Source organism: Streptomyces sp. NPDC002742, assembly GCF_042888885.1.
Classification (GTDB): Bacteria; Actinomycetota; Actinomycetes; order Streptomycetales; family Streptomycetaceae; genus Streptomyces.
Genome location: NZ_JBIAQF010000004.1, coordinates 345,507 through 403,177 on the forward strand (window position 1 = coordinate 345,507; position 57,671 = coordinate 403,177).

The following is a 57,671-nucleotide window of genomic DNA, read 5'->3' on the forward strand; positions in this document are numbered from 1 at the left end:
GAGGCGAGGGAGGTCGCGGTGGTGGCCGGGTAGCCCGCGGTGATCGGACGCCCCGTGCCACCGCGCGAGGACGCGAGGAGCGACGTCATGAAGGGTGCCTCGTCCGGGTGAGCCTTGAGCTGCTCCCAGCCGAGACCGTCGATCAGGAACACGCAGTTCCGGTCGGATTCCGTCAGCTCGGGTATCACGGCGGTCGCACCGGGAACGGACATGCCGGCGGCGAGCGTGGGCAGCAGATCGGCCAGTGAACCGGCGCCGTACTCGGGGACGGGCGCGGAGTCGAGGGCGAGCGGTTCCGGGTGGTCCCAGGTGGGCAGGGCCATCAGCGAGCGACGTCCGCGGTCGCCTCGGAGAGGGACTGCGCGAAGGCGAGGGCCTGGCGGACGGTCTCCGGACCGTCCCCCGCCTCACTGACCCGCAGGCTCAGGTCGTCCGCCGTCGAGCTGCCGGTGTAGCCGTGATCCGCTTCACAGTTGGGGTCACCGCAGGCGGCAGGCTCCAGGTCGATGCGGGAGACGGCGCCCCAGCCGATGGTCAGGACCACTTCGCGGGGCAGCGTACCGGGGGTGTAGGACTCCGGGTTCGCGACGACGCGGCTGACGACGACCGAGGAGATGCGGCCGAGCTTGACCGATTCCGTCGAGGTCGTGGCGTACGGCGTCGGGGACGTGGTGTCCGCGTTCTGCTCGTCCGTGTGGCTCACGATGAAGCGGTTGCCGGTGAGGACGAGCACGGTGACGTGCCGCCGTACCTCGTTCGCGTCGAACGTCGTCTCCTGGTGGACCAGGTACGACCGGATGGTCTCGCCGCCGATCGCGGCCTCCACCGCCTCGGCCACGAGGGCCGGGTAGTAGCCGCTGCGCTCGATCGCCGCTCGCAGCCCCTGGGTCGTCGTACTGGTCTTGGCCATGCCCTCCATCCTACGGGGGCCCGCTGACTGCGAGGCACCGCTCGCGTTGGTCTGTCGTGGACGGAACAGATCGAATCGGGGGACACCCCCTCGACCGGACCATGCGGCCCGGACGACGCCGACGGCCCGGACGACTCAGACGACGGGCAGTGTCCGAGGGCCGAGGTCGTCCCGTACCGGGGCGCGGGCCAGCCGTACCGTGGCGCCCAGCACACTCAGGCCGGACGGGGCGACCACCACCGGCTCCAGCGAGACCGCGACGACCTCCGGGTGGTCGTCGACCAGCCGGGACACCCGCAGCATGAGCTCTTCGAGGGCGGCCGTGTCGACCGGCGCGGAGCCCCGCCAGCCGAACAGGAGCGGCGCCGTCCGGATCGACCGGACCAGGGAGGCCGCTTCCCGGTCGGTGACCGGAATCAGCCGGTGCGCCGTGTCCCCGAGCAGTTCGGAGGCGGCTCCGGAGAGCCCGAAGGAGAGCACCGCCCCGGCCGCCGGGTCGATCACCGCGCGGACGACCGTGTCGACACCGCGCGGCGCCATCCCCTGCACGACCGGGCGCAGCACTGTCGGTGCCCCGAACAGTTCGGTCAGCTCCGCGTAGGCCCGGCGCAGCTGTTCCTCGTCCGCCACGTCCAGCCGCACGCCGCCCAGGTCGGCGCGGTGCCGCAGGTGCGGGGCGGTGGTCTTGAGGGCCACGGGGTAGCCGATGGCACCCGCGGCCGCCACGGCCTCGTCCGCGGTGGGCGCCGGCAGGGCGCGGCGCACGTCGATGCCGTACTTCCCGAGCAGTGTCGCCGTCTCCTCGCCTCCCAGGGTCAGACCCTCCCCGCGCGCGAGGAGGCCTTCGACGAGCCGAGCCGCGCCCTTCTCGTCGATGTCCTCGTGTTCGGGCACCTTGCCGGGCTCGCCGGCGTCCAGGCGCCACTGGGCGTACTTGACGGCTTCGGCGAGGGCGCGGACGGCGCGTTCCGCGGCGGGGTAGGCGGGGATGAGCCGGGAGTCCGGGGCGGATTCGGGGCGCGTCGCGGCGGGCGATCGGTCCGAGGGGTGGAAGCGGGCGCCGGACGCCGCTCCCTGCGCCGCCTCGGGGGCCTGGGGGGCGGTGCTCGCGGCGGCGGACAGGGCCTCGGCGAGCCCGCCCAGTTCGACGTGCACGACGAGCACCGGTTTCGCCGGAGCCGCCAGGGCGGAGGACCGGAGCGCCTCGGCGAGCTCCGCGTCGGCGGCCGAGGTCTCCCCCAGCGCCGGTATGGCCGTCACGACCACGGCGTCACAGCCGTCGTCGGCGAGTGCCTGCGACAGCGCCCGGTGGAAGTCCTCCGCCGAGGCCGCCGTGGTCAGGTCCCGCGGCGGCAGCGGCCTGAGCCCCTCGGCGAGACACGCGTCGTACGTGAGCAGCCCCAGTGACTCGGAGTTCCCGAGGATCGCCACGCGGGGTCCTTCGGGGAGCGGCTGGCGGGCCAGCAGCAGGCCCGCGTCGACGAGTTCGGTGATGGTGTCGACCCGGATGACTCCGGCCTGGCGCAGCAGCGCGGACACGGTGGCGTGCGGCAGCCGGGTGGCCCGCACGGCATGCCCCTGGGGAGAGGCCCCGCCGTGCCGCGCGCCCTGGACCACGACCAGTGGCTTCGCCGCCGCCGTCCGCCGCGCGAGGCGGGTGAACTTGCGCGGGTTGCCGATGGATTCGAGGTACATCAGGACGACGTCGGTGTCCGGGTCGTCGTACCAGTACTGCAGTACGTCGTTGCCCGAGACGTCCGCCCGGTTCCCGGAGGAGACGAAGGTCGACACGCCGGTCACGCCCGTGACGCCGCCGCCGCGCCGGTGCAGCCGGGACAGCAGGGCGATCCCGATGGCGCCGGACTGGGCGAACAGGCCGATGCGTCCGGGGCGGGGCATCTGCGGGGCGAGCGAGGCGTTCAGACGCACTTCGGGGGACGTGTTGATGACTCCGAAGGCGTTGGGACCGATGATGCGCATCCCGTACGTACGCGCGTGCCGTACGAGTTCACGCTGGCGTTCGCGTCCTTCGGGACCGCTCTCGGCGTATCCGGCGGAGACCACCACGAGTCCCTGCACCCCGTGTTCGCCGCATTCCGTGACGACCTCGGGGACGTGCTCGGCCGGTACGGCCACGACGGCGAGGTCGACGGGCTCGGCGATGTCGCGGACGGAACGGTGGGCCGGGACTCCGTCGAGTTCCTTGTCCTGCTCCCCGAGCGCCGCGTTCACGGCGTACAGACGCCCGGTGAATCCGGCGTCCCGCAGGTTGTCCAGGACGCTGCGGCCGACCCCGCCAGGAGTGCGGCCGGCACCGATGACGGCGACCGAGCCGGGGGCGAGCAGCCGCTGCACGGAACGGGCCTCGGCGCGCTGCTCCCGCGCGCGCTGCACGGCGAGGGACCGGTCGGTGGGTTCGAGGTCGAACTCCAGGCGTACGACGCCGTCCTCGAAGCTGCGCTTCTGGGTGTATCCGGCGTCCGTGAACACCTTGATCATTTTGTTGTTGGCGGGCAGCACCTCGGCCGCGAAACGGCGGATGTCCCGCTCGCGGGCCACGGCCGCGATGTGTTCGAGCAGGGCCGAGGCGACGCCGCGGCCCTGGTGGGCGTCCTGCACGAGGAAGGCGACCTCTGCCTCGTCGGCGGGCGCGGACGCGGGCATCCCGTCGGCGTCGATCCGGTCGTAGCGCACGGTGGCGATGAACTCGCCGCCCACCGTGGCCGCGAGACCCACGCGGTCCACGAAGTCGTGATGGGTGAACCGGTGGACGTCCTTGGCGGACAGCCGCGGATACGGCGCGAAGAAGCGGTAGTACTTCGACTCGTCGGACACCTGCTCGTAGAAGCTGACCAGGCGTTCGGCGTCGTCGACGGTGATGGGCCTGATGCGTGCGGTGCCGCCGTCGCGCAGCACCACGTCGGCCTCCCAGTGAGCCGGGTACTCGTGCCGGTCCGACGAGGTCTGCATGGGGCCCAGAGTACGGCTCGCGTACGACAACGGCGCGAGGCAGTCTGAAGGTGACGGACGCCGGAGCGGGGCCGCGGACCGGCGCCGCCGCGGGCGGAACCCGGTCCGTCCGGGCACGCCTCACGATATGGAACACTGGTCTAGACAACCTTGAACACCCGAAGGGCAGCATCACATGGCTGAGCGCCGCGTCAACGTCGGCTGGACCGAGGGCCTCCACGCCCGCCCCGCCTCCATCTTCGTCCGGGCCGCCACGGCCTCCGGCATCCCCGTGACGATCGCCAAGTCCGACGGCAACCCCGTCAACGCGGCCTCCATGCTCGCGGTCCTCGGCCTGGGCGCCCAGGGCGGCGAGGAGATCGTCCTCGCGTCGGACTCCGAGGGCGCGGACGCCGCTCTCGACCGTCTGGCGAAGCTGGTCGCCGAGGGTCTCGACGAGCTCCCCGAGACCGTCTGAGCCCACAAGGCACCCAGGACCACACGCGGCTGAGCCGCGCCCCCCTTCTCCGGGCGGCGCGGCTCAGCCGTTTTCCGCACCCCGCTCAGGAATTCCCGCGGCGACACCCGCGGGCCCTGGTGCCGCCGTCACGGGAATAGCGCGCGCCGAAATTCCGGACACACGAATAAAAGGGCATCAGAAATAAGCCCCCGCCGAATATCCCTCTTTGTATACGGCGCCCGTGTTAATGACGCTGGCCCATCATGTTTACGGGATGTTGCGAACTTCTCACACGGTCCGGCCGGTCGCCGCCGGGAAATCGGAGCCGGTGCGCGGTCGTCGCGCGCTCGGTGTGCAGGGCCATGATCGCGCGGGCCCGCTCGCCGTCGCCGCGGGCGACAGCGTCCACGATGCCGCCGTGCTCCGCCCAGGACTCCGCGGGGTTGGCCGGAGCGTCCACCGAGTACATCCAGGCGATCTTGTGACGCAGCTGGGCGAGCGTGGACGTCAGCGCGGGACTGCCGGACGCCTGTGCGAGCGTCTCGTGGAACCAGCCGCCCAGGGAACGCAGATCCTCGCTGTGGCCTCTCCTGGAACGCTCCTGGCCCAGCCTGACCAGGCCCCGCAGCACCTTGAGGTGGGCCTCCGTACGCCGCTGGGCGGCCCTCGCGGCACCCAGTGGTTCCAGCAGCATGCGCATCTCCAGGAGGTCCGCGGCCTCCTGCTCGGTGGGCTCCGCGACGCACGCGCCCGCGTGCCGACGGGTGACCACGAAGCCCTCGGCCTCCAGGGTGCGCAGGGCCTCGCGCACGGGGACGCGCGAGACGCCGTAGCGCCGCGCGAGCAGTTCCTCGGTGAGCCGGCCGCCGCGCTCGTAGACACCCGCGACGATGTCGTCACGGATCGCCGTGCATACCGAGTGCGCCGGAATACGCATGACCGACCTCCGCTTTAATCCCCGCGAAACGCCATCGATTGACGCTTGTTCAGTGACTCTATTGCAGGAAGCCTGAATTTCCGATGGCGGGCCTGAATCCATGGATATTTTTTGGACAGACGCCTCCGGAAACGACGATGCCCCGGCTCGGTGAGCCGGGGCATCGAAAGCGGTGAGAAGCCGCGAAGCGGTCGTCAGACGTTGACTCCGTGCGAGCGCAGGTACGCGACCGGGTCGATGTCCGAGCCGTACTCCGCGGTCGTACGGGCCTCGAAGTGAAGGTGCGGTCCGGTGGTGTTGCCGGTGTCCCCGGAGAGGCCGATCTGCTGCCCCGGAGTGACCGTCTGCCCCACGGACACGCCGATGGACGACAGGTGGCCGTACATGGTGTACGTCCCGTCGTGCATCTTGATCACTACTTGATTGCCGTAGGCGCCGCCCCAGCCGGTCGTGACGATGGTGCCGGAGCCCACCGCGTGGACCGAGGTGCCGTACGCGGCGTGGAAGTCGACGCCGGTGTGGCTGCCCGAGGACCAGAGGCTGCTGCTGGCCTGGTAACCGGTGGAGACGTAGGAACCGGTGATCGGGATGACGAACGTGTTCAGGCGCTTGCGCTCGGCCTCACGGGCGGCGCGCTCCTTGGCCTCGCGGGACTTCGCGGCCTGCTCCGCGGCGTACTTGCGCGCGGCCTGTTCGGCCTGCTTCCGCGCGGCGGCCTCGTCGGCGGCGCGCTGCTGCGCGAAGGCCTGGGCGTCGATCTGGTCGGCGACCGTGTCTCCGAGGGTGACGGCCTGGGTCAGCCCGGTCTGCTCGACGGAGGCCTCCGCCGCGAACGCGGGGGCGGCCAGGGTTCCGATCACACCGGTCGTGGTGAGCGCCGCGACCCCGACGGCGGTCGTGGTGGTGCTGTGCACCCGGCTCGTTCGACGATGCTTGCCGGTGCCACAGGTGAACGCCATGTAGGGGCTGATCCTTTCCTTCCCTCTCGCCTACCGGGTTAGCTGACGGGTTCGGAGCAGGAAGGTCTCCTACGGACCCCCTCCGAAGAGGGCGTCCGATTCACCCCAGGGACTACGTGTGGGTCCCCGGCTCCCCTGACTCGCGCCATGGGGGACTCGGCGATGACTGTCCGGTGCCGCGGGCGCGGCGCACTGCGTGACGAACAGCCGGACCGACGCTAAACGGGGTGTCATTCGAACAACAAACGGATCACGATTTTTGTAACGCATCCCACAGGGCAGAAGGGCAACTCCCGCACGAATACGGACATCTTGGGGGCCTTTCGCGGGACGCAGGAGGGCCCTGACGACTCTTCGGTCACCAGGGCCCTCCTCCGTCGCACGGCCCCTACTCGGCGGCCACCACGCTGACTTCACCGATTCCGAGAGCCTTGACCGGCTCCTCGATCTGCGCCGCGTCGCCCACCAGGACGGTCACCAGCCGGTCCATCGGGAAGGCGCTCACCGCGGCCGCGGTGGCCTCCACGGTGCCGGTGGCGGCCAGTTGCCGGTACAGCGTCGCCTGATAGTCGTCCGGCAGGTACTGCTCGACCTGGTCCGCGAGCGTGCTCGCGACGGCTGCCGCCGTCTCGAACTTGAGGGGCGCGACACCCACCAGGTTCTGCACGGCGACGTCGCGCTCCGCGTCGGTCAGCCCCTCGGCCGCGAGGGTGCGCAGCACCTTCCACAGGTCGTCGAGCGCCGGACCGGTGTTCGGGGTGTCCACCGAGCCGCTGATGGCGAGCATCGCGACACCCGTGCCGTCCGGCGCGGCGCGCAGGACCTGGCCGAACGCCCGTACGCCGTAGGTGTAGCCCTTCTCCTCGCGCAGGACGCGGTCCAGGCGTGAGGTGAGGGTGCCGCCGAGGCAGTAGGTGCCGAGCACCTGGGCGGCCCACACGCGGTCGTGCCGGTCGGCGCCGACCCGGCCGATGAGCAGCTGCGTCTGGACCGCGCCGGGGCGGTCGACGATGATCACGCGGCCGGTGTCGTCGGCGCTCACCGGCGGCACGGGACGCGGCTCGGCGGACGAACCGGTCCAGGAGCCCAGCGTGTCGCCGAGCAGCTCGTCGAGGTCGACACCCGTCAGGTCACCGACGACGACGGCGGTGGCCGTCGCGGGGCGTACGTACTTGTCGTAGAAGGCGCGTACGGCCGCGGAGTCGATCTTCTGGACGGTCTCCTCGGTGCCCTGGCGCGGGCGCGACATGCGCGCGCTCGCCGGGAACAGTTCCTTGGAGAGCTCCTTTGCGGCACGACGGGCGGGGTTGGCCGTCTCGTGCGGGATCTCGTCGAGCCGGTTGCGCACCAGCCGCTCGACCTCGCTGTCCGCGAACGCGGGCGCTCGCAGGGCGTCGGCGAGCAGGCCCAGCGCCTTGGCCAGGCGCGAGACCGGCACTTCGAGGGACAGCCGTACGCCGGGGTGGTCGGCGTGCGCGTCGAGCGTGGCGCCGCAGCGCTCCAGTTCGGCGGCGAAGTCCTCGGCCGAGTGCTTGTCGGTGCCCTCGGAGAACGCGCGCGCCATGATCGTGGCGATGCCGTCCAGGCCCGCGGGCTCGGCCTCCAGTGGCGCGGCCAGGATCACCTCGACGGCGACGACCTGCTGGCCGGGGCGGTGGCAGCGCAGCACGGTCAGACCGTTGTCCAGGGTGCCGCGCTGGGGGGCGGGAAAGGCCCACGGCTTGGGGCTGCCGGCCTGGGGCTGCGGGTGGAAGTCCATGGTGGCGAGCTCGGTCACTTCGCCGCCTCCTCGTCGGTCTCGTCGGCCAGGTCGGCCGCGTCGGCGGCTTCGGCGGTGGTCGGCTCGTAGACGAGCACCGCGCGGTTGTCGGGGCGCAGGCGGGCGCGGGCGGCCTCCCGGACCTCCTCCGCCGTGACGTCCAGGACGCGCTGCACGGCGGTCAGGGCGAGCTGCGGGTCGCCGAACAGGACGGCGTACCTGCACAGTTCGTCGGCGCGGCCCGCGACGGTGCCGAGCCGGTCGAGCCACTCACGCTCCAACTGGGCCTGCGCGCGCTCCATTTCCTCGTCCGTCGGGCCCTCCTCGGCGAACCGGGCGAGCTCCTCGTCGACGGCGGCCTCGATGACCGGGACCTCGACATCGCCGGACGTCTTCACGTCCAGCCACCCCAGGGAGGGCGCTCCGGCGAGCCGCAGCAGGCCGAACCCGGCCGCGACGGCGGTGCGGTCACGGCGTACGAGCCGGTTGTAGAGCCGGGAGGACTCGCCGCCGCCGAGGACGGTGAGTGCCAGGTCGGCGGCGTCGCACGCGCGCGTGCCGTCCTCCGGGAGCCGGTAGGCGGCCATCAGGGCGCGCGCCGGGACGTCTTCCTCGACGACCTCACGCAGCTGCTCGCCGATGATGTCGGGCAGCGAACCGTCGCGCGGGGCGGCCTTGCCGTCGTGCCCGGGGATGGAGCCGAAGTACTTCTCGACCCAGACGAGCGTCTGCTCCGGGTCGATGTCGCCGACGATCGACAGGACCGCGTTGTTGGGCGCGTAGTTGGTGCGGAAGAACGCGCGGGCGTCCTCCAGGGTGGCCGCGTCCAGGTCCGCCATCGAACCGATCGGGGTGTGGTGGTACGGGTGACCCTCGGGGTACGAGAGCGCGGTGAGCTTCTCGAACGCGGTGCCGTACGGGACGTTGTCGTAACGCTGCCGGCGCTCGTTCTTGACGACGTCGCGCTGGTTCTCCATGGACTCGTCGTCCAGTGCCGCGAGCAGCGAGCCCATGCGGTCGGCCTCCAGCCAGAGGGCGAGCTCCAGCTGGTGGGTGGGCATGGTCTCGAAGTAGTTGGTGCGCTCGAAGCTCGTCGTGCCGTTGAGCGAGCCGCCGGCGCCCTGGACGAGTTCGAAGTGACCGTTGCCCTGGACCTGCTTGGAGCCCTGGAACATCAGGTGCTCGAAGAGGTGGGCGAGTCCGGTCCGGCCCTTGACCTCGTGGCGCGAGCCGACGTCGTACCAGAGGCACACCGCGGCGACCGGGGTCAGATGGTCCTCGGAGAGCACCACGCGCAGGCCGTTGGCCAGGCGGTGCTCGGTCGCTGTCAGGCCGCCGGAGCCTGCCTCAGCTGTGGCCGTGTGACCCATGGGCATGTACGTCCCTTCGATCGCGGAACTGCGTCATTCCTGTCGGTCCTGCCACTGTATGCAAGCGCGCGGACGGCTGGCGAAGTTCCCGCACCGCGTACGCCGAGAGCGAGACTTACGCGTGTCCCTGACACACCCCGGGAAACCCTCCGAGAACCACCGCGAACACTGTCGCCAGCCGCCGGGTACCGGGCTCGGGAACGGCTCGGCAACAGCTCAGGAACGTCGCCGGGACCGGTCTCGAGGACGGCCGCGGAGCGCGCCGGAGGGGCGCTACGGACGGGTCGCGGTCGGCGTTGTCAGTGGGGCGGTCCACAATGGTGCGCGTCAGAACCCGTTCATGCCCCGGCAGAGACTGTGAAGGAGCCGCAGCAGCGATGGCCCGCCGCAGCACGAAGACCCCGCCGCCCGACGACTCGTACGAGGAGAAGATCCTCGACATCGACGTCGTGGACGAGATGCAGGGCTCCTTCCTCGAATACGCGTACTCGGTCATCTACTCGCGAGCCCTGCCGGACGCCCGCGACGGCCTCAAGCCGGTGCACCGTCGCATCGTGTACCAGATGAACGAGATGGGACTGCGCCCCGACCGCGGCTATGTGAAGTGCGCCCGCGTCGTCGGCGAGGTCATGGGCAAGCTGCACCCGCACGGCGACTCGTCGATCTACGACGCGCTGGTGCGCCTGGCGCAGCCCTTCTCCATGCGCCTTCCCCTGGTCGACGGTCACGGCAACTTCGGTTCGCTGGGCAACGACGACCCGCCGGCCGCGATGCGTTACACCGAGTGCCGGATGGCCGACGCCACGTCGTTGATGACCGAGTCGATCGACGAGGACACCGTCGACTTCTCGCCCAACTACGACGGCCAGGAGCGGGAGCCGGTGGCTCTGCCGGCCGCCTTCCCGAACCTGCTGGTCAACGGCTCGTCCGGAATCGCCGTCGGCATGGCCACCAACATGCCGCCGCACAACCTCGGCGAGGTCATCGCCGCCGCCCGTCACCTCATCCGGTACCCGGGCGCCGACCTCGAGACGCTGATGAAGCACGTCCCGGGTCCCGACCTGCCCACCGGCGGCCGGATCGTCGGTCTCTCCGGGATCAGGGACGCGTACGAGACGGGCCGCGGCACCTTCAAGATCCGTGCCACGGTGTCGGTCGAGGACGTCACGGCGCGCCGCAAGGGCCTCGTCGTCACCGAACTGCCCTTCACCGTCGGCCCGGAGAAGGTGATCGCCAAGATCAAGGACCTGGTCGGCGCGAAGAAGCTCCAGGGCATCGCCGACGTCAAGGACCTCACCGACCGTTCGCACGGACTGCGTCTGGTCATCGAGATCAAGAACGGCTTCGTGCCGGAGGCGGTCCTCGAACAGCTCTACAAACTGACGCCGATGGAGGAGTCCTTCGGCATCAACAACGTGGCACTGGTGGACGGTCAGCCGCTCACCCTGGGCCTCAAGGAGCTGCTGGAGGTCTACCTCGACCACCGCTTCGAGGTCGTGCGCCGCCGCAGCGAGTTCCGCCGCACGAAGAAGCGCGACCGGCTGCACCTGGTCGAGGGTCTTCTCGTCGCTCTCCTGGACATCGACGAGGTCATCCGCCTCATCCGCTCCAGCGACAACTCGGCGCAGGCCAAGGAGCGCCTGATCGAGCACTTCTCCCTCTCGGAGATCCAGACGCAGTACATCCTGGACACGCCGCTGCGCCGCCTCACCCGGTTCGACCGCATCGAGCTGGAGTCGGAGCGCGACCGGCTCAACGGCGAGATCGACGAGCTGACCGGCATCCTGGATTCGGACCCGGAGCTGCGCAAACTGGTCTCCGGCGAACTGGCCGCGGTGGCCAAGAAGTTCGGCACCGACCGGCGTACGGTGCTCCTGGAGTCCGCGGGCAGCCCCGCCGCGACGGTCTCGCTCCAGGTCGCCGACGACCCGTGCCGGGTTCTGCTGTCCTCGACGGGACTGCTGGCCCGTACGGCCACGGGTGACCCCTTCGGGGAGGACCCGGACGGCAAGCGCACCAAGCACGACGTGATCGTCTCGGCGGTGCCCGCGACGGCGCGCGGCGAGATCGGTGCCGTGACGTCCCTGGGCCGCCTCCTCCGCCTGAACGTGATCGACCTCCCGCGGCTGCCCGAGACGGCGTCGGCGCCCAATCTCTCCGGGGGCGCTCCGATCTCGGAGTTCCTGTCCGCCCTGGAGCCGGACGAGACGGTGATCTGTCTGGCGACCCTCGACGAGGCGTCGCCGGGTCTGGCGATCGGCACGGAGCAGGGTGTCGTCAAGCGTGTGGTGCCCGACTACCCCTCGAACAAGGAGGAGCTGGAGGTCATCACCCTCAAGGACGGCGACCGGATCGTCGGCGCCGTCGAACTGCGCACCGGCGAGGAGGACCTGGTCTTCATCACGGACGACGCCCAGTTGCTGCGCTACCAGGCCTCGCAGGTGCGCCCGCAGGGCCGTGCCGCTGGCGGCATGGCGGGCGTCAAGCTGACCGACGGCGCGAAGGTGATCTCGTTCACCGCGGTCGACCCGGCGGTCGACGCGGTGGTGTTCACGGTCGCGGGTTCGCGCGGGACGCTGGACGACTCCGTCCAGACCACGGCCAAGCTGACTCCCTTCGACCAGTACCCGCGCAAGGGCCGCGCCACGGGCGGTGTGCGCTGTCAGCGGTTCCTGAAGGGCGAGGACTGCCTGTCACTGGCCTGGGCCGGCCCGACGCCGGGACGCGCGGCGCAGAAGACCGGTATGCCCGTCGACCTGCCGGAGATCGACCCGCGTCGTGACGGCTCGGGCATCTCGCTGGGCAAGCCGGTGTCGGTGGTGGCAGGCCCGGTGTAGTCCGCGGTCAGCCTCCCGGCCGGCCCGCCGCGCGCTGTCGCGGTCCGGGGTCAGCCCTCCGGGTCCGGCTCCTGTACGTAGCGCAGGACGCCCCACATGCTGTGTTCGTCGGCGTGCGGGGCGTCCTCTTCGCATGCCTGCAGCTCCTTGGCCAGCGCCGCCGTGTCGATCCCGGAGCCGATGAGGACGAGCTGGGTGAGCCGCTCGTCCGCACCGGCCCAGGGCTCCGGATAGAAGCGCAGGAACCGCCCGACGGCGTGCACGGCATACCGGTTGCGGAGGTCCTGGACGCCGAAGTCGACGTACCCCTTGATCCGGTAGAGCCCTTCGGGCCTGCTGTCGAGGAACGTCATCAACCGCCTTGGCGCCAGCGGCACTTCGGAACTGAAGGAGAGGGATTCATAGGCGGCGTGCAGATGGCCGAGGTCGCCGCGCCCCTCGTGACCGCCCTGCCCCGGGCCGCCTTCCTCGTGATCGTGGAGATCGTCGAAGGACAGTTGTCCGACGCGCTCCTCGCCCGGCCTGCAGTCGAAGAGGAACTCCGGATCGACACGGCCGTAGGTGGCGGGGACGACCGCGGCGCGGTCGGCGAGCCCCCGGACGACACCCAGCACGCGCTCGGCGTCGTCGGCCCGGTCGATCTTGTTGACGACGACGAGATCGGCGAGGGCGAGGTGCCGGTCGATCTCGGGATGCTTCTCACGCGTGCCCGCGAACTCGGCGGCGTCGACGATCTCGACGAGCCCTCCGTACACGATCCCCGGGTGCTCGCTGGCGAGCACCATGCGCACGAGTTCCTGGGGTTCGGCGAGCCCGCTCGCCTCGATGACGATGACGTCGATCCGGGCGGAGGGCTGAGCGAGCCGATCAAGATACTGATCAAGTTCACCGACATCGACCGCACAGCACAGGCACCCGTTGCCGAGCGAGACCGTGGAGTCGCCGAGCGCTCCGGCCACCGCCATCGCGTCGATCTCGATCGCCCCGAAGTCGTTGACGACGGCTCCGATACGGCTGCCACCGCTGCGGTGCAGGAGATGGTTGAGCAGCGTGGTCTTGCCGGAACCCAGGAAACCGGCGAGAACGATGACCGGGATCTGCCGGGTACTCGACTGGCTCACCGTGCGCCCTCTCTGAACCTGTGCGCGCGCCGGCTCATGGGACCGGCGCTCACGTGGGAAACGAATGCCGATCCAGCATACGAGTGGGAGGAAACGCACCGAAGTGAACGATTGTTAGCGGCGCTCGCGGGGCACACGTTGGACATGGCGCCGGTGGACGCGACCCGCACATCCCTCCGTGCGCCTCCTCTCCGCCTCCCCGCCGATCAGAGCCGCTCGGCGACACTGGGGGGCGGCAAGCGCGCCGCCCACCGCTCGCCGGTCCGCTCCCTGTCGCCCCGCAACCGACGACCGGCGGACGGTCGCCTGATTCGGGGGTTGACATGGCCACACAGAAATCCGCGATACGGAGGCTGGGCTCGGTCGCCCGGGCCAGGCTCGGCGTCGCGGCACACGCCGTGACGGACCGAGGCTCACGGCAGCGCAGGCGCGCCGTGCTCACCGAGCAGCACCGCCTTCATTTCGACCTGCTGTGCAAGGCCATGGACGATCCCGCCCTCGCCGCCGTCCTCAACACGTACGAGACCGAGATCGGCCCCGAGAAGCAGCGCCAGTACCTCTTCGCGAACGCCCTTTACATCAACGCCCTGTACTTCCATCGGATCGGGGCGCTGAACCGCGCCGAGCTGCACGGGCACTTCCGCATCATCTGCCAGAACCGGATCTTCCGGGATTACTGGGCGGCGACCGAGCATCACCGCAAGAGCCTGCCTGATTCCTCTGACGAGGCCCAACTGGGCCGGATGATGGACACCCTGATCCAGGATCAGACGGATGGCGACGCCGACGAGTGGTGGGTGGTGGGTGAGCCGGACGAGGAATAGTCCTGGTGTCTCACGCAGGCCGGGACGCTCGCGCGCCGGATCCGACCGTCACACCCCCTCGCACGCACCCGTGCGCCTCCTGGTCCTCCGACGAGCACCTGGAGCCCCAATAGCATCTCCGGTCAAGGACAACTATCGAGATTCACTCCAACGCTTGTTGTAGCTTCATGCACCACGGACAACGGAAACCAGTAAGTTGGCGCATGCTCAGCTCCGGCCCAACACCCCTGCGACCGGAGACCCATGCCTCCGGTCGAACATCTCCGCCCGGAGGCCCTCACGTGCCGGTAAACCTCGGACGACACCACACTCCTGACTAGATTGGTACCACTTCGTGAAGATCGTGCGACGTGTCGGGGCTACTCCACGCGAGCGCGGCAGCGCTTCTGGCCAGTCCTGCCCCGACATCTTCGAGCTCAGCGACGGCAGCTTCGCCGTGATTGGGCGCGAGGCCACCCAGGAGCTCGAAGCCGAGCTCCCGCCCGACGCCTCACGAGCGGACTACGAGCGGATCGTGACCATCACCCGCGAGACGCTGTTGCGCGCCAAGAAGGACATCCCGGACGTCTGACTGACACGGGACCAGGGCTTGCCCGCGAAGTGGCGAGGACCTGACCGCACGCCAGCAGGCAGGCAGGCAGGCAGGCAGGCAGATCGCTCCCCTGCAGAGCTCCCTCGAATCTCTTCGAGGGAATCCCTTCAGCCACGACGCGAAGGCCCGGCATCACCACGAGGCCGGGCCCTTTACGCGTCACCGGACGCCGGGTTCCACACGTGTCGACAGCCGGTACCTTCAGGGCGACCACCGGATGACGTCAGCCCGCTGTCGGCACCGCCACCGGCGGAACCGGCCCCACGCGCCGGGCCGCCGGGCGGATGATCTTCTGATCGACAAGGACCGGTGCTGCTTCCGAGGCGTCGACGCGACGGAACCGGCCGCGCAGTACTCCTCCGAAGAGATCGCCGAATGGCTGTGGACCGGCTAGCTGCGCCCCCCGGGGGCGCTCTCACCGCCCCGGAGGCGTCGGTGGCGGTCGTCGGGCGGCGCGTCGACACGCTGCCCGAGCGCGGCGGCCCGACCGGCTGCGCGTCGCGGCGATCGCCGCAGCGGCGGCCGACCCGCTGCCCTTCGACCTCTCCGAGAGCGCCGTACTCGGCACCGGGCACACCCTCGTCGCCGCGCTTCCCCCTCCGTACGGCACGACCACCGCGAGGAGGGCCCGCTCGCTCATCTGCTCTACCCCGGCGGGGATCCACGCGCGCGTGCGTTGTTCGCGCTCCTGGGCGAAGTACCCGGCGCGGCGCCCGCCCTGGTGGCGGCCCATGACGTGGTGACCACCACGACCCGCCACGCACCCCTGCACGCCGATGTCGATCTCGCCCTGGCCGTCCTCACCGTCTCCTCCGGCATGCCGGCCTCGGCGGGAAAGACGATCTTCGCCGTCGCCCGGACGTCGGGGATCTTCGCCGTCGCCCCGACGTCGGGCTGGATCGCCCACACCCTGGAGGAGTACGCGGAGCGCCCCTTGCGGACACGCCCGAGCGGACACGAGCGGTAGCGGACACGAGCGGTAGCGGACACTACGTGGGCGAGCGGGTGCCGCAGCCGCTCCCTCGCTGGACGGCGGGCGCCGGACGAGGAGGGAGCGTCCTGTACGCGCCTCCCGGCGCTCTCTCCCCGCCACACGCTTCGGGCACCGGGCCGCACCCCCGGACCACCCTGACGCGGCCCCGCGTACACGGCCGGAAGTCGCCCCGGACGAACTCAGGTTAGGCTCACCTCTGTGAGTACGTGCACGACCGCGTCGCGGCATCTCGACGAGCCCCTTTCCGGGACCGCGGCCACCGCGACGACATGGCTGCTCATCGAGCAGCCCGGCCCCTGGGGTGCCAAGGCGCTCACCTCGAGCCACCTGGACCCCACACTGGGCCGCGCCCTCGAAGCCGCCGCGCTGGGCACCGGGGTGCGGATCGCGCTCATCCGCCGTCCCGGGCGCCATGCCGACTGCGGTACGCCCGCCGAGCGACATGTGTACGCGGCCCACACCACCCCGGGAAACGTATGGCTGCGTGCCGCCAAGACACGTGACCCCCAGCAGTTGCTCGACCTCGACCTCACCGCGCTCGGCACGGGCGATCCGCGCTCCTTCGACCAGGTTCTCCAAGGCCGTCCTCATACCGACGATCCGCTGGCCCTCGTCTGCACCAACGGCAAGCGCGACCGCTGCTGCGCCCTGCTCGGACGCCCCCTGGCAGCGGAACTGGCCGCCTCCGGCGTCAACGGCGCCTGGGAGGTCACCCATCTGGGCGGTCATCGCTTCTCGCCCACGGTGCTGGTCCTGCCCTACGGGTACGCGTACGGCCGCGCCGAGGCCCACGCCGTCAAGGAGATCCTCCAGGGCGTCCGGGAAGGCCGTGTCGTCACCGAGGGCTGTCGCGGGAACTCCGCCTGGGAGCGCCCGGGCCAGGCGGCCGAGCTGGCCGTACGGACGGCTTCGGGGGAGCACGCCGCCGACGTCCTGACGGTGCTCCGCACCGACGGCGCGGTGCCGCGCTGGGAGGTGACCGTGGCCCACGCCGACGGCCGTCTGTGGCGGGTCATCGTCGCGCGGGGCGCCTCGCTGCCGCCCCGCCCGGAGAGCTGCGGCTCGGCGCTCGGTTCACCGGCCCGGATGGACGTGGTGGCCGTACGGCAGCTGGAAGAGACAGCTGTCGCCGTGGCCTGCTGACGGCTCGGACCGCCTCGCTCGTCGGCCGGGAGATCCACGCCACACTCCCTTCGGGGGGACGCGTACACCCCCGTACCGTCATGGGTATGAGCCCTCCTGCCCCCGCACGACGACTGCGCCTCGGTCTCCCGCGGCGGGTGTTCTCGCAAGTGCTCCTGATGCAGATCGCGATCGCGGCGGGAGTCGCCGTACTCGCCACCGGGCTGTTCCTGGCACCGCTGAGCGCGCAGCTGGACGACCAGGCCATGCGGCGTGCCCTCGCGATCGCGCAGACCACGGCCGTCCAGCCGCAGATCGCCGTGGACCTCCAGAGAACAGCCCCCTCGAGGACCGGCCCCGTGCAGGTCGAGGCCGAGCGGATACGGAAGGCGAGCGGTGCCGAGTACGTCGTCGTGATGGACACGCGGCACATCCGCTGGTCGCACAAGAACCCCGTCGAGATCGGCAAGCCGGTCTCGACGAGCCCCGGACTGGCGCTGGCCGGCAAGGACGTGATGGAGATCGACACCGGAACGCTGGGCCGCTCCGCACGGGGCAAGGTCCCGCTGCGTGACTCCGCCGGCCGGATCGTCGGCGCGGTGTCGGTGGGTATCAAGTACGGCAGTGTGCGGGCCCGGTTGATCGGCGCGATCCCCGGACTGTTCGCGTACGCGGGCGGGGCCATGGCCGTCGGCGCGCTGGCCGCCTATCTGATCTCCCGCAGGGTTCAGCGGCAGACTCATGACCTGGCCTTCTCCGACATCTCGGCGCTGCTGGCGGAGCGCGAGGCGATGCTGCACGGCATCCGGGAGGGCGTGGTCGCCCTGGACCGAAGCGGCCGCGTGCGCCTCCTGAACGACGAGGCGCAGCGGCTGCTGGGAGTCGGCTCCGAGGCTGTCGGGCAGCCGCTGGACGACGCGCTGGGACGTGGCCGTACGACGGATGTGCTGGCCGGGCGCGTCACCGGTACGGATCTGCTCACCGTCCGGGGCCAGCGCGTCCTGATCGCCAACCGGATGCCCACCGAGGACGGCGGCGCCGTCGCCACACTGCGCGACCGGACCGAACTGGAGCAGCTCGGTCGCGAGCTCGACTCCACACGCGGCCTGATCGACGCGCTGCGCGCTCAGGACCATGAGCACGCCAACCGGATGCACACACTCCTGGGGCTGCTCGAACTGGAGATGTACGACGACGCCGTGGAGTTCGTCGGAGAGGTGGTCGGTGACCACAGGGTCACCGCAGAGCAGGTCACCGAGAAGGTCCATGATCCGCTGCTCGCCGCCCTCCTGGTCGGGAAGGCGACGGTGGCGACCGAGCGCGGCGTGGCACTGTGGATCTCGGACCGGACGCTGCTGCCGGACCGGTTGATCGACCCGCGAGGGCTCGTCACCGTGGTCGGGAACCTCGTCGACAACGCGCTGGACGCTGTCGCGGGCACGCTCCACGCGCGCGTAGAGGCCGAATTGCGCTCCGAGGGGCGCACGGTCGTACTGCGCGTACGGGACACCGGGCCCGGCATCCCGGAGGAGCGGCGGGAGTTGATCTTCACCGACGGCTGGAGCACCAAGCAGCCCCCCGCGCACGGCAAGCGCGGGATCGGCCTCTCCTTGGTACGGCGCCTCGCCGAGCGGCAGGGCGGCAGCGCGGAGGTGTCAGACGCGGACGGCGGAGGCGCGGAGTTCACGGTCGTCCTGCCGGAGGCGCTGACGGACCCGGCGCCGGCACCGAAGGACGGCGGAGCGCCGGACGACGGACTCGCGGCGCAGGACGGGCTCGCCCCCGTCCCCGGTCGCGTAACCGGAGACGTACGACGGCTCCCGTCCCGGGAGACCGCCGATGTCGCCACCCCCGCCGCCACCGTGGACACCAGGAACGCCAGGAACTCCCTGAACGCCCGGAACGCCGAGGAGAAGTCGCGATGATCGAGGTCCTGGTCGTGGACGACGACGCACGGGTCGCGCGCGTCAACGCCGCCTATGTGCAGAAGGTGCCGGGCTTCCGTGTCGCGGCCGAGGCGCACAGCGCGGCCGAAGCCCTGCGCCGCATGGAGGCGCTGCCGCGCCCGGACCTGGTTCTCATGGACCACCACCTGCCGGACGGGACGGGCCTCGCGGTCGTCCAGGAGATGCGCCGACGGGGCCACCAGAGCGATGTGATCATGGTGACCGCCGCACGTGACATCGCGACCGTCCGGGCGGCGTTGCGGCAGGGGGTTCTGCAGTACCTGGTCAAGCCGTTCTCGTTCGCCGGGCTACGGGCCAAACTGGAGGCGTACGCGGATCTGCGACGCACGCTCGACAGCGGCGGCACGGCCGAACAGTCCGACGTGGACCGGATCTTCGGGGCTCTGTCGACCGGCACCGTGCCCGACCCGCCCAAGGGGCACTCCCCTCCGACCGCGGAGCTCGTGCGGCGCGCCCTGCTGAACGCGAAGGGCTCTCTGTCGGCCCAGGAGGTCGCGGAGGAGACCGGACTGAGCCGGCAGACCGCGCAGCGCTATCTGAAGCTTCTGGAGCGCACGGGGAGAGCGGGGCTGACCCTCAGATACGGAGATGCGGGCCGCCCGGAGCACCGCTACGTATGGGCGGCCCGCGCCTGAGGACACGGTCGACGACGAGGGACAGCGCCGCACGCGTCGCGCGTACGACTGCCGGGAGAGCACAGTCGTACGCGCGAGGGAGGCGGCTCGCCGCGTTTCGGCGGCTTCAGGCGATCAGCCGGCCACCTTCTTCACGAACTCCGTGGTGTACGTCTTGCTCAGATCCACCGTGGCGTTCTTGATGTTGGGGTTGAAGGCCTTGAGGACCTTCTCGACGGTCTCGGGACCGTTCGCGGGCATCACGCCGTCCTTGGTGAACATCGGCAGCGTGCTCTGGATGGCCCCGGCGTACAGCGTCTTGTCGCCCTGGGAGTAGTCGGCGGGCATCTTGGCGGCGATCTCGGAGGCGCTGTGCCCGGACATCCACCGGAGGGTCCTCACGAAGGCGTTCGCCAGCTTCTGGACCGTCTCCTTGTGACCGTTGACCCAGTCCGTCTGCATGTAGAGGCTGGACGACGGGTACGGCCCGCCGAGCGCCTCCTGCGAGCCCTCGGGCGTCCGCATGTCGATGAGGACCTTGCCGAGCTTCTTCGCCATGACCGTGGCGACGGTGGGGTCCGTCGTCATGCCACCGTCGATGGCACCCTGCTGGAGAGCGGAGACGAACGTCGGCCCGGCGCCGACGGCGACCGGCGTGAACTCGCTGACCCGCACACCGTTCTTGACCGCGAGGTACTTCGTGAGGAAGTCGGTCGAGGAACCGAGTCCGGTGATGCCGAGTTTCCTGCCCTTGAAGTCCTTGGGTGAAGTGATGTCGCCCGCACGCTTGTCGGAGACGATCTCGACCTCACCCGGAGCGTGCGAGAACTGTACGACGGACTCGACGGACTTGCCCTTGGTCTGCAGGTCGAGGGTGTGGTCGTAGAAGCCGACGGCCCCCTGCACCTGCCCCGAGACGAGGGCGGTCTCGGCCTGGACACCGGCCGGCTCGCTGAGGAGCTGGACGTCCAGACCCTCGGCCTGGAAGTAGCCGAGCCGCTGGGTGAGCATCGCCGGCAGGTAGATGACCTTGTCGAGGCCACCGACCATGATCTTGACGTGCTCCCCCTTGCCGCCGCCCCCGCCGCTCCCGGAGTCGGCCGTCGTGCTCGCCGCGTCGTTGGCGCAGGCGGTGAGCGAGGTGAGAGCGAGCAGACCGGCGGCTGCCAGCGCGGAGTATCTGGCGGTCTTGCGCATGGTGGTTCACGTCCTTGTGAATGGAGGAGACGCCGTGCGTGCGAACGGCGGAATCGTGAGGGCGTACGGGCGGGTGCGTGCGTGCGTGCCCGTGAGGAGGGGTCAGCGGTCGGAGTCCGACGGCTTCCAGCGGAAGATGCGGCGTTCGCCGAAGGTCAGCAGTCCTTCGGCCAGGAGGGCGACGACGGCGAGGATGACCATGGCCGCGTACACCCCGGCCGCGTTGAAGGTGCCCTGCGACTGCGCGACGAGCAGGCCGATGCCCTTGGTGGCGCCGATGTACTCGCCGACGATCGCACCGATGAGCGCGAAGCCGAAGCTGACGTGGAGGCTGGTGAAGATCCACGAGGTGGCGGACGGAATGACGACCTGGAGCGTCACCCGGCGGTCGCTCGCGCCGAGGATCCGGGCGTTGGCCACCAGGTTCCGGTCGACCTCACGGGCACCCTGGAAGGCGTTGAAGAACACCGGGAAGAAGACGAGCACCACGGCCGAGGCGACCTTGGAGGCCGGTCCGAGGCCGAACCAGATCACGAAGATGGGTGCGAGGACGATCCTCGGTATGGAGTTGAGCACCTTGATGTATGGACCGAGAATGTCTGCCAGCAGGGTGATCCGGCCCAGGGCGATACCGAAGAGCACGCCGGCGACCACACCGATGACCCAGCCGAGCAGCGCCTCGTGAAGCGTGTACCAGACCTGCTCGCCGAGAGAGCCGAGCGCGGTCCCGTGCATCACCCAGGTGTGGATCTGCTCCCAGATCTTCGAGGGCATCGAGAAGTTGAACGGGTCGATGACCTCGGCCCGCGAAAGCGCCTCCCACAGGCCGAGCACGGTGACCAGGAGCAGCACCCGGGCGGTGCCCACCACGATCTTGCGCTTGCGGGCGGCACGGGCGCGGGAGTGCTCGCGGCCCGGGATCTTGGCCGTGTCGACGACCGGGGTGCTGAGGACCTCAGGCGACATGAGCGGCACCCCTCTCGCGGGTGATGCGGACCTCTTCGCCCAGGGACTCCCAGATCTCGCGGTAGATCTCGATGAACCGCGGCTCCAGGCGCACCTGTTCGACCTTGCGCGGCCGCGGCAGATCGATGTCGAAGACCTGCTTCACGGTGGCGGGGCCCGCGGTCATCACGACGACCTTGTCGGCGAGCGCGATGGACTCCTCCAGGTCGTGGGTGACGAAGACGACCGAGGCGCCCGTGCCTTCCCACAGTTCGAGCAGTTCGTCGGACATCAGCGCCCTGGTCTGCACGTCGAGCGCCGAGAAGGGCTCGTCCATCAGCAGGATCTCGGGGTCGTTGACGAAGGTCGCGGCGAGGGCGACACGCTTGCGCTGACCACCGGAGAGCTGGTGCGGATAGCGGTCCTCGAAGGCCGCGAGCCCGACCCGGGCGAGCCATTCCCGGGCGCGCTCCTTCGCTTCCGCCTTGGGCACACCGCGGAAGCGGGGCCCGGCCATCACGTTGGACAGAACCGTGCGCCAGGGGAAGGTGGCGTCCTGCTGGAAGACGAAGCCGACCTTTTCGCCGACGCCGGCGACCGGCTCCCCGGCGACCAGGACCTCGCCCTCGGTGGGCTCCTCAAGACCGCTGACCAGGGTCAGCGTGGTGGACTTACCGCAGCCGGTCGGTCCGACGACGGCCACGAACTCGCCCCGGCCGATGGTCAGGTCAAGCTCCCTGACGGCTGTGTGCAAACCCCCTGACGGGGTCTTGAAGATCTTGCTCGCGCCCCGCAGCTCGATGGCGGGGCTGGTGTCTGTGCTCATGGCCCGGACGGTAGATGTGGTGCTGGCCACAGCATCAGTCTTCTGGGCGCAAGGAATTCTTCTGCTCGCAAGAGTCTGTTGTGCTCATTTTGCTCGCGCTACAACAGCGGAGCCGAAACACGGGCGCAACACTCGCCCAGGCCTTGAGAGAAAGAGGCCCGATGATTGACGTCCTGGTCGTGGACGACGACTTCCGCGTCGCCGAGATCAACGCGAGATACGTGGGGAAGGTTCCCGGATTCCGGGTGGCCGCCCGCGCGCACAGTGCCGCCCAGGCACTGGCGGCGGTCGAGCGCGCGCCCGTCGACCTGGTGCTGCTCGACCACTATCTGCCTGACCGGACGGGCCTCGAACTCGTCCACCAGATGCGGGAGAACGGTCACGGCACCGACGTCATCATGATCACCGCGGCCAGCGACGTGGTCACCGTCCAGGCGGCGATGCGACTGGGCGCCCTGCACTACCTGGTCAAACCGTTCACCTTCACTGCCCTGCGCACCCGCCTCGACTCCTACGCCGCCCTGCGCCGCACCGTCGACCGCGTGGGCGGCCGGGGTGTGACGGGCCAGGAGCAGGTCGACCGGATCTTCGGCGCCCTGCGCACCGCACCCGCTCCGTCCTCCCCCGGGCTGCCCAGCGGTCATTCGGAGCCGACAACGGACCTGATCTGCGACGTGCTGCACCGCGCTCGCCACCCGCTGTCGGCCCACGAGGTGGCCGCCGAGACCGGCCTCAGCCGATCCACCGCCCAGCGCTATCTGCGGCACCTGGAACAGGCGGGACGGCTGCGCCTCTCCCTCAGGTACGGCGACGCGGGCCGCCCGGAACACCGCTACGCGTGGGTGGCGCCCTGAACCCGCACTCCCCCGACGGGGGCTGCCCTGCGGGATGCCGCCCCGGAGCGGTCGCCTACGCCGCTCAGGGGCCCTCAGACGGCCCCGGCGCCCGTGAGCGCACGGACCTCGATCTCGGCGTGCTTGGCCTCGTCCGGCGGCTCCGAAGAGGTGACGGTGCCGAGCCAGCCGGCGAGAAAGCCCAGCGGGATCGAGACGAGGCCCGGGTTCTGGAGCGGGAAGTACTGGAAGTCCACGCCCGGGAACAGTGATTCGGGGCTGCCCGACACCACCGGCGACAGCAGCACGAGCAGCAGCGAGGGCACCAGGCCGCCGTATACGGCCCAGACGGCACCGCGCGTCGTGAAGGACCGCCAGAACAGGGAGTACAGCAGCACCGGCAGGTTCGCGGACGCGGCCACCGCGAAGGCGAGACCGACCAGGAAGGCCACGTTGAGATCGCGGGCGAGGAGGCTGAGGGCGATGGCGATCACGCCGATGCCGACCGACGCGGCGCGCGCCACGGCGACCTCGCCGTGCGGCTTCGCGCGGCGGCGGCGCAACGAGGCATACAGGTCGTGGGCCACGGCGGCCGAGGACGCGAGGGTGACTCCGGCGACGACAGCGAGAATGGTGGCGAAGGCGATGGCGGCGACGACCGCGAACAGAACGGTTCCGCCCGTGGAGTCGGCTCCGCCACCCAGATCGAGGGCCAGCAACGGAACCGCCGTGTTGCCCGCTGCGTTCGATCCGCGCACCGCCTCGGGACCGACGACAGCGGCCGCGCCGAAGCCCAGCACGATCGTCATCAGGTAGAAGCCGCCGATGAGCCCGATCGACCACACCACCGAGCGTCGCGCGGCTCGCGCCGTCGGCACGGTGTAGAAACGCGACAGGATGTGCGGCAACCCGCCGGTGCCGAGCACCAGCGCGAGCCCGAGGCTCATGAAGTCGAAACGCGCCGTCCAGTCACCGCCGTATTTCAACCCGGGTGCGAGAAAGGCCGCACCGTGCCCGCTGCGCCGCGCGGCCGAACGCAGCAGGTCGTTGATGTCCCCGTGGAACCGCATCAGGACCAGCACGGTGAGCACGACGGCCCCGCCGATCAACAGAACCGCCTTGACGATCTGGATCCAGGTGGTCGCCCGCATCCCTCCCATCGACACATAGATCACCATGAGCGCGCCGACACCGATCACCGTCCAGTTGCGCGCCGCGTCGCTCGTGCCTCCCAGCAGGAGCGAGACCAGGCTGCCCGCTCCCACCATCTGCGCCACCAGATACAGAACGGACACCACCACCGAGGAGGTTCCGGCCGCGATCCGCACCGGCCGCTCGTCCATCCGGGCCGCGACGACGTCGGCGAGCGTGAACCGCCCGCAGTTGCGCACCAGTTCGGCGACCAGGAACAGGACGACCAGCCAGGCCACGAGGAAGCCCACGGCGTACAGCATCCCGTCGTAGCCGTACAGGGAGATGAGGCCCGTGATACCGAGGAAGGAAGCGGCCGACATGTAGTCCCCGGAGAGGGCAAAGCCATTCTCCATGGGCGAGAACAACCGCCCGCCCGCGTAGAACTCCTCCGCCGAACCATGCCGGTTGCGGCTCACCCACGTGGTGATCGCCAGCGTCACCGCGACAAACGCGCTGAACAACAACAGGGCCAGGGTCTGATGGTGGCCGCTCACCGCTCACCACCCCTGGCGTTCCGCGTCATCTCCTGGGTGTCCCAGCGCAGTTCCAGCGCGGCCCGGTCCCTGCGCAGCCGCGCGTGCCGCGCGTAGGCCCACGCGAACAGAAACGTCGTGAGGAACTGCCCGAGTCCCGCGAGCAGTGCCACGTTCACCGCACCGGCGACGGGACGCGCCATGAACCCCGGCGCGGTGGTCGCGGTCACCACATAACCCACGTACCAGGGGAAGAAGACGGCGACGGCCGGGATCACGAACCCGCGGTACCGGCCGCGCACTTCCTGGAAGGCGGCACTGCGCTGCACCTCCAGATAGACGTGGGCCGCTCCGCCCGTTCGTCCTTCGTGCTCCGAGCGGGCGGCCGGTACGGCGGGAGCGAGCGCACCCGTGCCGTCCAACTCGCCCCAGCCGGAAGCGAGCGCGTCGTACCAGGGGTCGTCGAACCGGACCTCCCCGGAGTCGCCGCCGTCGTGCTTGTCCACCGAACTCTCCTTGTCCGCGACCCGTTTCGGCCGCGTGCCCAAGGATGTGCAGATCGGGAGGCTCCTGGACTCCTCTCTCAGTGCTCTTCACCCCATCAGGTGACTTCATCCCGCGGGCGGCCGTACGAGACCTTTCCCATAGGCGTAACGCACTGCTTGCGCACGGTCCTTGAGACCCGTCTTGGCGAAGAGATTGTTGATGTGGGTCTTCACGGTGGCCGTGGACACATGCAGTTTGCGGGCGATCTCATGGTTGCTGAGGCCCTCGGCGATCAGCAGGAGCACCTCGGTCTCGCGCGAGGTGAGCCCGTCCGGCGCCTCCGCGGGCGGGCGGGGCTCCGGTTCCGGATCCGACAGCCGCTCCAGCAGCCGTCGCTGGATGCTCGGCGAGAGCCCGGCGTCCCCGGAGAGCACGCTTTCCACGGCCCGCACGATCTCGTCGCCTCCCGCGTCCTTGGTCAGATAGCCACGGGCCCCGGCTCGGAGCGCGGGGAACAACGACTCGTCGTCCGCGTACGTCGTGAGCACGACGACCTGCGTCCCGGGGTACTCGGCACGGATGCGCCGGGTCGCTTCGACCCCGTCGCAGCGGGGCATGCGCAGATCCATCAGCACGACGTCCGGGGAGAGTTCGGCCACCAGCGCGACCGCTTCAGCTCCGTCACCGGCCGCTCCGACGACCTCGATCCCGGGCAGCAGTCCCAGCAGCATCACGATGCCTTCGCGCACGACCGTCTGATCGTCCGCGACCACGACCCGGGCCGGCTTTCCGCCCTCCACCTGCTCGGTCATACCGGCACCTTCAACGTCACCACGAACCCCTCCTCGCCCGGTCCGGCATCCAGCGAGCCGCCCAGCAGTTCGGCACGCTCCCGCATACCCAGCAGACCGTACCCGGCTCCCGAACCGCTGAGCTCGCCCGGTTTTCCACCCGAATCCCGTACGTCCAGCGTCACTTCGTGCTCGCCGTAGTCCAGCCGGATGTGAATCCTGGCACCCGGAGCATGCTTGCGTACGTTCGTCAGCGCCTCCTGCGCGACTCTGCGCACCGCCTGGGAGGCCTCCGCCGGCAACGGCTGACGGTCGCCCGTCACCGTGACATCGGCACCGTCGGCGGTGGTGACGAGTTCACCGAGGAACTCCTCCAGCGGAGACATCTCGCCCCGCAGCGCGGAGAGTGCCTGCCTCGTCTCCGCGAGCCCTTCGCGGGCCATTCCCCGTGCCGCCACGACCCGTTCGAGGATGGTCCCCCGGTCCGCTCCCCTCTCGATGAGCAGCCGCGCCGCCTCCAGATGCACAAGTTGCGCCGAGAGACTGTGGGCGAGCACGTCATGGATCTCCCGTGCTATCCGCGCGCGCTCCGCGAGCGCCGCCGACTCCGTTTCGGCCACGCGGGCCGCGCGCTCCTGAGCCAGCAGCCGCTGCGCACCCGCTCGTGCTTCCGCGTCGAGGCGCAGCACATACCCAGCGAGTGCGAGCCCCACGGTGGTGGCCGCGGTGGTCAGCCAGACGTCGTTGTTGACCGACGCGTACGCGCTCAGCGCCACCGCGGTGGCGGGCAACGCCGCCGCGAGGGGCAGCCGTTCGATGGCGCTGACGGCACACCCGCACCACAGGACGAGTGCCGGAACCCGAAAGCCCACACTCTGCCCCACGGCCGCGATCGCCAGCAGCAGAGCAAGCAGCACCAGGGAGGGCAGCAGGCGATGCTCCAGTGTGGTGCGCCAGAACCCCCAGGCGAGGAACCCGCACGCCACGATTCCCGCGATGCCTCCGGCGAGCGCCCAACCGTTCAGCTTCGTGTTCGTGAACGTCGTGGCGATGAGCATCGCGAGCAGGATGGCGCGCGTGAACCGGCTGAGCGCACGGCGGGCCTTGTGCACGCCCACTCGGGAGAGCGCCTCACGGGAGGGCCACCGCATCCAGTCGTTGTCCGTCACAGGCGCTCCTTCCACAGGACCCGGCCCACGCCGTCACCGTACGCCGGGCCCTGTCCGGTCGCCGCCGGCTGCAGGGACCCCGCCCGCCAGGTCACCAGCCCGGAACGGACCAGCAGGGTGGCCGCCAGTCCGAGCATCAAGGCAGAGGAGTTCTGGTGTACACCGAGCAGGGCACCGATACCGAAAAGACCCAGGCGCAGGCAGATGCCCGCGATCCAGATGGCCCCGCTGGCCTTGGTGCTCCTGCTCCACAGGGCGCCGTCCGGCTCCGTCCATATCCGGGTGGTCCACGCCCATCCGGCACCGATGGCCAGCGCCGTCACCAGCTCCGTGCCCAGCAGGAGGGACGCCTCGACCTGGTGGTGCGGGTCGATCACTCCGGGGTCACGCAGCGCCATGAAGGCGAGCACGGCGGGCACGACCCACCAGCGCCTGTCCGACCTGATCCGGCGCGCACTGAACTGGCGCGCGATCACCACGACGGCAACGGCGAAGATCACCACAGCATTGATGAGCCCGGACATGCACGGCCTCCGTGAACGAGGAGCGGGTGTCCGCAGCGAGTGCTGCCGACACCATCGACGCTACGGAAATCGCGCCCTGAGCAGATCGGCGCCCGGGTGGATCGTGGGTGGATCCCCCACACCTCCACCCCTCCACCCACGGGTGGAGCCCCTCCACACGCCGAGCGAACTGCCCCCGGCGGCTGAAGCGCGGGCGGGAGGGACTGCGCCCAAGCCGCGGCGCACCCGCAGCGGTCCCAATGCCGAAGGGGCCGTGCCGGCCCATCGCATGCCCGTCGCTCACGTCCGGATCGGGAGCGGTTCCCATGGGAAACTCACCTCAGATCCAGCGGCGACGGGCGGATGTACCGGCACGGCCCCGACCCACGACGAACCAGGCGTCCGAAGACGCCCGGACGGCTACGCGTCGATCCGCGACCGGTCCAACGTCGCGGCCGAGCTCGAAATGAACTCCTTGCGCGGAGCCACATCGTTCCCCATCAGCAGATCGAACACCTGCTCGGACGCCTCCAGGTCGGAGATGTTGATCCGGCGCAGCGTCCTGACGCGCGGATCCATCGTCGTCTCGGCCAGCTGATCGGCGTCCATCTCACCGAGACCCTTGTACCGCTGGATCGAGTCCTTGTAGCGCACACCCTTGCGCTGCAGTTCCAGCACCGTCTCCCGCAGCTCACGGTCCGAGTACGTGTAGACGTACTTGTCCTGCCCCTTCTTGGGCTGACTGAGCTCGATCCGGTGCAGCGGCGGCACCGCCGCGAACACGCGCCCCGCCTCGACCATCGGCCGCATGTAACGCTGGAACAGCGTCAGCAGCAGAATCCGGATGTGCGCGCCGTCGACATCGGCGTCGACGAGAAGAATGATCTTCCCGTAGCGCGCCGCGTCGATGTCGAAGGTGCGCCCGGAACCGGCCCCTATGACCTGGATGATCGCACCGCACTCGGCGTTCTTCAGCATGTCCGTCACGGACGCCTTCTGAACGTTGAGGATCTTGCCCCGGATCGGGAGCAGCGCCTGGAACTCGGAGTTCCGGGCCAGCTTCGCCGTACCCAGCGCGGAGTCGCCCTCGACGATGAACAGCTCACTGCGCTCGACGTCGTCACTGCGGCAGTCGGCGAGCTTGGCGGGCAGCGAGGAGGACTCCAGAGCCGTCTTCCGGCGCTGCGCGTCCTTGTGCTGACGGGCGGCGATCCTCGTACGAGCGGCGGCGACGGCCTTCTCCATGACGACACGGGCCTGCGCGGCCTCGTCCCGCTTCGGGGAGGTCAGGAACGCCTTGAGCTCCTTGGTCACCACGTTCGTCACGATGCGGCGGGCGGCCGAGGTTCCGAGGACCTCCTTCGTCTGCCCCTCGAACTGCGGCTCGGCGAGACGCACGGTGACGACGGCCGTGAGGCCCTCCAGCGCGTCGTCCTTGACGATGTCGTCCTCGGCGACCCGAAGCAACTTCTTGGTCCGCAGGACCTCGTTCATCGTCTTGGCGACGGCCTGCTCGAAGCCGGCGACATGGGTGCCGCCCTTGGGCGTGGCGATGATGTTCACGAACGACTTCAGAGTCGTGTCGTAAGCGGTGCCCCAGCGCATCGCGACATCGACGCCCAGTTCACGGGTGACTTCGGTCGGAGTCATCTGCCCGTGCTCGTCGAGGACGGGCACGGTCTCCTTGAAGGTCCCCTGGCCGGAGAAGCGGAGGACGTCACAGACCGGCTTGTCGGCGGCCAGATACTCGCAGAACTCGCTGATTCCGCCGTCGAAGCGGAACGACTCCTCGCCCTTGCTGCCGCCGTCGCCCAGTCCGTACTCGTCACGGACGACGATGGTCAGGCCGGGCACCAGGAAGGCGGTCTGCCGGGCACGCTGGTGGAGGTGCTCCAGGGAAAGCTTGGCGTCCTTGAGGAAGATCTGGCGGTCGGCCCAGTAGCGCACGCGCGTACCGGTGCGGGTCTTCGGGATCCGCTTGAGCTTGCGCAGCCCGCCCGTCGCGTCGAAGGCGGCGTCGGGGCCGTCGGCCCGGAAGGCGCCCGGGGTACCGCGGCGGAAGCTCACAGCATGGGTCTGGCCATTGCGGTCCACCTCGACGTCCAGCCGGGCGGAGAGCGCGTTCACGACGGAGGCGCCCACGCCGTGCAGACCGCCGGACGCCGCGTACGAGCCCCCACCGAACTTGCCGCCGGCGTGCAGTTTGGTCATGACGACCTCGACGCCGGAGAGGCCGGTCTTGGGCTCCACGTCGACGGGGATGCCACGGCCGTTGTCCCGCACCTCGACGGAGGCGTCGTCGTGCAGGATGACGTCGATGTGGTCGCAGTAGCCCCCGAGGGCCTCGTCCACGGAGTTGTCGATGATCTCCCAGAGGCAGTGCATCAGGCCGCGGCTGTCGGTCGACCCGATGTACATGCCCGGGCGCTTCCGCACGGCCTCGAGCCCCTCAAGGACGAGCAGGTGCCGCGCGGTGTAGTTGGAACCGTCCCGGTCTGCTCCGGTCAGCAGCGCTGTGGACGGCACGGACGTCTCGGCGGTCACGCGGTTCGCTCCTCGCTGAATTTCATGGGAGACCCTTTTGGGTAAGGGCCCGGCTTCGGTCGCCGCTCAGAGGGTACCGAGGCCTGGTAGAGCCGTTGTAACACCACCCTCGCATGAACTCACACTAGTCCAGGGTCGTATGGGTGTTCGATCCCTCGATGGAGTGAAGTACATATCACGTTCCCTTCGAGGCATGAACCATTTAGGCTCCGGGCACGTCCTCATGAACAACCGGCAATCCAGCCGGGAGGACCGACCCCCGACAGACAGCGCGAACCCGTACAGACACGAAGACACGCAATACGGCTCATTCGCCGCCAACCGGCAGCAGACAGCCGCCTCGAAAGAAAATTTCGAGGAAAAGCCGCGAGCGGGAACGTTTTCGGCCTGGTTGGATGTTGACCCTGGTACGACAGCTCGTCGAGCTAGAGAAGAGGCGACGTGACTACTGTTCTGACCCCCGCGAGCCCGCTGACGGCCGCTGACCGCTGCGACCGTTGCGGCGCCCAGGCATATCTGCGCGTCGTCCTCCTGAGCGGCGGAGAACTGCTCTTCTGCGCCCACCACGGTCGCAAGTTCGAGCCGGAACTCAAGAAGATCGCCGCTGAGATACAGGACGAGACGGAGCGGCTCACGTCCGTTCCCGAGAGCGTCAACGACGAAGATCGCTGACCCTTCGCATCAACGACGAGCGGGTGCCGGCGACAGGCCGGTGAGTGGGCGGTCGCCCCCTGGACACAGGGAGTGGCCGCCCGCACTCGTACCGCAGCGGCAAGAGTTCTCAGCGGCCCGCGTCGAGCGCTCGGACCACTTCCGAGACCCGCGTGTAGACACCCGGGCTCCCTGCGCGCCCACAGCCGCTTCCCCACGACACCAGGCCGATGAGGCGTCCCCGGGCGACCAGCGGCCCGCCGCTGTCCCCCTGACAGGCGTCACGGCCGCCCGCCGGCTCCCCGGCGCACACCATGGACGCCGCCTCGTACGTCCCGGCCTCGCTGCCGGGATAGGCCCGCTCGCACGAGGCGTCGGACAGCACGTGCACATCCGCGGCCCGCAGGCTGTCGGCGTAGTCGCCGCCGCCCGTCAGATCACCCCAGCCGTAGACGACGGCGGCGTTCCCCGGCCCGTACGCCGGGTCGCCGGAGGAAGCCATACGGATCACGGAGGCGGCCGGCAGTGGCTCCGCGAGCGTCAGCACACCGAAGTCCCCGGCGTTCGTATCACTGTCGTAGTGCGGGTTGACCCAGATGTCGCGTACGGGAATCTCCTTGCCGTCGCTGGACATCAGATCCCCGCGCCCCGCGATGACCTTCAGATCGCGCGCCTGGCGCGGCGGCGCCCCCAGCACGTCGTCGCCCAGGCAGTGGGCCGCGGTCAGGACCGTGGTCGGACCGATGACCACTCCTCCGCAGAACTGCCCCGCGCGCGTTCCCCCGAACCGGTCACGACTGGACAGTGCGACCGTCCACGGACTCTCGGAGATCTGGACGGGACGACTTCCGATGACAACGCTGTCGGAGGCCGCGAGGGCAGGGGAGGTCAGCGGTATCACCGCTGCGGCGGCCGCAAGGGCCAGCGTCGGGACGTAGGGACGGCGCATGCGCGCTCCTCACACTGGGACGGTCGTGGAACACCCAGAGTGATCCAGCGAACGAAGGCACGCACTCCGCGCATACGTCGAGGGCCCGACCCCCCATGGGGAGTCGGGCCCTCGTCGACGTGCGGCCGAGGCCTAGTCGAGGTAGTCGCGCAGCACCTGGGACCGCGACGGGTGACGCAGCTTCGACATCGTCTTGGACTCGATCTGGCGGATCCGCTCGCGGGTCACGCCGTACACCTTGCCGATCTCGTCGAGGGTCTTCGGCTGACCGTCGGTGAGACCGAAGCGCATCGAGACGACGCCCGCCTCGCGCTCGGACAGGGTGTCGAGAACCGAGTGCAGCTGCTCCTGGAGGAGCGTGAAGCTGACCGCGTCGGCCGGGACGACGGCCTCGGAGTCCTCGATGAGGTCACCGAACTCGCTGTCGCCGTCCTCGCCCAGCGGGGTGTGCAGCGAGATGGGCTCACGACCGTACTTCTGGACCTCGATGACCTTTTCAGGGGTCATGTCGAGCTCCTTGGCCAGCTCCTCCGGGGTGGGCTCACGGCCCAGGTCCTGGAGCATCTGGCGCTGCACGCGCGCGAGCTTGTTGATGACCTCGACCATGTGCACCGGGATACGGATGGTGCGGGCCTGGTCGGCCATGGCGCGGGTGATCGCCTGTCGGATCCACCAGGTGGCGTACGTCGAGAACTTGTAGCCCTTGGTGTAGTCGAACTTCTCGACCGCGCGGATCAGACCGAGGTTGCCCTCCTGGATGAGGTCCAGGAAGAGCATGCCGCGACCGGTGTAGCGCTTGGCCAGGGAGACCACCAGACGGAGGTTGGCCTCCAGGAGGTGGTTCTTGGCGCGGCGGCCGTCCTCGGCGATGATCTCCAGCTCGCGCTTGAGCTTGGGAGCGAGCTTGTCGGCGTTGGCCAGCTTGTCCTCGGCGAACAGGCCGGCCTCGATGCGCTTGGCGAGCTCGACCTCCTGCTCGGCGTTGAGCAGCGGGACCTTGCCGATCTGCTTGAGGTAGTCCTTGACCGGGTCGGCGGTGGCACCGGCGGCGGCGACCTGCTGCGCGGGCGCGTCGTCCTCGTCCTCGTCGGACAGGACGAAGCCCTGGGCACCGTCTTCGGTGGGCTCCTCGGCGCCGGGCTTGCCCGGGGTCTCCTCGACCGCCTCGTCGTCGACGAGCTCGGCGTCGTCCTTCTTGGCGCTCGTCTTCTTGGCCGCCGTCTTCTTGGCGACCGTCTTCTTGGCGACGGCCTTCTTCGCCGTCGTCTTCTTGGCTACAGAGGCCTTGCCTGCGGACGCGTCCTCGGCCGAATCGTCGGCGAGGGCAGCCGGAGCCGCGGTGGCAGTGGCCTTCTTGGCAGTCACCGTCTTGGCCGCCACCGTCTTGGTGGCGGTGCGCTTGGCCGGACTCTTCGCTGCGACGCTCTTTCGGGTGCGCTTGGGCTCCGCGGCACTGACCATCAGCGTCACACCCTCTTCCTCGAGGATCTGGTTGAGGCTGCGCAGTACGTTCTTCCACTGAGTGGCCGGAATCTGGTCAGCTTCGAAGGCCCGACGCACGTCATCGCCGGCGATCTGCCCCTCAGCCTTTCCCCGCTCGATGAGCGCCATGACAGAGACGGACTCGGCGATCTCCGGCGGGAGCGTACGGGATGTGCTGGCCGACACGAACAACCTCTCGGAACGTTGGAAAACGGCTTCCGGCCCTGTCCATTGTGGACAGGAACCGACGACCGCCGACTGGGGATGGGCCGACGGCGCGGGCGGGGGCCGGGAAGATTCACAGCGCCACACGCGGCGTCTGTATTCCCTCCTCGGCTATCACCTCTTAGGTCATCGCGCTGCCCCGAAGAGCGTTACGCCCAATCTGCGTGGCCCGAGTCACACCCCGTAAGCGCTCAAAAGATGGCAGACCCTGTCAGACCAGGTCAGGTCATGATCCGCCGCCCGGTCGCGCCGTCGGGACCCCATCGAATCCACGAAGGATTCGATGGGGTCCCGACGAGCGATGGTTCGCCGGTCTGGCGACGCCACGGACGCGCACGCACTCCGGACCGCGTCACCCTCGGTGCGCGATCAGTGCTCGCGCGGCGCGGGCACGACACGCTCCACCTCGGGGTGGACGGCGAGGAGCTGCCGCATGGCCGTCTCGGCCGCCGCGCCGTCGGCGGCCGCGAGGGCGTCGGCGATGCGGGCGTGGTGTCCGAGCGAGGCGTCGTTCGGCCGGTCACAGCCGGTGATCGGACCTCCGGAGACCTGGAGAGCTGCCGACACGATCCCGGAGAGGTGCTCCAGCATCCGGTTGCCCGCGAGCTGGATGAGCAGCGAATGGAACTCGGCGTCGGCCCGCGAGAAGGTGAGGGAGTCACCCTGCGACATGGCGTGGCCCATGATCTCGACCATGTCGCCGAGCCGCTGCTGGATCTCCTCGCGTCCGTGTCCGGCCGCGAGGCGCGCGGCGAGCGGCTCGATGGTCCAGCGGAGCTCACTCAGCTCGCGCCGCTGGTCGTCCCGCTGCGGTCCGAAGGCCCGCCATTCGATGATGTCCGGGTCGAGAAGGTTCCAGTCACTGACGGGACGCACGCGCGTGCCGACATTCGGGCGGGCGCTGACCAGCCCCTTGGCCTCCAGGACGCGGAGCGACTCACGGACGACGGTCCGGGAGACCTCGAACCGCTGGCCGATCTCCTCGGGCACGAGCGGACGGTCCGCGCCGAGGTCTCCGGAGACGATCATCTGGCCCAACTGCTGGACGAGTTGGCCGTGCAGTCCGCGTCCGCGGCTGCCGGCGGCGCGTCGGCCGACGCGGCCGAGCTCCGGCTCGGCACTCTCCCACACAGGGGGGCCCACGCGGTCGACACCGGAAGCGTCGGTATAGGGGTAACGGTCGAGTTCGCCCGGTCCGGCGAGGCCGGAGTCTGAGGAACGGGCGGCGGTCATCATGGTCTGCGCAAGGGTACTCACGGGTCTTTTGTCGGCGCCGACTCCAACTCCCTTGAGGTCTTTGGTGAAAAGCACACGAAAGGGTGATCGCTCACCCCGTCGCAATTGACGCCTTATCGGAAAGAAATGAGCGTTCTTCGGGGAGTTGTGCGCACAGGGGGAACGGAAGGGTGCGGACGGTCGTCATCGGACCCGGCTCCGCAGGGTCGTGAGCAGATATGCGCAGAGCAGAGCGGTCAGCGACAACATCAGCGCTCCGCCCACAGGTTGGGCGAGTACCCGCACACCGGCCGCCAGGTAGCGCTCCCCACCGAACGGCCACTGCATGAGAACCAGTTCCCGAAGCCGCTCCGGGAACCCGGCCGCCGACCGCACAGACGGCCCCTGCGAGACCTTTTGTACGAGCGGTACGACGACGACAGGCACGGCGAGCACCGCCGCGAGCCCGGCGGCGGTGGACCGGAAGATGCCGGCCGCCAGCACGCCCGCCCACGCGCAGCCCACCACGAGTCCGAGCCAACTAGCGCTCAGCGAAAGCCAGTCCGACGGAACTCCGGTGAGCTCCCGCCCGTAGACGAGGTAGAGCATTTCGAGGTCGCATCCCACCGTGAGGAACGCCAGCATCAGCGCGGTGGCCGAGGCGACGAGGAGCTTGGCGGTCAGCAGGCCCAGCCGACGCGGGACGGTGCCGCGGTCCGTGGCCAGGGCGGGGTGCCGGAACTCCTCACCGAAGGCGACGGCGCCCAGCAGCCCCGCGCCGAGCGCGGCGGGCGGCAGCGGAAGTTCCCGCGGCCATGCGGCCAGCAGCCGCGGCTGGGGCGTGTGGCCGATTCTGGCCAGGAGGACGGACAGGAGGACCGAGGTGACGAGAACGGCGGCCGCGGTGAAGTAGCCGGTGCCGACACCGGCGGCTCTGCGCAGTTCGTAGCGCAGGGGGCGCAGCGGGGTCCGGGCCTGGCGAACGGCGATGGGCGGCGGGAGGGCGGGAAGGCCGTCCGCGGCCGGCCCCCCGGAGGGACACGGCTCGTCGGCCGGCTGCTCGCCCACCTCCGCGGACGGAGTCGCGGCCGGCCCCATGTCACCGGTCTCGTCGGCGAGTTGGTGTACGAGAATGCCGTGCCGGAAGGCTGTTTCGCCGACGTCGGCGCAGGTGCTGCCGTACACCGAGAGCCGGTTGCCCTCCTCTCGCACGACTTCGACGGAACGCTGCGCCGTGCGGGCCTCCTTGGCCAGGAGGGAGCCCAGCCGGGCGGCGTGCGGACTGCGGACGGCGACCCGGGGCCGGAGCCGGGTACGGGCGAACTCCGCGGCCTCCTGGTCGGCGACGAGGCGGCCCCGGTCCAGCGTGACGACCCGGTCGGCGGTTCGCGCGGCCTCCTTGGGGTCGTCCGTGGTGAACAGCACCGTGCCGCCCTGCGTGGCGTGCGCGCGCAGTACCCCGTGCAGCCAGCGGCCCTCCCTGACGGACAGTCCGTCCGCGGGAGCGTCGAGCACGAGGGTGTGCGGGTCGGGCAGAAGCACGCAGGCCAGTCCGAGCCGCCGGTCCATGCCGCGGGAGAGTGTGCCCAGGCGCTCGTCGCGGAGGCCGACGAGCCCGACCACTTCGAGGACCTCGTCCGCGCGGCGCACGGGTACACCCGCGGCGGCGCACAGCATGCGGAGCTGGCCGCGAACCGTGCGTGCGGGATGTCCCGGCACCTCGCCCATGAGCACGCCGACTTCACGCGAGGGACGGGCGATCCGGTGCAGCGGCCTGCCTCGGAAGTAGGTGATTCCACGGCCCTGTTGGAGTTCGAGCATGAGCTTCAGCGCCGTCGTCTTGCCCGCGCCCGGGGCTCCGAGGAGCGCTGTGACGTGGCCCGCGGGCGCCTCGAAGGACACGTCGTCAACGGCGGGCGGACGCGCCTTGCGGGTATTGCTGGTCAGTCCGATGGCCTGGATCACTCAAAGCAAGATAGCGCGACATTTCCGATTTTTCGGGCACCATGCGGCTCGTCTCCGACGGGCCTCGTGGCTCTGGCGAGCAGGCCGGGGCTGTGGGGCCCAGAACCCCGGCCTGCCGCCCTCCTCAGACCTCGGGGCGCAGCATCGGCGGGTTGAGCAGCGTGGCGCCGCCCGCGCGGAACAGCTGGGCGGGGCGGCCGCCCTGGCGTGTGGTCGTGCCTCCGGTGGGCACCAGGAAGCCCGGCGTGCCGGTCACCTTGCGGTGGAAGTTGCGCGGGTCGAGCACCACACCCCACACGGCCTCGTAGACACGGCGCAACTCGCCCACCGTGAACTCGGTCGGGCAGAAGGCGGTCGCCAGCGACGAATACTCGATCTTGGACCGGGCACGCTCCACACCGTCCGAGAGGATCTGCGCGTGGTCGAAGGCCAGGGGCGCCGCCTGTTCCCCGTCGCGCCCGTACCCGCCCTGCTGCAGCAGTTCCTCGACCGGTGCCCAGCGTGCGCTGTTCGCGTCCCCGCCCGCCCGGGGCGCGGGCAGGTCGGGGGCGAGGGCGAGATGCGCGACGCTGACGACTCGCATCCGGGGGTCGCGCTTGGGGTCGCCGTAGGTCGCGAGCTGTTCGAGGTGCGCACCGTTGTCCTGCGCGGGCACGGCGGGGTCGTGGGCGCACAGGCCCGTCTCCTCGGCGAGCTCGCGCGCCGCGGCCTGGGCGAGATCCTCGTCCGTCCGCACGAAGCCGCCGGGCAGCGCCCATCGCCCCTGGAACGGCTGCTCGCCCCGCCGTACCGCCAACGCGCACAGGGCATGGCGGCGCACGGTCAGCACGACCAGGTCCACGGTCACGGCGAAGGGCGGAAAGGCTGACGGGTCGTAGGGCATGCCGCGATCATAGTCGTCTGCCTGACGATAAACACCTCCTTCGGGAGCCCTGTCCATGGTTGATCGACTTCCGTCCGGTACGGCACCCCGCCACCGAGGGTGCTGCGTCCGAGACGCTTCCCGCGTCGTCACATTGCCGGCCGCAGGCCCTCGCCGGCCTCCTCGATCACGGCGAGACCGAGTCTGCTGACGCGGACGGAGAAGGGGGCGCCCGAGATCCGCAGGCCTGTCAGCGCGATCTCTCCCAGGGGCGCACCCCGGAACGGGCGCAGCGTCACGGTTCCCGCGGGCACATCGGGGCGGATCCCCGCCAGTGAGGTGAGCAGCGACACCCCGGCGGCCGCGGAGGTGGCCGCAGGCCGGGAGGCGGCCGGATGCGGAAGCGGGGCGCTCCCGCGCGTGCGCTGCTCCCCCGCGTACATCTCGGGCAGCCGGTTGCCGAAGGAGTCGGCCGCTGCCAGAAAGCCGCGCAGCAGTGCCCCCGCCTCCTTCTCGCAGTCCGCGGAGGCGAGACCGGTGACAGCGACGGCCGTCTCCTGGACGCGCACGGCCCCGCTGCGATGGCCGAACGGGTTGTACGCCGCCTCCTTCGCGCCGAGGCTGCGCAGACCCCAGCCCGAGTCCATGGCCGGACCGCCGAACAGTCGCGCGAGCTGTTCGGTCCGCGCCTTGTCGAGCAGCCCGGGGGCCAGTCCTCCGGAGCCCAGCAGACCGGTGTCGAGGAGATGGGCGGCGCTCGAACCGAGCTGGGGCACGAGGCGCCCGGCCGGAGTGCGCGCTCCGGCCGGTCTGCCACCGGCCGGGTCCTCGACCCAGAAGTCGTCGCGGAACGCCGTACGCAGCGCCCTGGCCCACTGACGCAGCGCCGTGCCGCCCGTCCGGCCGTGCGCGTCGAGCAGATCGGCGCCGAGCAGCGCAGCACGGTGCGCGTGCGCCTGCGTCTCGCAGCGGAAGGGTCCGGCCGGCTGCGGATCGGGTAGATAGGTGCTGTCGCCGACGGCCGTCCGCAGCCAGTCCAGACACCGTTCGGCCACGGGCAGCAGTTCCTCGACCTCCCGCTCGGCCAGTCCCCAGCGCCATGCCTCCGCGAGAAGCACGGGGAAGAGCAGTGTCGCCTCGGTCGCCGTGCATCCCGGCGGCAGGTGTGGCCCGCTGTCCCGGAGCGGTCCCGGAATCAGTCCGCAGCGCGGTCCCGGACCGGCGAGTTGGGTGCGGGCGAGGGTGCGCAGCGTGCCCGCGGCGAGACGCGTACCGAGCGGCAAGGTCATCCGGGCCGCGGCCAGCGCCTCGGCCGGCGCCAGCCCGCAGCGCCAGGGCGCTCCCGCCGCGAGGTGCGGGTCGGCCGGATGCCGGGGATCGCGCAGCAGCAGGGCCCGAAGGTCGTCGACGCAGGTACGCAGGAGCGCTTCGGCCCCTGGCTCGTCGCTCAGTACCCGGGGCTCGGCGAACGGGCTCGCCGAGCCCCGGCCCACCGCTCTGATCGGCCCCCGGCCGTCGGGCCGGACGCGCAGTTCCAAGGTGACGGCGCCGCCCGGTGGCAGTTCGATGTCCCAGCGCAGCATTCCCGCCGAAGCCAGGGCGTCGGTGGGCGGCGGGTCTGCGGTGACCGTCACGTACCCCCTGGGGCAGGACCAGCGCAGGCCCGTGGCGTGAACGCTGGCCGGCAGTTCCGGCCCGGCCCGGCCCGAGGCGACGTCGCCCAGTTCCGCGAGATCCGTCCCGAGGGCGGCCTCGACGGGCAGGCGCAATGCCCGCGGGGCCGAACTGCGCAACGTGATCAACTCGGTGCCGTCCGCATGGCGCGTTCTTTCGACGACCACGTCCGGGTCCGGGCCGGCGTCGGGGGAAGCGCGCAACGTACCCACGAAGCGGGCCCGGTCTGCCGCGAGCATCCGGGCCTGGATCACTACTGGTTCCCGGCCCGCGACCCGGACCTGGCAGCGGGACAGTATCCGCCGACCCGCCATGTAGAAGCCCTCCAACCCCCGGCCGGTCAGCTGTCCCTCCTCCGTGGAGATCACCAGTCCTGGAAGAGCGACGCAGATCAGGGTGGTGTGGGCGGGCGGCAGGTCCGCCGGCCGGCCCGGCACCGGAAGGGACGTCCTGGGAACGCTGGGGCCGCGCCCTCCCACGGTGGAGGGCGCACCGGCCTCGCGGCCCGCTCGCGGGACCGCCGGGGCGCCCCCACGCCCGAGGGGCTGGGCGGACTCCCGCCCGGACGGACGGATGCCGTCCGGGGCCGAGGACGGATGGGGCAAGGGCATGGGGTGGCTTCCTCCGCGCTCGGTGCGCCTGGAGCTCTCTCGGCTCCTGGTGGGGGCTCCGCAGGGTCGCGGGCGTTGCGGGCGACGCAATCCGGCCACGGATTCCGCCACTCAGGGGAACGGGGCAGTCCTGTCCGGGGTCACGCCTGGCCCCGGGAAGCCGACCGAATGGCGGTGGGGCGGCCGACCTGTCCCACGAGCACCCGCCGAGCGGAGACGGACCGCGCAGAAGGTGCCGTGGCCGCTGGGAGGACCCGCCTGTCGGCGCCGGAAAGACGAGGACGCCGCTCGCCCTCGGGGCGTCGGGAATCCCGTCAGGCCTCGGTCGGGTGGGCCGACCGGTCTTCGCCACGGACCCGTAGCCGATCACCTGTCCTCCCCCGCACCTCGCCGACCGCTCTCACCTCGCACGCGCAGTCGGCCGGCCGCCCTGTCAGCCGCGCGCAGCGGGCGGTCGCCGCCCGGCGAGGGGTCGTCGGCTGAGCCACGCCCTGGGCCACGTCCTTGGGAACTCTCGGTCCGGTGGCCGCGTCGGCCCGGTCGGCCTCCGCCGTTCGCGGCCGGACGGGGCCTGCGGCGGCGCCGGGTGGCAGCCGTCGAGGGTGTGGTGTCCCCCTGGGCGGAGCGCGCGGGGGCGGCCGCGCGAACCGGCGCGGCGGGATCGGCCGGCCGTTCCGCTTCGGCCGAGCCGAGGCCCGTACGCTCCGCGCGCAGGCAGCGCCGGACGGATTCCGGATCCAGGCCCTCATTGCACGCCTGATGGAGAAGGCGGGCGAACAGATAGTCGGGATCGGCGCCGAGGGCCATGGCGAGGGCTTCTCGCGCCTCCAGTTCGTCGCCCATGGACCAGGCGACCCACCCCGCGAGGGTGAGGGGTGCCGCGGCGTGCTCGCGATAGGGACCGACACAGCGACGGGCCAGGGCACGCCACAGGCGCAGCGCCGGGGCTGCCTCGTCGCCCTCCATCCACTGGGCGGCACGGTCACGGGTCGTGCGGTCCTGGAGACCGAGGATCAATGTGGCGGCCTCGTCGTTCTCCAGGAGTCCGTCGTCGCGCAGGTCCGACGGACGCGTGCCGGACACGGGGGAAGCGACTGCGAGGCGGTCCCTGATCCGCCGGGCCAGCGCGAGGGTCTCCTCGGCCACCTGCGCACGGCTGTCGTCCTCCAGGATCCTCGGTACGAGGGCCATGCTGGCCGTGTCGAGCGCCACCTCCTGGCCCAGCGCGGCGGTGGACTCCCAGGGAAGGAGCCTGGCGGTCAGGTCCTTCAGGGATCCGCGCACCTGAAGGCCCGCGTACGTCGCGGCGGCGGCGAGGACGGACGTCCCCGGGAGCCCCATCGCCGTGCCTTCGGCCGGACAGCAGCCCTGTCCCGGGCAGGTGTACGACCAGAAACGGCCGTCGGAGATGCAGAGAGCCTCGATCACCGGAACGTCAAGGCGTCCACAGGCCGTCCGCAGCAGTTGCGCGAGTGGCCGCAGGCGTTCCATCACCTCCCGCCCCGATTCACCGCTGCCCGGCTCCTGACAGAGGTACGCGACCATGCTCTCGGGACGGTCGCCTCGGCGCTCGCTCCCCTTCACCAGCCCTTGTGCCAGCTGGTCGGAGACGGACGGCCAGTCCTCCGCGTGGGCGGGGATGCCGAGGCGGGCCCGGCCGCCGAACCTGCCGCGCCGCTCCCGGTCGTGCAGGGCGACCAGGACGATGCTGTCGTCGGGGCGGTACCCGAGGAGATAGGGCAGTGCGTCGGCCAGCTCTGCCGGGGTACGGAGAGTCACCTGATGCTCCCCGCCCGGGAGGCTCGCGACGCCGGCATGGCGGCCTTCGCCGGCCCGGCCCGCGCCGTGCCCATGGTGCAGCGCGCCGGGAACGGCCGTACCGCCAGGGAGCTCCGGGTCGGCCTGCCGCCCCGATCGGTCCCGGCCCTCGCGTCCGGGCCTGCCGCCCGGGCCGGCCCATCCCGCGCCCGGTCCGCCGCTCCGGCCGTCCCGTTCGTCGGCGCGGGCGCCAGGCCCGCTCCGGTGGCTGTGATCGCCTTCGCCGCCGGATCGATCGCGCCCCGGGTTCCGGTCGCGTCCACCGACCGCGCTGATGTTCTCGTCGCCGGACGTGCCGGTCGCTTCGTCGTGATTCGTCATGCGGCGACCATCTCGCGGAGCGCAAGATTCCGGTTTGACCTGTGGATAACCGTCACCATGATCACGACAGAAGTTGTCCACAGCTCGACGGTTCGTTCGCGCTATGCCGGACCCATCGGGTTGCATGGAGCCATGACCAACGAAGACCCGCGCCCCACAGCCACCGACAACGCACACGACGCAGCACGCGGAGACCTCCGGGCCGCGGCCGATGCCGTCCTGGCCCGTCTGGTCGGCGCCCGGGCGGGCGAGGCGCGGCTGCGTGAGGACCAGTGGCGCGCCATCGAGGCGCTCGTGGCCGACAAGCGCAGAGCGCTGGTCGTGCAGCGCACCGGCTGGGGCAAGTCCGCGGTGTACTTCGTCGCCACCGCACTGCTGCGCGAGCTGGGTGCCGGGCCCACGGTGATCGTCTCACCCCTGCTCGCGCTGATGCGCAACCAGGTGGAGGCGGCGGCCCGAGCCGGGATCCGCGCGCGGACGATCAACTCCTCCAACACGGAGGAGTGGGAGACCATCCAGGCCGAGGTGGCGGCGGGCGAGGTCGATGTCCTCCTGGTGAGTCCGGAGAGGCTGAACAACCCCGACTTCCGCGACCAGGTGCTGCCGAAACTGGCCGCGGCCACCGGCCTCCTGGTCGTGGACGAGGCGCACTGCATCTCCGACTGGGGCCACGATTTCCGGCCGGACTACCGCCGCCTGCGCACGATGCTCGCCGATCTTCCGCCCGCCACTCCGGTGCTGGCCACCACCGCGACGGCCAACGCGCGCGTGACGGCCGATGTCGCCGAGCAACTGGGCACCGGAGTGAGCACCGACGCGCTGGTCCTCCGCGGCCCGCTGGACCGCGAGAGCCTGAGCCTCGGGGTGCTGCGGCTGCCGGACGCCGCGCACCGGATGGCCTGGCTCGCGGAGCATCTGAACGACCTGCCGGGCTCCGGCATCATCTACACGCTCACCGTGGCCGCGGCCGAGGAGGTCACCGCGTTCCTGCGCCAGAGCGGGTACACCGTGGCCTCGTACACCGGGAAGACGGAGAACGCGGACCGCCAGCAGGCCGAGGAGGATCTGCTCGCCAATCGCGTCAAGGCGCTCATCGCCACGTCGGCGCTGGGCATGGGCTTCGACAAGCCGGACCTGGGCTTCGTGGTGCACCTGGGCTCCCCTTCCTCCCCGATCGCCTATTACCAGCAGGTGGGACGTGCGGGGCGCGGTGTGGAGCACGCGGAGGTGCTGCTCCTGCCGGGCAAGGAGGACCAGGCGATCTGGGAGTACTTCGCCTCCATCGCCTTCCCCCCGGAGGAACAGGTGCGACGCACCCTGGACGTGCTGGCCCGGGCCGAGCGCCCGCTCTCCCTGCCGGCGCTGGAACCGCTGGTGGAGCTGCGCAGGTCGCGCCTGGAGACCATGCTGAAGGTGCTCGACGTCGATGGAGCCGTGCACCGGGTCAAGGGCGGCTGGATCTCAACCGGCTCGCCCTGGACGTACGACACGGAGCGCTACGCCTGGGTCGCCAAGCAGCGGGCGGCGGAGCAGCAGGCGATGCGGGACTACGTCTCGACGGCCGGCTGCCGTATGGAGTTCCTCCGCCGGCAGCTGGACGACGAGGGGGCCTTGCCGTGCGGGCGTTGCGACAACTGCGCCGGTGGCCGGTTCCGGACGGCCGTGTCCGTCACCGCGCTGGAGGCGGCGAACGGCGAGCTCGGCCGCGCGGGCGTCGACGTCGAGCCCCGCAAGATGTGGCCGACCGGGCTGTCAGCGGTCGGAGTCGAGCTGAAGGGACGTATCCCGGCCGGCGAACAGGCCGCCCCGGGGCGTGCCCTGGGACGACTCTCGGACATCGGCTGGGGCAACAGGCTGCGGCCGATGCTCGCCCCGCAGGCCCCGGACGGGCCCGTTCCGGAAGATGTCGCCAAGGCCGTGGTCGGCGTCCTGGCCGACTGGGCGAAGGGCTCCGGCGGCTGGGCCTCCGGGCATCCCGACGCGCAGCCGCGCCCGGTCGGCGTGGTGACCATCGCCTCGCGCTCGCGGCCGCAGCTGATCCAGTCGCTCGGTGCGCGGATCGCGGAAATCGGCCGACTGCCGCTGCTGGGATCCGTGGAGTACGTCGGCGAGGCGGCGCAGATCTCCCGGAGCAACAGCGCTCAGCGGCTGAAGGCGCTGGACGGGGCACTGACCGTGCCGCCGCGGCTGGCCGAGGCCTTGAAGGAAGCGGCTGGTCCGGTGCTGCTCGTGGACGACGCCACGGAGACGGGCTGGACGCTGGCGGTGGCGTCGCGGATGCTTCGCAGAGCGGGTGCCCAGGCAGTGTTGCCGCTGGTCCTCGCCGTACAGGCGTGATGCGCGTGTCGCCATTCGAAACACCGGGCAGGTATATAAGACACTAATCGCCTGAAAGCGGTCTGTGGCCCCAATTGCTCGTTGCCGCATCCCAGTTCGACAGGAAGAATTGAGGTCCGCTCCCCGCACGGTTCGCCCGTGGTCCGGTAGGGCTCTGCTGCGGCGTGCCATCCCCCAAGTCCGACCCCGCCCACCGTATGGGCAAGTAGCCGAAGGGAGGACCGTGACCTTCGGATTCGCTCCGTCCTCGGCGGCATCCATGTCGACGTCTCCCGACCTGTCCGCCGCTTCCGCCAATCCACTGACCCGCATGCTGGAACCCGCCGAATGGGCCTCGGCAGGAATTCCGCTTCTGCGCGATCCCCGCGAGGTCGTGAGCGGCCTCCACGCTCGACACCGGCCAAGACCGTCGACCGCGGTCGTCGCGGTGCTCGACCAGGACGAGCGCCTTATGGCGAGCGCCTCCTTCACACGGCGTTCGGCGCCGGCCGACGGCTGGATGTTCCGCAACGCGCTGCTCGCGCAGCTGCGCAGGGTCATCCCGCACGACCTGCGGCGCCGCACTCCCGCGCGCACGGCCGTACTGCTCTACTGCCGGGACGGCGACGCGCGCTGGACGGAGGAGGACGGGGCCTGGATGTGGGGGCTGCGGGATGCCTGCACGCTCCACGGACTGCGGTGCGGGGCGTACATCACCCTGACGCGTGATGGCTGGCAGGTCCTCGGCGAGGGCCGCGGCGGACGCCGTCCCAACTCCGACTCACCGCCGGAGTTCTTCGCGGGCGAGGTTCTGCCGCCCCTGCCGCGCACGGGAGGCGTGGCGTCGGAGGTCATGCGCCGGGCAGCCGCTCGCTGAGAGGCGAGCGAGTCGCGAGGCATCGGCCCGCCCCGGGGGAGGCGGGCCGCACACGTCCGGCCGGGCCCGCTCCAGGGCTGTACCGGTCATGCGCGGGAACGCGAACGGCCGCGCGGCTCAGGCGCGAGGAACGCACAGGCTCTCAGCACGGGACGGCGCCCACCCCCGGCAAGGGGTCGCGCCAGACCGCTACACGGATGCCAGGCGATGTGCGCACGCCACACCGGGCGGCGGACACGGAAAGCGGACACGGATCGAGGTCTACCTCCGCCCGTGGCGCCCGCCGGGAACGGGGAATTCAACAGGCTGCGCACGGGCGCGCGACACGGCACATCGCCTCACACGAACGAGTGACGGGCAGAGCGCCTGCGGAGAGGTGTACGCGTTGCGGGTACGCCGAATCGACCGCCGTGCAGGTGCCGCCGTGGCGGCACCCTCAGCGTCCCGCCGGGCGCGTTCCGGACCGAATCCGGAACGCGCTCAGGCGCCTGCGGCCAGGACCGAGTTGATCTGCTGCGGGTCGCCGCAGACGATCAGCAGGGCCCCGGCCCGGCCGAGGGCCAGGGGCAGGGCGGTGGCGGCAGCCTCGCCGGAACCGCTGTTGACCGCGACCACGACCACGGGACGGGAAGCGGCCCGGCGCACGGCAGCGGCGTCGGCGTAGAAGACGTCGTCGCCGGCGTCGTGCTGCGCCCAGTACGCGGCCTCGCCGAAGGAGAGTTCGTGCGCGGCCCACGGGTGCGGATCGCCGGTGGTGACCACCAGCACCTCACCGGGAGCGCGGCCCGATTCCAGCAGCAGGTCGACGGCTTCTTCGGCGGCGTCCAGCGCACCCTCGGCCGAGGCCGGGACGAGCTGGATCTGTGGGGTGGCGGCAGCGGGTGCGGCCGCCTTGACGGACGGCCCCGGCGTGGCCACGACCGGCTCGCGCGGGGTGCGTTGGGCCGGCATCGGCCGGACAGGACCCGGACGGCCGGGACGCGGCGGAGCCACGGGACGGGGACCGGGTACGGGGCGAGGGGTCGGCGCGGTACGGCCACTGGCCGGAGTGACGCGGGGACCCTGGGCACTCTCGTGAATCTGAGGCTCCTCGGGAATGAGAGGCATGAGCTGATATCTATCAAACGCCGGTGCGACTCGCCTCGGCGGGTGGCACATGAGTGTGAACGGAATCGTCAGAAATCGAAGCCGAGCTGGCCCTCGATCTCCGGAACGTTTCCGTCCGCCCAGCTGCGGGCTTTCTTGAGGTGCCGCCATTTGGGCAGCGCATCAAGATACGCCCACGACAACCGGTGGTACGGGGTGGGTCCCCGCTCCTCCAGCGCGGCTTTGTGGACCGGCGACGGGTACCCGGCGTTGGCCGCAAAGCCGAAGTCTGCATGTTCGATGCCCAGTTCGGCCATCATTTTGTCGCGCTGAACCTTGGCTATCACCGAGGCCGCCGCGACGGCGACACAGGACTGGTCACCCTTGATCACCGTACGGACCCGCCAGGGAGCGCCGAGGTAGTCGTGCTTCCCGTCGAGAATGACCGCGTCGGGGCGGACCGGCAAGACCTCCAGGGCGCGTACGGCCGCGAGGCGCAGGGCGGCCGTCATTCCCAGCTGGTCGATCTCCTCCGGGGAGGCGTGCCCGAGGGCGTACGCCGTCACCCATTTCTCCAACTCCACGGCGAGCGCGGTCCGGCGCTTGACGGTCAGGAGCTTGGAGTCGGTGAGACCTTCGGGCGGGCGGCGCAGTCCGGTGACGGCGGCGCAGACGGTGACGGGGCCGGCCCAGGCACCGCGCCCCACCTCGTCGACTCCGGCGATGACCTTCGCTCCGGTCGTGGCGCGGAGGGAGCGCTCGACGGTGTGAGTGGGGGGTTCGTACGGCATGGCAAGCCAAGACTACGCCGCCCGGAACCCCTCGCGACACCCAGGTTCCCCGAGCCGCCGGGAAGCCGGCCCCGGAGCCGGTCGGCCCACCCGCACAGCCGGGTCGGGCGACCCGCGCGCACCGGTCAGCCGACCCGCACACCCAGCAGCGGGACCATCATCTGGTCGATCATCTCCTGGAGATCCGTATCGCTCCATTCACTCGCGCACACCTTGGAGCGGTACATCATCATCGCCGGGACGGCGTCGAAGACATAAGAGTTCACGGCGTCCGGGCGCACCTCTCCCCGCTCAATACCGCGATGGACGACCTCACGGAGCAGGCGCAGGGTGGGTTCGACGACCCCGCCGACGATCACCTGACTGAAACGCTCAGCCTGTGTCACATCGCATTCGTGAAGCACTGCGCGAAGCGCGATTCCCGGCGGCGAGAACATCGCCTCGCGCACACGTCGGCACACCTCCAGCAGATCCTCCCGGACGCCGCCGAGGTCGGGAGCCTCCGTCAGGTCCGGCAGTCCGGCCTGGAGCGCGTCCGCGACCAGGTCCTCCCTGGACGGCCAGCGACGGTAGACCGCGGCCTTGCCGGTCCGGGCGCGCGCGGCCACGCCCTCCATGGTGAGGCCGTTCCAGCCGACCGCGCCGAGCTGTTCCAGCGCGGCTTCCAGGATCGCGCGCTCGAGCACGGCACCGCGCCGGCGCGATGAGGGCGCCTGAGCGGGGGCGGCCGTCCAACGCGAAGTAACCATCAGAGTGTCTCCGTCGTACAGGGGAGCGGAATTCGGGGAGTTCGGTCTTCCGTGAGGAGGGCGGGCGATCGGATCGACACCGTCGGGCAGCGGCTTCAGTGAACGCTTGCGTTCACTGACGGGGACTCACTACCGTTGACGCGACAGTGAACGCTGGCGTTCACTAATGCACTTGTGGGGGAAGCATAGTGACAACCTCTCAGTTGATTCAGGACACCCAGCCAGGTGCGGCCCGCCGGGAAGGGCATCCCGGCATCGCGCTCACCGTCATCGCGGCCTGCCAACTCATGGTGGTCCTCGACGCGACGATTGTGAACATCGCGCTCCCGCACATTCAAGACGCCCTCGCCTTCAGTACGACCGAGCTGACATGGGTGGTCAGTTCGTACACCCTCACCTTCGGCGGCCTGCTGCTTCTCGGCGCACGGGCCGGCGACATCCTCGGCCGGCGCCGGGTCTTCATGACCGGCATTCTGCTGTTCACCTTCGCCTCACTGCTCGGCGGACTCGCCCAGGAACCCTGGCAGTTGCTGGCGGCCCGCGCTCTGCAGGGAGTCGGTGGCGCGATCGCTTCGCCGACGGCGCTGGCCCTGATCACGACCACGTTCCCCGAAGGTCCGGAGCGGAACCGGGCGTTCGCCGTCTTCGCGACGGTATCGGCCGGTGGTGGCGCCATCGGCCTGCTCGCCGGAGGCATGCTCACGGAATGGCTCGACTGGCGGTGGGTCCTTTTCGTCAACGTGCCCATCGGCATCCTGATCGCTGTCCTCGCACCGATGTACATCAACGAGTCCCGGCGCCACCCCGGACGTTTCGACATCGCGGGCGCGCTCACCTCGACGGCCGGCATGGCGTCCTTGGTGTACGGCTTCATCCGCGCCGCGGAGGACGGCTGGCGCGACAGTCTCACGATCGGGTCGTTCGGCGCGGCCGTGGCCCTGCTGCTGGCCTTCGGGATCATCGAGACGCGGGCGAGGGAGCCCATCACCCCGCTGAGGATGTTCGCCGACCGCAATCGCTCGGGCACGTATGTGATCATGCTGAGCCTCGCCGCCGCGATGTTCGGCATGTTCTTCTACATCGTGCTCTTCGTACAGAACGTGCTGGGGTACAGCCCGATCTCGGCCGGTGTGGCCTTCCTTCCGGTGACGGTCGCGATCGCGGTCGGCGCGGGTCTTTCACAGCGGTTCCTGCCGGTGCTCGGCCCCAAGCCGTTCATGGTCACCGGCTCTGCGCTCGTCGCACTCGGGCTCGGCTGGCTGACCTTCATCAGCCCCGACGACTCGTACGCGAGCGGGGTCCTCGGCCCGATGCTGCTGTTCGGCTTCGGCATGGGCCTGAACTTCGTGACGCTCACCGTGACCGCGGTTTCCGGTGTCGCGCAGCAAGAGGCGGGCGCGGCCTCGGGTCTGCTCAATGTCACACAGCAGGTGGGCGGTTCGCTCGGTCTGTCCATCCTCACCACGGTCTTCGGTTCGGCCGGCCGCGACGAGGCGAAGCAGCAGATGCCGAAGTTCCTGGCGGACGGCTCGGCCGGGCAGAAGGCGGAGTTCGCCAAGACCCACCAGCTACCCGCCCCCTGGGGCCATGAAGTGCTCGCCCATGGCATCTCGACCGCCTTCGTGCCGGCGGCGGCGATGGCCCTGCTGGCCCTGATCACCGCGACACTGGTGATCAGGGTCCGCAAGAGCGACCTGGACGCTCTCGCCGGCACGGCGGGACCCGCGGCGGGCTGAGGACGGACCCGCGGACGGCCGGACGGTCGCCGTACTCGGACAGACCGCGGCGACCACGGTCCGACCGTCCGCGACACGCAGCCGGGGCGGGGCCGGGCCGCGCAGCAGATCCGGAACGCGGGGCGGCGCAAAGGCACATGGCACACGGGCCCCGGCTCACCGCCCCCCAGCTCACCAACTCACGGCTCGTGGCTCGTGGCTCGTGGCTCGTGGCTCGTGGCTCACGGCTCACGGCTCACGGCTCACCGACTCACCGACTCACCGACTCACCGACTCACCGACTCACCGACTCACCGACTCACCGACTCACCGACTCACCGACTCACCAGCATGCCGCCGCAGACGGAGGCGCGGACCCGGCCCCCGCTCAAGGAACATGCCGCGCGGGCCGGACCCGTCGCCCACGGAACCGCCGCCGGGAAGCCGCTCAGCGGTACGTGAGGGGGTCCACCAACCGGCTGCACACGCTCCAGTCGGTGGACGCGGCCGGTGGGCGCTCGCGGAGGATGTCCCGGGCTCGGGCCTCGCCCCAACTGGTCGCGTACCAGGGCGCGTCGTCCCTGCCGAGTTCGTCGGCGATCGATTTCAGCACGCAGGAACGCATCGGCTCCTTGAGCTTGTCGAGGGCGGGTACGGCGTCGGCCGACAGGTCACCGGCGTACAGGAGGTCGAACTTGCCCGTGTCCTCGTACCGCTGGACGTTACGCTCGGCGATCAGGCTGTCGGGCGACATCAGCCCGAAGGCGAGCACACCGGCCGCCGCACTGGCCGCGACGGCGCGGGGCAGCCAGCGGGCCCCCCACACACCGGCCGCCATGATGAGCACGATGACCAGGCCCAGCCACAGCTCCCCGGCCAGCACCGACACCCTCAGCCGTGTCAGTCCATAAGCCTCCACATACATGTCCATACGTCGCACGGCGGACGCCACGACAACGAGCGCCAGGGCGCAGAGAGTTCCCAGCACAGCCCGCACCAGCTTGCGGTCGCTCGCGTCGTCCCGGGGCGCCCAGCGCAGCGCGAACACCACGACGAGCAGGGTCAGCAGCGTGACGACCAGCAGCTGCCAGAAGCCCTGACGCGCGTACTCGGCGTACGTCTGGTCGGTCTTCTTCAGTACGGCGTCGTAACCGCCGAACAGGACGGCGAGCTGGACGGCGTTGAAGGCCGCGAAGAGCGCGGTGAGCACGATCAGCGGCAGGGCCCACTCGACGCGGTTACGAGGGCGTCCAGCGGGCACCACGACCCGGTCCCACCGCACCGGCGCGGCCGCCGTGTGGGCCACGGCCAGCGCTCCGACCAGACCGAACAGCAGAAGCACCACGCGCCAGGGTCCACCGGCGACAGAGGTGTCCGGCACCAGGTCACTGAGCAGGTTGGCGAAGGCGGCGTCGGCCCCGGCGAACAGTGCCCCGAAGACGAGCAGCAGGACCGCGCTCACCACGAACGCGCGCAGCCCGACGCCCACGCCGCGACGGGCACCGCCGATTCGTCCCCGCAGCCCGCGCCAGCCCCAGGCGGGGCCAGTGACCAAGGAGTTGAACACACCGATGGGGCCCAGCAGAACCGCGGGCCAGGTGCGTCCGCCGTTCAGCGCGAGCGAACCGAGCCCGATCGCCGTCACGACGGCGAGGAACGACGGCCAGTCCGCGTCCCGCAGAGCCGGCACGATCAGCAGGCCGATGCCGCCGATGCCCCAGACCAGGCTCCACGCGCGCGTGGAGCGTCCCGCGGCCCGGCCCGAGAAGTACGCGGCGAAGGCGGCGGGGATCGCGACCAGCAGGAGGTTGATCGCGAGACCGCCGTCGAGGAGCTGCATGCTCAGCACTCCGGTCGCGAGCACGGCCCACAGCGTGGGCGTACGCACCGGGGCGGGCGACGTGAACTGAAGAGCGGCCGACCAGGGACCGGCGGCGGCCGACGGGCGCGTCCCGCCGGCGCTTCCGCGCGGCGACCGAGCGGCCTGCGTCAGGGGCTGCACGCCTCCACCGGCGCCTGCCGCCGCCTCGGCCCGCGGCTTGGCACCTGCGCCGACGGTCCGGGCGGCAGCCACTTCGGCTCCTTCGTCCCCGACGGTCCCTCCGGCGCCGCGCGCCCCGGGCTCTTCGTCTCCGGCTGCCCCTCCGGCGGGCTGCCCCGCGGGTTCCTCGTCCACGTCCTGCCCGGGTCGGCCTCCGGGCTCTTCCCGGCCCTCCGGCTCTGCCGCGTCCCCGACCGCTCCCGTCGCCCCGGGCTCTTTCCCGCCCCCCGGTTCGGCCTTTGCCATGGCGTCGGATTCGGTGCCGGACCGCCTCGTGGATCCCGGTGCGGGCGGATCCGTGGAATCGTCCTGCGACGGCACCTCCGGAAATCGCTCCCCGGCTTCCGGAACCTCCTTGCTCACCCCCGGGCTCTTCCGCTGCGCCGCCGCCTCGTCTCCGGGCTCTGGCGTGGACGGTATGTCGGACAAGGGATCCCCTCCCAGCCGGTCACCGGGCAGCCCGCAACGCGCCACTGCGGCGCGGAGGCCGCCGACCGGTGTCTCGTCGGCACACGCCCGCCATGATCAACGGGCGGCGTGGCGCACAGGTTATCCACGGGCACCGCGGCTCACGACGGGGCCGGGGGGCTGTAGCAAGCCTGTGACACAGCCCCGCACCCGCCCCTCGCGAGGGCGGACCGTCGTGACTGCCCCGAGGCCTCCCAGGGACTCCGAGGCTCCCGAGGAATCCCTGAAGCCGGCCCAAGACCGCTCCCGAGACCGCGCCCGCGTGCCGCCGCCCACGGCTCAGCGGCCCGGGAACACCTCTGCCGTGCGCGCTACGCGTCGTCGGCCGTGCGGCCGGACCCGAGTCCCGGCAACCATCCCGGCAGCGCCTCCGTGGCTTCCAGCCACGCTCCGGGGGGTGCTCCCGCCTTCCCGGAGGCGACCACGCCGCCCACGATGGAGCAGGTCGTGTCCACGTCACCGCCGACCTGGGCGGTGACCCAGAAGCCCTCCTCGTAGTCACCCAGAGCGCGGGCGGCCGACCAGAGGGCGAAGGGAACGGTGTCGTGAGCCGACGTACGCCGTCCGCAGCCCAGGACCGCGGCCACGGTCGCCGCGTCCCCGTAGTCGAGCATGTCCCGGGCGCGCCGCAGCCCTGCGCCCACGGCGCTGCGCGGTACGAGCGCGATGACACCGTCGAGCAGGGCCTCGGCGCTCGGCGGACCCGCCGGGTCGGCGGCCAGCGCGGCGGCCGCGGCGACGGCCATGGCACCGACCACGGCCTCACGGTGCTGGTGCGTGGGATAGGCGGAGATCTCCGCCTGGTGGGTCGCCTGCTCCGGGTCGTCGGCGTACCAGGCGCCCAGCGGGGCGATCCGCATCGCGGCGCCGTTGCCCCAGGAACCCTGTCCCTTGAAGAGGGCCGAGGACAGTTCGCGCCAGTCGCCGCCCTCGCGGATCAGCCGCAGCAGCCGATTGACCGCCGGGCCGTAGCCCCGGTCGAAATCGTGGTGGTCGGCGAAGGAGCGCGCCAGTTCGTCCTGGTCGATGCGGTGGTGTGTGGCCAGAACCGCGACCACGGAGCAGGCCATCTCGGCATCGTCGGTCCACTGCCAAGGTTGGGGCGGCAGCTCTCGGCGCTTCAGCAGCGGGTAGTTCGCGGGTACGAAGAACTGCGAGCCCAGCGCGTCCCCCACCGCGAGTCCGCGCAGGCTGGCGAGGGCGCGCTCGAAGCGCCCGTCGGGAGAGGAGTCAGCGATCATCGCCCTGCCACTCTATCCGGTGGCTCCGTACGATTCCGGATCACGCCACCGCTCGAAGGGGCGGTCGATGGTGTATCGGCCGTCCTCCCCCAGAACGAGCATCCTCATCTCTCCGTTCCCCGGGTTGGAGAGCGATTCGAACTCCGCGACCGTCCAGTGAAACCAGCGCATGCAGAACAACCGCATGGCCAGGCCATGGGTCACCAGGAGCACGTTCGGCGGGTGGTCCGGGGCCTCGAAGCTCCGGTACAGGCTCTCCAGGAAGCCGCCGACCCGGTCGTACACATCGGCACCGGACTCGCCTTGCGCGAAGCGGTAGAAGAAGTGCCCGTACGCGTCGCGACAGGCCTTCTGGAGACGTACGTCGTCACGGTCCTGCCAGTTGCCCCAGTCCTGCTCGCGCAGTCGCGGCTCCTCGCGGACCCGGACGAGCCCGGGGTCCAGGTGGAAGGCGCGGAGCGTCTCGTGGGTGCGGCGGTACGGGGAGACGTAAACGCTTACGCGCTCCCCACCGAAGGTCTCACGCAGCCGTTTACCGGTGTCCTCCGCCTGCTGCCACCCCGTCTCGGTGAGCGCCAGAGCGTGGTCGGGCTCGCGTTCGTACACGGTGTCATCGGCATTGCCCACCGACTCGCCGTGCCGGACAAGGACGATGCGCCGTGGTCGTGCCATGCCAAGACCCTAGATCGTGTCGGCCCTGTTCGAGCAGTCGTACGGGCCGCATACGGCGCAGGTCACACCGTTCCCGCGCATCAGGACCCCTCGGCGGAGTGTGCCGTCAGACGTTCCAGCCGGGTTCCAGCTGCACGATGTCGCCCGCGAGGGCGGCTATGTCGGCCTCGATCTGGGCACGCAGCGCCAGCCTCTCCACACGCTCGGCACGGTACTTGCCGTGTTCGGCGGCCGACCGCCACATGGACAGGACCAGGAACTCGCTGCCGGGCGCCTCGCCGAACATGCCCCGCACCATGCCGGGCGAACCGGCCATCGCGGGGTTCCAGACCTTCTCCTGCATCAGCGCGAAGTGCTCGGCCCGGTTCTCGTGGACACGGCAGTGCGCGACCCGGACCACATCGGAGTCCGTGAAGCGCGGCTCGAAACCGGTCTTGACGTCGAAGCGGTAGTCGAACAGTTTGGCCTGGGAGTCCTTGAAGGTGCCCGACTGCGCGGCGGCGAGCCGGTCATGGGACCGGGCCATGAACGAGTCGTAGAAGGCCCGGCTCTCCCAGAAGGCGAAGATGTGCGCGACGCCGGACCGCCCCACACTCCATCCTCCGCCCTGTCCCCGGAATCCCGGCTCCCCCAGAAGCCCCGCCCACTTTCGCTGCCCGCGTTCGAAACCGCGGCGATCGACCACGGTGCAGCGAATCCACTTGACCAGCACCGCGCCATCGTAAGGCCCCGGAACGTGGCGCCGGTCACGCTCCGGCGCAGTGGATCCGGACGGGCTCCCCGGAGCACGTGGCACGATGGACAAAGAGCCCTGCTCTCAGGGGAGTTGGTCCGGTGGCTGTTGGGGAACAGGGAGGGGACATCCGGTGAACGGTCTCAACAAGGGCATCCGCAAAGTCGAGTTGGCGATCAAGTGGGATCCCAGTCCCGTAGGTGAGCCCGCGACCGATCTCGACATCATCGCGGCGACGTATCTGGCGTCCGCCCCGCAGGGAAGTCCGGCCTACGTGGTGTATTTCGGCAGCCGTTCACCGGACGGCACGATCTATCTGAACCGCGACAGCAAGGACGGCAAGGGCTTCGGCTGGGACGAGGTCATGACCCTGGAGCTCGACCGCCTGGACAGCCGTTACGCGCGCGTGGTCGTCGGTGTCCTCATCCAGCAGCGCACCGAGGCGAGGACGTTCGTCAGCGTCCTCAACCCCGGCTTCCGCCTGCGTGAGGGCTATACCGTCCTGACGGAGGGCGACTTCGGCGATGTCCTGGGCGCGACGGCCGCGACCATCGGGGAGTTCGTACGCGACCACTCCGGAGAGTGGACGTTCCACGCGGCCATCCGCGGTTACGACACCGACCCGGCGACCTTCGCCAGGGTCATGGGCGGCCCCCAGGAGGCTTGAGTTGCGGCGGAGACTCCTCGTTCAGCCGTTCTTCCAGCCCGGCAGCGTCGGCAGCACCGTCTCGGCCACGCGGAACAGGGCCGCGTCATCGGGCTTGACATCGTCCTGACGCCAGATGACGATCTCGAACGAACCGCCCCCGTCCTTCGCGTCCCTGGCGACCAGCAGACTGCGGGCGATGCCGCCGGGGCCGGTCTCGGCTTTGCCGGAGCCGAAGTTGAGGGCGATCGTCCGGTCCGAGGAGAGGACCGCGGGGTGGCCCAGGATCTGCCTCGGTTCGGCCGACGGCAGCACGGCGACATCCTGGGCGACCGAGAACCGGTCGTCGGAAGCCGACAGCTTCACTGAGTAGGTCTTCAGGGAGACGGTCGCTTCAGGGATGGCGATCTTGGTGCCACCGTCGAGGGTGATCACGCTGTCGTTGCCGACGGCCGTCTGCGCGTGCTCGTCGGGCGTCCCGAGGAGAGCCGGCAGGTCCGCGCGGTTCAGCGCCCGGCAAAGCTGCGCACCGGAGGCGTGCTTCGTCGGCCGGGTGCCCTGCTCCTCGGAACAGGTGGCCGGTTCATCGGCGTTGTGCTGCGGGAGGACCCGTGACAGCCCCCATATACCTCCCGTGACGCCCACGACCAGCACCACCGCCGCGACCGCCTGGACCCCCGCGCCCAGGCCCTTCTTCGATCCGGCCATCTCGTCGGCCATGTCCCCCGCCCTCCCCCATCGCGCTCCGTGCGCGCTGAGGGAGACTAGCCGTTGATCGATTCGCGGGAAACCCGAATTTCGCCGATGCCCGGACCATCGCGCGCCGCGAGGCGCACGCCCGGGACACACCCCGCACGCCGGGCCCGCCTCCGGGCACGGCGGATCCCCTTCGGCCAACGCCGAGGGCGGTGCGGTCGACAATCGACCGCACCGCCCTGACCGGCTGCTTCACGCCCAAAAGGCGCTCGGCGTCAGCTGCAACCGCTCGTCGAGCCGCAACCCTCGCAGATGTAGCAGGACCCGGCCCGCTGCATCTTCGTGCCGCAGGAGAAGCACAGCGGGGCGTCGGCCTGGATGCCCAGCTGCATCTCCACCAGCTCGGCGCTGGTGTGGACCTGCCGCGGGGCGGGTTCGGCCGCGACGGCCTCGGCCTTGGGGACGGCGACGGCCTTCAGCTCCTGCGCGAGGGGCGCGGACTGGGCCAGGCCCTCGACGTCGACCTCGTCGTCGGAGGGTTCGTAGGAGCCCGTCTCCAGGTGACGCTGGCGCTCCTCGGCGGAGTGGATGCCGAGCGCGGAGCGCGTCTCGAAGGGCAGGAAGTCCAGCGCCAGGCGGCGGAAGATGTAGTCGACGATCGACTGCGCCATCCGCACGTCCGGGTCGTCCGTCATGCCGGCCGGCTCGAAGCGCATGTTGGTGAACTTCGAGACGTATGTCTCCAGGGGCACGCCGTACTGCAGACCGACCGAGACGGCGATCGAGAAGGCGTCCATCATGCCCGCGAGGGTGGAGCCCTGCTTCGACATCTTCAGGAAGACCTCGCCGAGACCGTCGTCCGGGTAGGAGTTGGCGGTCATGTAGCCCTCGGCGCCGCCCACCGTGAAGGAGGTGGTGATGCCGGGACGGCCCTTGGGCAGACGCTTGCGGACCGGACGGTACTCGACGACCTTCTCGACCGCGGTACGGATGGTGTCCTCGGCCTTCGCCGTGACAGCGTCGGTCGCGGACTTCTCCTTCTCCTTGGTCTTCGCGGAGAGGGGCTGGCCGACCTTGCAGTTGTCGCGGTAGATCGCGAGCGCCTTGACGCCCATCTTCCACGCCTCGAAGTAGACCTCTTCGACGTCCTCGACGGTCGCCGTCTCCGGCAGGTTGACCGTCTTGGAGAGCGCGCCGGAGATCCACGGCTGGATCGCGGCCATCATGCGGACGTGACCCATCGCGGAGATGGAGCGCTCGCCCATGGCGCAGTCGAAGACCTCGTAGTGCTCGTGCTTGAGACCCGGGGCGTCGACGACGTTGCCGTTCTCGGCGATGTGGGCGACGACCGCCTCGATCTGCTCCTCCTGGTAACCCAGGCGACGCAGGGCCTGCGGCACGGTGCCGTTGACGATCTGCATCGAGCCGCCGCCGACCAGCTTCTTGAACTTGACCAGCGCGAGGTCGGGCTCGAGACCGGTGGTGTCGCAG

46 protein-coding genes, 1 pseudogene and 1 riboswitch (2 of these 48 cut by a window edge) are annotated in these 57,671 nt (G+C 70.5%); of the genes and pseudogenes, 14 read left to right on the forward strand and 33 right to left on the reverse strand.

Annotation, left to right across the window (positions count from 1 at the left end; all coding sequences use genetic code 11):
• From ACFYW8_RS08935 to ACFYW8_RS08945, 3 genes are all read right to left on the reverse strand, one after another.
• Positions 1-323, reverse strand: partial view of a nucleotide pyrophosphatase/phosphodiesterase family protein gene (locus ACFYW8_RS08935; protein WP_365869030.1) — the start only. Its footprint begins 865 nt before the window's first position; only the first 323 of its 1,188 coding nucleotides appear in the window; it begins with the start codon at positions 321-323; its stop codon lies beyond the left edge, outside the window.
• The gene (locus tag ACFYW8_RS08940; RefSeq protein ID WP_261707673.1) at positions 323-910 is read right to left on the reverse strand and encodes a DUF5998 family protein; all 588 of its coding nucleotides are present in this window, start codon (positions 908-910) and stop codon (positions 323-325) included. The genes ACFYW8_RS08935 and ACFYW8_RS08940 overlap by 1 nt, the downstream gene beginning before the upstream one ends.
• Positions 911-1,045: 135 nt before the next feature.
• Positions 1,046-3,880, reverse strand: coding sequence for a GNAT family N-acetyltransferase (locus ACFYW8_RS08945; RefSeq protein ID WP_389069391.1), 2,835 nt, complete (start codon positions 3,878-3,880; stop codon positions 1,046-1,048).
• A 175-nt stretch (positions 3,881-4,055) separates the two neighbouring features.
• Here ACFYW8_RS08945 and ACFYW8_RS08950 point away from each other — a divergent pair, with 175 nt between their 5' ends.
• Positions 4,056-4,337, forward strand: a complete 282-nt coding sequence (locus tag ACFYW8_RS08950) for an HPr family phosphocarrier protein (RefSeq protein WP_365869032.1) — start codon at positions 4,056-4,058, stop codon at positions 4,335-4,337.
• A 226-nt stretch (positions 4,338-4,563) separates the two neighbouring features.
• On the opposite strand, the gene ACFYW8_RS08955 is transcribed toward ACFYW8_RS08950, so the two are convergent.
• From ACFYW8_RS08955 to ACFYW8_RS08970, 4 genes are all read right to left on the reverse strand, one after another.
• Positions 4,564-5,256 carry a GntR family transcriptional regulator gene (locus ACFYW8_RS08955; protein ID WP_389069394.1) on the reverse strand — a complete coding sequence of 231 codons (693 nt, stop codon included), beginning with the start codon at positions 5,254-5,256 and terminating at the stop codon, positions 4,564-4,566.
• Positions 5,257-5,450: 194 nt separating this feature from the next.
• Positions 5,451-6,215 (reverse strand): peptidoglycan DD-metalloendopeptidase family protein, encoded by a 765-nt coding sequence (locus ACFYW8_RS08960; RefSeq protein ID WP_365869034.1) that lies wholly within the window; start codon positions 6,213-6,215, stop codon positions 5,451-5,453.
• 12 nt (positions 6,216-6,227) lie between these two features.
• Positions 6,228-6,387, reverse strand: a riboswitch (cyclic di-AMP (ydaO/yuaA leader).
• Positions 6,388-6,603: 216 nt separating this feature from the next.
• Entirely contained in the window at positions 6,604-7,992 is a 1,389-nt protein-coding gene (locus tag ACFYW8_RS08965) for a pitrilysin family protein (RefSeq protein ID WP_365869035.1), read from the reverse strand.
• Positions 7,989-9,350: a pitrilysin family protein gene (locus tag ACFYW8_RS08970; protein WP_365869037.1), complete on the reverse strand. Its 1,362-nt coding sequence runs from the start codon at positions 9,348-9,350 to the stop codon at positions 7,989-7,991. Before ACFYW8_RS08970 ends, ACFYW8_RS08965 begins: the two co-directional genes overlap by 4 nt.
• A gap of 371 nt (positions 9,351-9,721) precedes the next feature.
• Between ACFYW8_RS08970 and ACFYW8_RS08975 the strand changes: the two genes are divergently transcribed.
• Positions 9,722-12,181, forward strand: a complete 2,460-nt coding sequence (locus tag ACFYW8_RS08975) for a DNA topoisomerase IV subunit A (RefSeq protein WP_365869038.1) — start codon at positions 9,722-9,724, stop codon at positions 12,179-12,181.
• A 50-nt stretch (positions 12,182-12,231) separates the two neighbouring features.
• On the opposite strand, the gene ACFYW8_RS08980 is transcribed toward ACFYW8_RS08975, so the two are convergent.
• Positions 12,232-13,302: a CobW family GTP-binding protein gene (locus tag ACFYW8_RS08980; RefSeq protein WP_389069400.1), complete on the reverse strand. Its 1,071-nt coding sequence runs from the start codon at positions 13,300-13,302 to the stop codon at positions 12,232-12,234.
• 323 nt (positions 13,303-13,625) lie between these two features.
• Between ACFYW8_RS08980 and ACFYW8_RS08985 the strand changes: the two genes are divergently transcribed.
• The 6 genes and pseudogenes from ACFYW8_RS08985 (at position 13,626) to ACFYW8_RS09010 (ending at position 19,436) form a co-directional block, all read left to right on the forward strand.
• Entirely contained in the window at positions 13,626-14,126 is a 501-nt protein-coding gene (locus tag ACFYW8_RS08985; RefSeq protein WP_389069403.1) for a DUF6082 family protein, read from the forward strand.
• 334 nt (positions 14,127-14,460) lie between these two features.
• Positions 14,461-14,697, forward strand: a complete 237-nt coding sequence (locus ACFYW8_RS08990) for a hypothetical protein (RefSeq protein ID WP_389069406.1) — start codon at positions 14,461-14,463, stop codon at positions 14,695-14,697.
• 268 nt (positions 14,698-14,965) lie between these two features.
• Positions 14,966-15,744: pseudogene (locus tag ACFYW8_RS08995) on the forward strand (citrate/2-methylcitrate synthase); the annotation flags it as partial.
• Positions 15,745-15,910: 166 nt separating this feature from the next.
• Entirely contained in the window at positions 15,911-16,855 is a 945-nt protein-coding gene (locus tag ACFYW8_RS09000; RefSeq protein ID WP_389069407.1) for a sucrase ferredoxin, read from the forward strand.
• An 86-nt stretch (positions 16,856-16,941) separates the two neighbouring features.
• Positions 16,942-18,759 carry an ATP-binding protein gene (locus tag ACFYW8_RS09005; RefSeq protein WP_389069408.1) on the forward strand — a complete coding sequence of 606 codons (1,818 nt, stop codon included), beginning with the start codon at positions 16,942-16,944 and terminating at the stop codon, positions 18,757-18,759.
• Positions 18,756-19,436, forward strand: coding sequence for a response regulator (locus ACFYW8_RS09010; protein WP_365869042.1), 681 nt, complete (start codon positions 18,756-18,758; stop codon positions 19,434-19,436). The genes ACFYW8_RS09005 and ACFYW8_RS09010 overlap by 4 nt, the downstream gene beginning before the upstream one ends.
• A gap of 114 nt (positions 19,437-19,550) precedes the next feature.
• Here ACFYW8_RS09010 and ACFYW8_RS09015 read toward each other — a convergent pair whose 3' ends face one another.
• The 3 genes from ACFYW8_RS09015 to ACFYW8_RS09025 form a co-directional block, all read right to left on the reverse strand.
• Entirely contained in the window at positions 19,551-20,612 is a 1,062-nt protein-coding gene (locus ACFYW8_RS09015; RefSeq protein ID WP_389069412.1) for an ABC transporter substrate-binding protein, read from the reverse strand.
• A gap of 102 nt (positions 20,613-20,714) precedes the next feature.
• Complete coding sequence (locus ACFYW8_RS09020; RefSeq protein ID WP_389069414.1) at positions 20,715-21,578, reverse strand: ABC transporter permease; 864 nt, start codon at positions 21,576-21,578, stop codon at positions 20,715-20,717.
• Positions 21,568-22,383 (reverse strand): ABC transporter ATP-binding protein, encoded by an 816-nt coding sequence (locus ACFYW8_RS09025; RefSeq protein WP_365869045.1) that lies wholly within the window; start codon positions 22,381-22,383, stop codon positions 21,568-21,570. Before ACFYW8_RS09025 ends, ACFYW8_RS09020 begins: the two co-directional genes overlap by 11 nt.
• A 161-nt stretch (positions 22,384-22,544) precedes the next feature.
• On the opposite strand from ACFYW8_RS09025, the gene ACFYW8_RS09030 reads away from it, so the two are divergent.
• The gene (locus ACFYW8_RS09030; protein WP_365869046.1) at positions 22,545-23,237 is read left to right on the forward strand and encodes a response regulator; all 693 of its coding nucleotides are present in this window, start codon (positions 22,545-22,547) and stop codon (positions 23,235-23,237) included.
• Between the two features lie 74 nt (positions 23,238-23,311).
• On the opposite strand, the gene ACFYW8_RS09035 is transcribed toward ACFYW8_RS09030, so the two are convergent.
• From ACFYW8_RS09035 to ACFYW8_RS09060, 6 genes are all read right to left on the reverse strand, one after another.
• Complete coding sequence (locus tag ACFYW8_RS09035) at positions 23,312-24,904, reverse strand: cation acetate symporter (protein WP_365869047.1); 1,593 nt, start codon at positions 24,902-24,904, stop codon at positions 23,312-23,314.
• Positions 24,901-25,389 (reverse strand): DUF485 domain-containing protein, encoded by a 489-nt coding sequence (locus ACFYW8_RS09040; RefSeq protein WP_365869048.1) that lies wholly within the window; start codon positions 25,387-25,389, stop codon positions 24,901-24,903. Before ACFYW8_RS09040 ends, ACFYW8_RS09035 begins: the two co-directional genes overlap by 4 nt.
• Before the next feature lie 105 nt (positions 25,390-25,494).
• Positions 25,495-26,181 (reverse strand): response regulator transcription factor, encoded by a 687-nt coding sequence (locus tag ACFYW8_RS09045; protein ID WP_365869049.1) that lies wholly within the window; start codon positions 26,179-26,181, stop codon positions 25,495-25,497.
• Positions 26,178-27,329, reverse strand: coding sequence for a sensor histidine kinase (locus ACFYW8_RS09050; protein ID WP_389069422.1), 1,152 nt, complete (start codon positions 27,327-27,329; stop codon positions 26,178-26,180). The genes ACFYW8_RS09045 and ACFYW8_RS09050 overlap by 4 nt, the downstream gene beginning before the upstream one ends.
• Positions 27,326-27,853 carry a DUF1453 domain-containing protein gene (locus tag ACFYW8_RS09055; protein WP_365869051.1) on the reverse strand — a complete coding sequence of 176 codons (528 nt, stop codon included), beginning with the start codon at positions 27,851-27,853 and terminating at the stop codon, positions 27,326-27,328. Before ACFYW8_RS09055 ends, ACFYW8_RS09050 begins: the two co-directional genes overlap by 4 nt.
• A gap of 399 nt (positions 27,854-28,252) precedes the next feature.
• A complete protein-coding gene (locus tag ACFYW8_RS09060) occupies positions 28,253-30,376 on the reverse strand; it encodes a type IIA DNA topoisomerase subunit B (protein ID WP_389069426.1) in 2,124 nt (707 codons plus the stop codon).
• Positions 30,377-30,817: 441 nt separating this feature from the next.
• Here ACFYW8_RS09060 and ACFYW8_RS09065 point away from each other — a divergent pair, with 441 nt between their 5' ends.
• The gene (locus tag ACFYW8_RS09065; protein ID WP_103549626.1) at positions 30,818-31,048 is read left to right on the forward strand and encodes a hypothetical protein; all 231 of its coding nucleotides are present in this window, start codon (positions 30,818-30,820) and stop codon (positions 31,046-31,048) included.
• 109 nt (positions 31,049-31,157) lie between these two features.
• Here the strand turns inward: ACFYW8_RS09065 and ACFYW8_RS09070 are convergent, their stop codons facing one another.
• The 7 genes from ACFYW8_RS09070 to ACFYW8_RS09100 form a co-directional block, all read right to left on the reverse strand.
• On the reverse strand, positions 31,158-31,976 hold the full coding sequence (locus ACFYW8_RS09070; RefSeq protein WP_365869053.1) for a serine protease: 819 nt from the start codon (positions 31,974-31,976) through the stop codon (positions 31,158-31,160).
• A gap of 132 nt (positions 31,977-32,108) precedes the next feature.
• Positions 32,109-33,644, reverse strand: coding sequence for an RNA polymerase sigma factor (locus tag ACFYW8_RS09075; protein WP_365869054.1), 1,536 nt, complete (start codon positions 33,642-33,644; stop codon positions 32,109-32,111).
• A 408-nt stretch (positions 33,645-34,052) separates the two neighbouring features.
• Positions 34,053-34,940 carry an FCD domain-containing protein gene (locus ACFYW8_RS09080; protein WP_355850262.1) on the reverse strand — a complete coding sequence of 296 codons (888 nt, stop codon included), beginning with the start codon at positions 34,938-34,940 and terminating at the stop codon, positions 34,053-34,055.
• 162 nt (positions 34,941-35,102) lie between these two features.
• On the reverse strand, positions 35,103-36,863 hold the full coding sequence (locus tag ACFYW8_RS09085; RefSeq protein ID WP_389069433.1) for an ATP-binding cassette domain-containing protein: 1,761 nt from the start codon (positions 36,861-36,863) through the stop codon (positions 35,103-35,105).
• 124 nt (positions 36,864-36,987) lie between these two features.
• Complete coding sequence (locus ACFYW8_RS09090; RefSeq protein ID WP_365869057.1) at positions 36,988-37,746, reverse strand: NUDIX hydrolase; 759 nt, start codon at positions 37,744-37,746, stop codon at positions 36,988-36,990.
• A gap of 128 nt (positions 37,747-37,874) precedes the next feature.
• A complete protein-coding gene (locus ACFYW8_RS09095) occupies positions 37,875-40,010 on the reverse strand; it encodes a glycogen debranching N-terminal domain-containing protein (RefSeq protein WP_389069436.1) in 2,136 nt (711 codons plus the stop codon).
• 366 nt (positions 40,011-40,376) lie between these two features.
• Entirely contained in the window at positions 40,377-42,149 is a 1,773-nt protein-coding gene (locus tag ACFYW8_RS09100; protein ID WP_389069438.1) for a DUF4192 domain-containing protein, read from the reverse strand.
• 132 nt (positions 42,150-42,281) lie between these two features.
• On the opposite strand from ACFYW8_RS09100, the gene ACFYW8_RS09105 reads away from it, so the two are divergent.
• Both ACFYW8_RS09105 and ACFYW8_RS09110 read left to right on the forward strand, forming a co-directional pair.
• Entirely contained in the window at positions 42,282-44,486 is a 2,205-nt protein-coding gene (locus tag ACFYW8_RS09105) for a RecQ family ATP-dependent DNA helicase (RefSeq protein WP_389069441.1), read from the forward strand.
• A gap of 223 nt (positions 44,487-44,709) precedes the next feature.
• Positions 44,710-45,342, forward strand: a complete 633-nt coding sequence (locus ACFYW8_RS09110) for a hypothetical protein (RefSeq protein WP_365869061.1) — start codon at positions 44,710-44,712, stop codon at positions 45,340-45,342.
• A gap of 480 nt (positions 45,343-45,822) precedes the next feature.
• Here ACFYW8_RS09110 and ACFYW8_RS09115 read toward each other — a convergent pair whose 3' ends face one another.
• The 3 genes from ACFYW8_RS09115 to ACFYW8_RS09125 all read right to left on the reverse strand — a co-directional run bounded on the left by ACFYW8_RS09115 (position 45,823) and on the right by ACFYW8_RS09125 (position 47,968).
• Positions 45,823-46,449: a hypothetical protein gene (locus ACFYW8_RS09115; RefSeq protein ID WP_389069444.1), complete on the reverse strand. Its 627-nt coding sequence runs from the start codon at positions 46,447-46,449 to the stop codon at positions 45,823-45,825.
• Positions 46,450-46,517: 68 nt separating this feature from the next.
• Positions 46,518-47,219 carry a ribonuclease HII gene (locus ACFYW8_RS09120; RefSeq protein ID WP_389069446.1) on the reverse strand — a complete coding sequence of 234 codons (702 nt, stop codon included), beginning with the start codon at positions 47,217-47,219 and terminating at the stop codon, positions 46,518-46,520.
• 125 nt (positions 47,220-47,344) lie between these two features.
• Positions 47,345-47,968, reverse strand: coding sequence for a TetR/AcrR family transcriptional regulator (locus ACFYW8_RS09125; RefSeq protein ID WP_389069449.1), 624 nt, complete (start codon positions 47,966-47,968; stop codon positions 47,345-47,347).
• A 188-nt stretch (positions 47,969-48,156) separates the two neighbouring features.
• On the opposite strand from ACFYW8_RS09125, the gene ACFYW8_RS09130 reads away from it, so the two are divergent.
• Positions 48,157-49,704, forward strand: coding sequence for an MFS transporter (locus ACFYW8_RS09130; RefSeq protein WP_365869065.1), 1,548 nt, complete (start codon positions 48,157-48,159; stop codon positions 49,702-49,704).
• A 427-nt stretch (positions 49,705-50,131) separates the two neighbouring features.
• On the opposite strand, the gene ACFYW8_RS09135 is transcribed toward ACFYW8_RS09130, so the two are convergent.
• From ACFYW8_RS09135 to ACFYW8_RS09150, 4 genes are all read right to left on the reverse strand, one after another.
• Positions 50,132-51,757: a DUF4153 domain-containing protein gene (locus ACFYW8_RS09135; RefSeq protein WP_389069452.1), complete on the reverse strand. Its 1,626-nt coding sequence runs from the start codon at positions 51,755-51,757 to the stop codon at positions 50,132-50,134.
• Between the two features lie 746 nt (positions 51,758-52,503).
• Positions 52,504-53,433: an ADP-ribosylglycohydrolase family protein gene (locus tag ACFYW8_RS09140; protein WP_365869067.1), complete on the reverse strand. Its 930-nt coding sequence runs from the start codon at positions 53,431-53,433 to the stop codon at positions 52,504-52,506.
• A gap of 12 nt (positions 53,434-53,445) precedes the next feature.
• Positions 53,446-54,105 carry a phosphoglycerate mutase family protein gene (locus ACFYW8_RS09145; RefSeq protein WP_365869068.1) on the reverse strand — a complete coding sequence of 220 codons (660 nt, stop codon included), beginning with the start codon at positions 54,103-54,105 and terminating at the stop codon, positions 53,446-53,448.
• A 106-nt stretch (positions 54,106-54,211) separates the two neighbouring features.
• A complete protein-coding gene (locus tag ACFYW8_RS09150) occupies positions 54,212-54,817 on the reverse strand; it encodes a YdbC family protein (protein WP_389069457.1) in 606 nt (201 codons plus the stop codon).
• Between the two features lie 154 nt (positions 54,818-54,971).
• On the opposite strand from ACFYW8_RS09150, the gene ACFYW8_RS09155 reads away from it, so the two are divergent.
• A complete protein-coding gene (locus tag ACFYW8_RS09155; RefSeq protein ID WP_389069459.1) occupies positions 54,972-55,505 on the forward strand; it encodes a TerD family protein in 534 nt (177 codons plus the stop codon).
• A 21-nt stretch (positions 55,506-55,526) separates the two neighbouring features.
• Here the strand turns inward: ACFYW8_RS09155 and ACFYW8_RS09160 are convergent, their stop codons facing one another.
• Both ACFYW8_RS09160 and ACFYW8_RS09165 read right to left on the reverse strand, forming a co-directional pair.
• Positions 55,527-56,204, reverse strand: a complete 678-nt coding sequence (locus tag ACFYW8_RS09160; protein WP_389069461.1) for a DUF6215 domain-containing protein — start codon at positions 56,202-56,204, stop codon at positions 55,527-55,529.
• Between the two features lie 251 nt (positions 56,205-56,455).
• Positions 56,456-57,671, reverse strand: partial view of a vitamin B12-dependent ribonucleotide reductase gene (locus tag ACFYW8_RS09165; RefSeq protein WP_389069463.1) — the final stretch only. It continues 1,691 nt past the right edge of the window; the window shows 1,216 of its 2,907 coding nt (coding positions 1,692-2,907); the start codon falls outside the window, past its right edge; it ends in the stop codon at positions 56,456-56,458.

Coding starts and splice junctions, on each gene's coding strand:
- ACFYW8_RS08940 (WP_261707673.1), bottom strand. CDS start 910: ATGGCCAAGACCAGTACGACGACCCAGGGGCTGCGAGCGGCGATCGAG.
- ACFYW8_RS08945 (WP_389069391.1), bottom strand. CDS start 3,880: ATGCAGACCTCGTCGGACCGGCACGAGTACCCGGCTCACTGGGAGGCC.
- ACFYW8_RS08950 (WP_365869032.1), top strand. CDS start 4,056: ATGGCTGAGCGCCGCGTCAACGTCGGCTGGACCGAGGGCCTCCACGCC.
- ACFYW8_RS08955 (WP_389069394.1), bottom strand. CDS start 5,256: ATGCGTATTCCGGCGCACTCGGTATGCACGGCGATCCGTGACGACATC.
- ACFYW8_RS08960 (WP_365869034.1), bottom strand. CDS start 6,215: ATGGCGTTCACCTGTGGCACCGGCAAGCATCGTCGAACGAGCCGGGTG.
- ACFYW8_RS08970 (WP_365869037.1), bottom strand. CDS start 9,350: ATGCCCATGGGTCACACGGCCACAGCTGAGGCAGGCTCCGGCGGCCTG.
- ACFYW8_RS08975 (WP_365869038.1), top strand. CDS start 9,722: ATGGCCCGCCGCAGCACGAAGACCCCGCCGCCCGACGACTCGTACGAG.
- ACFYW8_RS08985 (WP_389069403.1), top strand. CDS start 13,626: ATGGCCACACAGAAATCCGCGATACGGAGGCTGGGCTCGGTCGCCCGG.
- ACFYW8_RS09005 (WP_389069408.1), top strand. CDS start 16,942: ATGAGCCCTCCTGCCCCCGCACGACGACTGCGCCTCGGTCTCCCGCGG.
- ACFYW8_RS09010 (WP_365869042.1), top strand. CDS start 18,756: ATGATCGAGGTCCTGGTCGTGGACGACGACGCACGGGTCGCGCGCGTC.
- ACFYW8_RS09015 (WP_389069412.1), bottom strand. CDS start 20,612: ATGCGCAAGACCGCCAGATACTCCGCGCTGGCAGCCGCCGGTCTGCTC.
- ACFYW8_RS09020 (WP_389069414.1), bottom strand. CDS start 21,578: ATGTCGCCTGAGGTCCTCAGCACCCCGGTCGTCGACACGGCCAAGATC.
- ACFYW8_RS09025 (WP_365869045.1), bottom strand. CDS start 22,383: ATGAGCACAGACACCAGCCCCGCCATCGAGCTGCGGGGCGCGAGCAAG.
- ACFYW8_RS09030 (WP_365869046.1), top strand. CDS start 22,545: ATGATTGACGTCCTGGTCGTGGACGACGACTTCCGCGTCGCCGAGATC.
- ACFYW8_RS09045 (WP_365869049.1), bottom strand. CDS start 26,181: ATGACCGAGCAGGTGGAGGGCGGAAAGCCGGCCCGGGTCGTGGTCGCG.
- ACFYW8_RS09055 (WP_365869051.1), bottom strand. CDS start 27,853: ATGTCCGGGCTCATCAATGCTGTGGTGATCTTCGCCGTTGCCGTCGTG.
- ACFYW8_RS09070 (WP_365869053.1), bottom strand. CDS start 31,976: ATGCGCCGTCCCTACGTCCCGACGCTGGCCCTTGCGGCCGCCGCAGCG.
- ACFYW8_RS09090 (WP_365869057.1), bottom strand. CDS start 37,746: ATGCCCTACGACCCGTCAGCCTTTCCGCCCTTCGCCGTGACCGTGGAC.
- ACFYW8_RS09095 (WP_389069436.1), bottom strand. CDS start 40,010: ATGCCCTTGCCCCATCCGTCCTCGGCCCCGGACGGCATCCGTCCGTCC.
- ACFYW8_RS09100 (WP_389069438.1), bottom strand. CDS start 42,149: ATGACGAATCACGACGAAGCGACCGGCACGTCCGGCGACGAGAACATC.
- ACFYW8_RS09105 (WP_389069441.1), top strand. CDS start 42,282: ATGACCAACGAAGACCCGCGCCCCACAGCCACCGACAACGCACACGAC.
- ACFYW8_RS09115 (WP_389069444.1), bottom strand. CDS start 46,449: ATGCCTCTCATTCCCGAGGAGCCTCAGATTCACGAGAGTGCCCAGGGT.
- ACFYW8_RS09120 (WP_389069446.1), bottom strand. CDS start 47,219: ATGCCGTACGAACCCCCCACTCACACCGTCGAGCGCTCCCTCCGCGCC.
- ACFYW8_RS09125 (WP_389069449.1), bottom strand. CDS start 47,968: ATGGTTACTTCGCGTTGGACGGCCGCCCCCGCTCAGGCGCCCTCATCG.
- ACFYW8_RS09140 (WP_365869067.1), bottom strand. CDS start 53,433: ATGATCGCTGACTCCTCTCCCGACGGGCGCTTCGAGCGCGCCCTCGCC.
- ACFYW8_RS09145 (WP_365869068.1), bottom strand. CDS start 54,105: ATGGCACGACCACGGCGCATCGTCCTTGTCCGGCACGGCGAGTCGGTG.
- ACFYW8_RS09160 (WP_389069461.1), bottom strand. CDS start 56,204: ATGGCCGACGAGATGGCCGGATCGAAGAAGGGCCTGGGCGCGGGGGTC.